General features: G+C 61.0%; 46 protein-coding genes. 29 read left to right on the top strand and 17 right to left on the bottom strand.

Features of this window, described 5'->3' with window-relative positions; all coding sequences use genetic code 11:
- On the bottom strand, window positions 1–858 hold an 858-nt coding region (locus EOS_RS07365; protein WP_047845956.1), incomplete at its 3' end, for a TauD/TfdA dioxygenase family protein.
- Between the two features lie 312 nt (window positions 859–1170).
- Between EOS_RS07365 and EOS_RS07370 the strand changes: the two genes are divergently transcribed.
- Window positions 1171–1386 carry a hypothetical protein gene (locus EOS_RS07370; RefSeq protein ID WP_047845957.1) on the top strand — a complete coding sequence of 72 codons (216 nt, stop codon included), beginning with the start codon at window positions 1171–1173 and terminating at the stop codon, window positions 1384–1386.
- 141 nt (window positions 1387–1527) lie between these two features.
- Here EOS_RS07370 and EOS_RS07375 read toward each other — a convergent pair whose 3' ends face one another.
- Complete coding sequence (locus EOS_RS07375; RefSeq protein WP_407639111.1) at window positions 1528–2229, bottom strand: NADPH-dependent FMN reductase; 702 nt, start codon at window positions 2227–2229, stop codon at window positions 1528–1530.
- Window positions 2230–2524: 295 nt separating this feature from the next.
- Between EOS_RS07375 and EOS_RS07380 the strand changes: the two genes are divergently transcribed.
- The 8 genes from EOS_RS07380 to EOS_RS07410 all read left to right on the top strand — a co-directional run bounded on the left by EOS_RS07380 (window position 2525) and on the right by EOS_RS07410 (window position 10041).
- On the top strand, window positions 2525–3559 hold the full coding sequence (locus EOS_RS07380; protein WP_047845959.1) for a methionine ABC transporter ATP-binding protein: 1035 nt from the start codon (window positions 2525–2527) through the stop codon (window positions 3557–3559).
- Window positions 3549–4202 carry a methionine ABC transporter permease gene (locus tag EOS_RS07385; protein ID WP_047845960.1) on the top strand — a complete coding sequence of 218 codons (654 nt, stop codon included), beginning with the start codon at window positions 3549–3551 and terminating at the stop codon, window positions 4200–4202. The genes EOS_RS07380 and EOS_RS07385 overlap by 11 nt, the downstream gene beginning before the upstream one ends.
- A gap of 29 nt (window positions 4203–4231) precedes the next feature.
- Entirely contained in the window at window positions 4232–5026 is a 795-nt protein-coding gene (locus EOS_RS07390) for a MetQ/NlpA family ABC transporter substrate-binding protein (RefSeq protein ID WP_047845961.1), read from the top strand.
- Between the two features lie 227 nt (window positions 5027–5253).
- Window positions 5254–6270: an ABC transporter substrate-binding protein gene (locus EOS_RS07395; RefSeq protein ID WP_047845962.1), complete on the top strand. Its 1017-nt coding sequence runs from the start codon at window positions 5254–5256 to the stop codon at window positions 6268–6270.
- 47 nt (window positions 6271–6317) lie between these two features.
- Complete coding sequence (locus EOS_RS47945; RefSeq protein WP_160312471.1) at window positions 6318–6458, top strand: hypothetical protein; 141 nt, start codon at window positions 6318–6320, stop codon at window positions 6456–6458.
- Between the two features lie 126 nt (window positions 6459–6584).
- The gene (gene tcuC / locus EOS_RS07400; protein ID WP_047845996.1) at window positions 6585–7877 is read left to right on the top strand and encodes an MFS transporter; all 1293 of its coding nucleotides are present in this window, start codon (window positions 6585–6587) and stop codon (window positions 7875–7877) included.
- Window positions 7878–8018: 141 nt separating this feature from the next.
- Complete coding sequence (locus EOS_RS07405; RefSeq protein ID WP_047845997.1) at window positions 8019–8696, top strand: response regulator transcription factor; 678 nt, start codon at window positions 8019–8021, stop codon at window positions 8694–8696.
- A complete protein-coding gene (locus EOS_RS07410; RefSeq protein ID WP_047845963.1) occupies window positions 8686–10041 on the top strand; it encodes a sensor histidine kinase in 1356 nt (451 codons plus the stop codon). The genes EOS_RS07405 and EOS_RS07410 overlap by 11 nt, the downstream gene beginning before the upstream one ends.
- Before the next feature lie 57 nt (window positions 10042–10098).
- Here EOS_RS07410 and zwf read toward each other — a convergent pair whose 3' ends face one another.
- Both zwf and EOS_RS07420 read right to left on the bottom strand, forming a co-directional pair.
- The gene (zwf, locus tag EOS_RS07415) at window positions 10099–11574 is read right to left on the bottom strand and encodes a glucose-6-phosphate dehydrogenase (protein ID WP_047845964.1); all 1476 of its coding nucleotides are present in this window, start codon (window positions 11572–11574) and stop codon (window positions 10099–10101) included.
- A 333-nt stretch (window positions 11575–11907) separates the two neighbouring features.
- Window positions 11908–13725, bottom strand: a complete 1818-nt coding sequence (locus tag EOS_RS07420; RefSeq protein WP_047845965.1) for a GGDEF domain-containing protein — start codon at window positions 13723–13725, stop codon at window positions 11908–11910.
- A 650-nt stretch (window positions 13726–14375) separates the two neighbouring features.
- Here EOS_RS07420 and EOS_RS07425 point away from each other — a divergent pair.
- Window positions 14376–15089, top strand: a complete 714-nt coding sequence (locus EOS_RS07425) for a response regulator transcription factor (RefSeq protein ID WP_235442731.1) — start codon at window positions 14376–14378, stop codon at window positions 15087–15089.
- Window positions 15090–15194: 105 nt separating this feature from the next.
- Here the strand turns inward: EOS_RS07425 and EOS_RS07430 are convergent, their stop codons facing one another.
- The 3 genes from EOS_RS07430 to EOS_RS07440 form a co-directional block, all read right to left on the bottom strand.
- Window positions 15195–16565 (bottom strand): GntT/GntP/DsdX family permease, encoded by a 1371-nt coding sequence (locus EOS_RS07430; RefSeq protein WP_047845966.1) that lies wholly within the window; start codon window positions 16563–16565, stop codon window positions 15195–15197.
- 74 nt (window positions 16566–16639) lie between these two features.
- The gene (locus EOS_RS07435; protein ID WP_047845967.1) at window positions 16640–17755 is read right to left on the bottom strand and encodes a porin; all 1116 of its coding nucleotides are present in this window, start codon (window positions 17753–17755) and stop codon (window positions 16640–16642) included.
- 135 nt (window positions 17756–17890) lie between these two features.
- Window positions 17891–19090, bottom strand: coding sequence for an aminotransferase class V-fold PLP-dependent enzyme (locus EOS_RS07440; protein WP_047845968.1), 1200 nt, complete (start codon window positions 19088–19090; stop codon window positions 17891–17893).
- A 114-nt stretch (window positions 19091–19204) separates the two neighbouring features.
- Between EOS_RS07440 and EOS_RS07445 the strand changes: the two genes are divergently transcribed.
- Window positions 19205–20068, top strand: a complete 864-nt coding sequence (locus EOS_RS07445; RefSeq protein ID WP_053063794.1) for an IclR family transcriptional regulator — start codon at window positions 19205–19207, stop codon at window positions 20066–20068.
- A gap of 76 nt (window positions 20069–20144) precedes the next feature.
- Window positions 20145–20606, top strand: coding sequence for a RidA family protein (locus tag EOS_RS07450; RefSeq protein WP_047845969.1), 462 nt, complete (start codon window positions 20145–20147; stop codon window positions 20604–20606).
- Window positions 20607–20609: 3 nt separating this feature from the next.
- Here EOS_RS07450 and EOS_RS07455 read toward each other — a convergent pair whose 3' ends face one another.
- The 3 genes from EOS_RS07455 to EOS_RS07465 are packed head-to-tail and all read right to left on the bottom strand — an operon-like array spanning window position 20610 to window position 23941.
- A complete protein-coding gene (locus EOS_RS07455) occupies window positions 20610–21662 on the bottom strand; it encodes a carbon-nitrogen hydrolase family protein (protein WP_047846000.1) in 1053 nt (350 codons plus the stop codon).
- 58 nt (window positions 21663–21720) lie between these two features.
- Window positions 21721–23574: a solute symporter family protein gene (locus EOS_RS07460; protein WP_047845970.1), complete on the bottom strand. Its 1854-nt coding sequence runs from the start codon at window positions 23572–23574 to the stop codon at window positions 21721–21723.
- On the bottom strand, window positions 23564–23941 hold the full coding sequence (locus EOS_RS07465) for a DUF485 domain-containing protein (protein WP_047845971.1): 378 nt from the start codon (window positions 23939–23941) through the stop codon (window positions 23564–23566). The genes EOS_RS07460 and EOS_RS07465 overlap by 11 nt, the downstream gene beginning before the upstream one ends.
- A gap of 217 nt (window positions 23942–24158) precedes the next feature.
- On the opposite strand from EOS_RS07465, the gene EOS_RS07470 reads away from it, so the two are divergent.
- The 11 genes from EOS_RS07470 (at window position 24159) to EOS_RS07520 (ending at window position 35961) form a co-directional block, all read left to right on the top strand.
- Window positions 24159–25058: a LysR family transcriptional regulator gene (locus EOS_RS07470; protein WP_047845972.1), complete on the top strand. Its 900-nt coding sequence runs from the start codon at window positions 24159–24161 to the stop codon at window positions 25056–25058.
- Between the two features lie 294 nt (window positions 25059–25352).
- On the top strand, window positions 25353–26504 hold the full coding sequence (locus tag EOS_RS07475) for an acyltransferase family protein (RefSeq protein WP_047845973.1): 1152 nt from the start codon (window positions 25353–25355) through the stop codon (window positions 26502–26504).
- 250 nt (window positions 26505–26754) lie between these two features.
- Window positions 26755–28593, top strand: coding sequence for an allophanate hydrolase (gene atzF, locus EOS_RS07480; protein ID WP_407639110.1), 1839 nt, complete (start codon window positions 26755–26757; stop codon window positions 28591–28593).
- A gap of 16 nt (window positions 28594–28609) precedes the next feature.
- Window positions 28610–29707 (top strand): BMP family ABC transporter substrate-binding protein, encoded by a 1098-nt coding sequence (locus EOS_RS07485; RefSeq protein WP_047845975.1) that lies wholly within the window; start codon window positions 28610–28612, stop codon window positions 29705–29707.
- 30 nt (window positions 29708–29737) lie between these two features.
- Window positions 29738–30853, top strand: a complete 1116-nt coding sequence (locus EOS_RS07490; RefSeq protein ID WP_047845976.1) for an ABC transporter permease — start codon at window positions 29738–29740, stop codon at window positions 30851–30853.
- Window positions 30846–31772 (top strand): ABC transporter permease, encoded by a 927-nt coding sequence (locus tag EOS_RS07495; protein ID WP_047845977.1) that lies wholly within the window; start codon window positions 30846–30848, stop codon window positions 31770–31772. The genes EOS_RS07490 and EOS_RS07495 overlap by 8 nt, the downstream gene beginning before the upstream one ends.
- Before the next feature lie 33 nt (window positions 31773–31805).
- On the top strand, window positions 31806–32498 hold the full coding sequence (biuH, locus tag EOS_RS07500) for a biuret amidohydrolase (protein WP_047845978.1): 693 nt from the start codon (window positions 31806–31808) through the stop codon (window positions 32496–32498).
- 2 nt (window positions 32499–32500) lie between these two features.
- Window positions 32501–34111 carry an ABC transporter ATP-binding protein gene (locus tag EOS_RS07505; protein WP_047845979.1) on the top strand — a complete coding sequence of 537 codons (1611 nt, stop codon included), beginning with the start codon at window positions 32501–32503 and terminating at the stop codon, window positions 34109–34111.
- Between the two features lie 25 nt (window positions 34112–34136).
- On the top strand, window positions 34137–34796 hold the full coding sequence (locus EOS_RS07510; protein WP_047845980.1) for a cysteine hydrolase family protein: 660 nt from the start codon (window positions 34137–34139) through the stop codon (window positions 34794–34796).
- A 14-nt stretch (window positions 34797–34810) separates the two neighbouring features.
- Window positions 34811–35197: an oxalurate catabolism protein HpxZ gene (hpxZ, locus tag EOS_RS07515; RefSeq protein ID WP_047845981.1), complete on the top strand. Its 387-nt coding sequence runs from the start codon at window positions 34811–34813 to the stop codon at window positions 35195–35197.
- 32 nt (window positions 35198–35229) lie between these two features.
- A complete protein-coding gene (locus EOS_RS07520) occupies window positions 35230–35961 on the top strand; it encodes a GntR family transcriptional regulator (protein WP_047845982.1) in 732 nt (243 codons plus the stop codon).
- 48 nt (window positions 35962–36009) lie between these two features.
- Here the strand turns inward: EOS_RS07520 and EOS_RS07525 are convergent, their stop codons facing one another.
- Window positions 36010–36675 carry a hypothetical protein gene (locus tag EOS_RS07525; protein ID WP_235442732.1) on the bottom strand — a complete coding sequence of 222 codons (666 nt, stop codon included), beginning with the start codon at window positions 36673–36675 and terminating at the stop codon, window positions 36010–36012.
- Window positions 36676–37006: 331 nt separating this feature from the next.
- Here EOS_RS07525 and EOS_RS07530 point away from each other — a divergent pair, with 331 nt between their 5' ends.
- Both EOS_RS07530 and EOS_RS07535 read left to right on the top strand, forming a co-directional pair.
- Window positions 37007–37408, top strand: a complete 402-nt coding sequence (locus tag EOS_RS07530) for a GFA family protein (protein ID WP_047845984.1) — start codon at window positions 37007–37009, stop codon at window positions 37406–37408.
- Between the two features lie 111 nt (window positions 37409–37519).
- Window positions 37520–37906 carry an ester cyclase gene (locus EOS_RS07535; protein ID WP_047845985.1) on the top strand — a complete coding sequence of 129 codons (387 nt, stop codon included), beginning with the start codon at window positions 37520–37522 and terminating at the stop codon, window positions 37904–37906.
- A gap of 52 nt (window positions 37907–37958) precedes the next feature.
- Here EOS_RS07535 and EOS_RS07540 read toward each other — a convergent pair whose 3' ends face one another.
- Window positions 37959–39224: an MFS transporter gene (locus EOS_RS07540; protein ID WP_047845986.1), complete on the bottom strand. Its 1266-nt coding sequence runs from the start codon at window positions 39222–39224 to the stop codon at window positions 37959–37961.
- A gap of 146 nt (window positions 39225–39370) precedes the next feature.
- On the opposite strand from EOS_RS07540, the gene EOS_RS07545 reads away from it, so the two are divergent.
- Window positions 39371–40279, top strand: coding sequence for a LysR family transcriptional regulator (locus EOS_RS07545; protein ID WP_047845987.1), 909 nt, complete (start codon window positions 39371–39373; stop codon window positions 40277–40279).
- On the top strand, window positions 40276–41448 hold the full coding sequence (locus tag EOS_RS07550) for a YbfB/YjiJ family MFS transporter (protein ID WP_047845988.1): 1173 nt from the start codon (window positions 40276–40278) through the stop codon (window positions 41446–41448). Before EOS_RS07545 ends, EOS_RS07550 begins: the two co-directional genes overlap by 4 nt.
- 46 nt (window positions 41449–41494) lie before the next feature.
- On the opposite strand, the gene EOS_RS07555 is transcribed toward EOS_RS07550, so the two are convergent.
- Entirely contained in the window at window positions 41495–42442 is a 948-nt protein-coding gene (locus EOS_RS07555) for a LysR family transcriptional regulator (RefSeq protein WP_047845989.1), read from the bottom strand.
- A 154-nt stretch (window positions 42443–42596) separates the two neighbouring features.
- Here EOS_RS07555 and EOS_RS07560 point away from each other — a divergent pair, with 154 nt between their 5' ends.
- Together EOS_RS07560 and EOS_RS07565 are read left to right on the top strand one after the other, a co-directional pair.
- Window positions 42597–43331, top strand: a complete 735-nt coding sequence (locus EOS_RS07560) for an SDR family NAD(P)-dependent oxidoreductase (protein ID WP_047845990.1) — start codon at window positions 42597–42599, stop codon at window positions 43329–43331.
- 44 nt (window positions 43332–43375) lie between these two features.
- Window positions 43376–43597, top strand: a complete 222-nt coding sequence (locus tag EOS_RS07565; protein WP_047845991.1) for a tautomerase family protein — start codon at window positions 43376–43378, stop codon at window positions 43595–43597.
- Between the two features lie 80 nt (window positions 43598–43677).
- On the opposite strand, the gene EOS_RS07570 is transcribed toward EOS_RS07565, so the two are convergent.
- The 4 genes from EOS_RS07570 to EOS_RS07585 form a co-directional block, all read right to left on the bottom strand.
- Window positions 43678–44724, bottom strand: a complete 1047-nt coding sequence (locus EOS_RS07570; protein ID WP_047845992.1) for an alpha/beta hydrolase — start codon at window positions 44722–44724, stop codon at window positions 43678–43680.
- A 233-nt stretch (window positions 44725–44957) separates the two neighbouring features.
- On the bottom strand, window positions 44958–45182 hold the full coding sequence (locus tag EOS_RS07575; RefSeq protein WP_047845993.1) for a DUF4148 domain-containing protein: 225 nt from the start codon (window positions 45180–45182) through the stop codon (window positions 44958–44960).
- A gap of 198 nt (window positions 45183–45380) precedes the next feature.
- Window positions 45381–45911 (bottom strand): thioredoxin family protein, encoded by a 531-nt coding sequence (locus EOS_RS07580; RefSeq protein WP_047845994.1) that lies wholly within the window; start codon window positions 45909–45911, stop codon window positions 45381–45383.
- Window position 45912: 1 nt separating this feature from the next.
- Window positions 45913–46288: cytochrome c biogenesis CcdA family protein (locus EOS_RS07585; RefSeq protein ID WP_047845995.1), on the bottom strand; the 376-nt coding region annotated here is incomplete at its 5' end.

Consider the following 46288-nt stretch of genomic DNA (forward strand, 5'->3'; position numbering starts at 1 on the left):
CGTCGCGCGCCGCACCACGCGGCGCGCGCTTTCGTCGTAGTCCGCTACCGCGTAGTGCTGGGTCGCCCGGTTGTCCCAGATCGCCACATCGCCCTGCGTCCAGCGCCAGCGCACCGTGTTTTCGAGGCGTGTCACATGGTCGTGGAAAAGCTCTTTCAACCGGTCCGAATCGCGTTGCGACAGGCCGACGAAACGCTGCACGAAATGACCCAGCACGAGACTGCGTTCGCCCGTTTCGGGATGCACTCGCACGACCGGATGCTCGGTCTCATAGACCGTCGACGTGAACTGTTCGCGATACGCAAGTTCGGCGTCGGTGGCGGGTGCGCTGCGGTTCGCCGCGTAGTCGTAGGTATTCGTATGAATGGCCCACAGGGAGTCCGCAAGGGCGCGTAGCGGGTCCGGCAGGCGGTTGTAGGCCTCCGCAGTGTTGGCCCAGACCGTATCGCCGCCAGCGGGCGGAATGACTACGCCGCGCAGGATCGAGATCTTTGGATAGGCTTCCACGAAGGTCACGTCCGTATGCCACGAATTGGCGCGCGTGCCGCTCTTCGAGTCGAGTTCCAGCAGACGGCTGCTGCCGGCAACCGATGGCACCGTCGGATGCGCGACCGTTTCGCCAAAGCGGCTGGCGAACGCTTCCTGCGCGGCGTCGTCGAGATGCGACTGGCCGCGAAAGAAGATCGCTTTATGCCGCAGCAGCGCGGCGTTGATGGCTGAAATGGTCGAGTCGTCCAGATCCGGCCCGAGGCGCACGCCCCGGATCTCGGCGCCGATTCGGCCGCCCACCGGGTGGATGTCGAGGTCCAGCGCAAGGGAGGGTTCGGCGGCAACGGCAGGCGTGGCGATGAGGGTCATCGAGTGCTCCTTGGGGATTTGTGGGTATCTGGTCGCTCGCGCGGTTGGCGCGGGCAGAAAATTGAAGCGGCAATAAATTGAAGCATTCGCCCGCGAACGCGGCAACGAAGCGATTGGACTTTGCTTTACACACGGGACGTGCGTCGTTTATGAGAGACGTGTAACGGAATGCGGGCTTAATAAGGGCTTGATACAGGGCTCAATAGATTTAAGCCTCAGATATACAAATGAATAAAAAATGGTTTCCGGGTGTTCTTCTTTGACCTACCTTTTACTTAGCGGTAGCCCGGAACGCGTTCAAGGAGAACTGCGATGTCTGAACCGAAAGCCATTTTCAGGAACTGGGGCAGTGAAGTGCTGCGGCACTGGCGCGAACGGCGTGCGCTTGCCGCCAATCAATCACGGGAGGCGGCACGCGAGCCGTACGATCTCGAACGCATTGCGACCTGCGCATGCAGCGGTTATTTCCACACGGGGTATGCGCTCGATCCGTTCGTGTTCACGCCCGAATTGCGGTTCAAGGACTAGATGCCGGAGCCGGCCGGTAGCCGGCGCGTACTCCTGAACAATATTGGGACTTGATTGACCTGAGAAATCCAGCTTTAATGCCGCCCGGATCATTCGGGCGGGCTTATATCGAAGGCCAACGTCGCGCTCAGGCCAGTTGTTTCAACCAGCAAGTGTCGATGCTTCATTCCGCAGATCCTGGCCACCAAGCACATCGCGTGCATTGAACGCCAGCGCGAACTGAGTGGCTTGCCGGCCCACCGTCGCCAACTGCTCCGCGACCTTCGGGTCAGAGCAGGAGTCGATCGTTTCGAAGCGCGTTTCCAGCGAATTGACAGCCGCGCCATACGGCGTCGGCCAGCCTCGCAGCGCATGCACGATCGAGCGCAAGGACGTGAGCACCGCGCCGCCACCCTGCCAGCCATAAGCTGTTACCACGCAGCCGACCGCACGGCCGTCGAGGTAGGGACGTTTGTCGTCGCGCAGTTCTTCCAGCGTATCCAGCGCGTTCTTGACCAGCCCCGAGACACCGCCGTGGTATCCCGGCGTTGCAATGATCACCGCATCTGCTTCACGAACGGCTTCGATAAGTTCGAGCTGTGCTTCCGTACGCTCGCCGTGTTCGGGCGCGTAGTGAGGCAGCGAGTGCAGGAACGTGCCGCCAAACAGGCGCGTGCGTGCGCCTTCGGCTTCGGCGCCGCGCAGCGCGAGGCGAAGCGCGCGTTCAGTCGATGAAGCCGCGCGGGTCGTGCCACCGATGCCGACCACGAGAGGCCGGCGAAATTCAAAGCTTTTCAACGAAATACTCCCAGGATTGCAGTGGAGCCGCGCATGCGCACCGGTTCGTACGCAAAAGCGCCGCAGCGTATTGTGTGGATCATGCATGGATCATGCGGCCATCTTAGCTACCGATTCTGCGCGATGGAACCGAGCTTTGCTTGAATCGATATGAGCTTTGCGTATTTCGGAGCCTGTCGATACCCCTCGCGCCCGCGCTCCAGATCGTTCATACGCAGAAGTAATTAGCCTCGCGTAATAGATTATTAAGGCGGCGGCGCAGGTTACGTTAAACTTTCGCCTCTTGAGAACCAGGGATGAACGGCGGCCGGCTGCCCGAGCGAACTCGCTCAACGGGAAGTCCGCCGCTTTTTTTGTTTACATGATCGAAATACGCAATCTGTCGCAACGTTTCGCCGGCCCACGAGGCTGGATCGAAGCGTTGCACAATGTCAACTTGACGATTCCGCCGGGCGAAGTGTTCGGCATCATCGGTCGCAGCGGCGCCGGTAAAAGCACGCTGGTGCGTACGATCAACCTGCTGACGCGGCCGAGCGAAGGTAGCGTGATCGTCGACGGCCGCGACCTCACCACGCTGCCCGCCGCGCAATTGCGCACGGCGCGCCGCGACATCGGCATGATCTTCCAGCACTTCAACTTGCTGTCGTCGCGCACCGTGTTCGACAACGTCGCGCTGCCGCTCGAACTCGCCGGCATGAAGCGCGGCGAGATCGAGGCGACCGTGTTGCCGCTGCTGGAACTCGTCGGCCTCACCACGCAAAAGGATCGCTATCCTGCGCAGATCAGCGGTGGCCAGAAGCAGCGCGTGGGGATCGCCCGGGCGCTTGCGAGCAAACCGAAAGTGCTGCTCTCCGACGAAGCCACCTCCGCGCTGGATCCTGAAACCACGCGCTCCATTCTTGATCTGCTGCGCAGGATCAACAAGGAACTCGGCCTCACGATCGTGCTGATCACGCACCAGATGGACGTGATCAAGCAGGTCTGCGATCGCGTTGCGGTGCTCGATGCCGGGCGTGTAGTAGAGGAAGGCAACGTGGTCGATGTATTCATGCAGCCGCATCACGAAGTCACGCGCGCGTTGATTGGCGACGTGATCGCGCACGAGTTGCCGCCTGCGTTGAAGCTGCGCGTGGCCGAGCGTCTGAAAACCGGCAGCGGTCATTTGCTGCGGCTTGCGTTCACGGGTTCCGGTGTCGATCAACCCATCCTCTCCGAAACAATCCGCCGCTTCGAACTCGATTTCAACATCCTGCACGGGCAGATCGACGAGATCCAGGGCCAGGCGTTCGGTTCGCTGGCGGTGCTCGCGGGCGGTCGGCCGGCGAACGTCGCCGAGGCGATTGCGTACCTGCGTGAACAAGGCGTGGTGGTAGAGGAGATGTCCCATGTTGAGTGAAATGTTCGATATGTTCGTCCAGTCGTTCTGGGAAACGCTCGTCATGGTGGGCATTTCCGGACTGGTCGGCGCGGCTTTGGGGCTGCCGCTGGGCGTGCTGCTGTATCTCACCGACCGCGATGGCGTGTTGCGCAATCTCGCAGTGAACCGGGTCATGGGCGGCATCGTCAATGCGGTGCGTTCGACACCCTTTATCATTCTGCTGGTCGCGGTGATTCCGTTCACGCGGCTGGTGGTCGGGTCGTCCATCGGCACAATGGCCGCAGTGGTTCCGCTGACTATCGCGGCCGCGCCGTTCATTGCGCGGCTGGTGGAGACGGCATTGCGCGAGGTCGATCGCGGCTTGATCGAAGCGGCGCAGGCAATGGGCGCCACGACGAGCCAGATCGTCTTCAAGGTGCTGCTGCCGGAGTCCTTGCCGGGTGTGGTTGCCGGTTTGACCATCACGTTCGTGTCGCTGGTCGGTTACTCGGCAATGGCCGGTGCAATCGGCGGCGGCGGTCTGGGCGACCTGGGTATTCGCTACGGGTACCAGCGTTTCCTGCCGGAAGTGATGCTGACGGTGGTCGTGATTTTGATCGTGTTCGTGCAACTGGTGCAGTCGCTTGGCGACTGGTTTGTGCGCCGGCTCAGCCACAAATAATTTTTTATACAAAGCTCAAGGGTTAGTCCATGCAACGTCGATTCATTCTCAAGCTCGCCGCCGTGTTCGGCGCAACGGCACTTCTCGCTAACGTCGCGCAAGCCGATGAAACCATCAAGGTCGGCGTGACCGGCGGTCCGCACGCGCAGGTCATGGAAGTCGTGAAGCAGGTGGCCGCGAAGAACGGCTTGAACATCAAGATTGTCGAGTTTGCCGACTATGTCCAGCCGAATGCGGCGCTGGCTTCGGGCGATCTCGACGCAAACAGCTACCAGCACACGCCGTATCTCGACGCGCAGGTCAAGGATCGCGGCTACAAGCTGATCAAGATCGCCGATACGGTCACGTTCCCCATGGGCATCTATTCGAAGAAGTTCAAGTTGCTGACGCAGTTGCCGGTGGGCGCACGCATCGCCGTGCCGAACGATCCGACCAACGGCGGCCGTGCACTCTTGCTGCTGCAGAAGAACGGCTTGCTGAAATTGCGCGCGGATGCCGGCTTGAAAGCGACGCCGCTTGATATCGTCGATAACCCGAGGAAGCTGAAGATCGTCGAACTCGACGCCGCGCAAATCCCGCGTTCGCTCGCGGATGTGGACGCCGCCGCGATCAATACGAACTTCGCGATGGAAGCAGGGTTGAAGCCGAAGCAGGACGCGATCGCGATTGAAGATCCGAACGGCCCGTACTCGAACATTATCGCTATCCGCGCCGTCGACAAGGACAAGCCGTGGGTCGCGAAACTCGTGGCTGCGTATCACTCTCCGGAAGTGAAGCAGTTCATTGAAACGAAATATGCGGGCGCGGTGATCGCCGCCTGGTAAGGTTTGGTTCAGGCAAGAAACTGTAAGAAAATCTGGAAATTGCGCGCTCTCTCCCCGACGGGTTAGGGCGCGTTGTCATTTGGATCGCGGATAATCCTTCCCGCTGAGGGTAAACGCCAACATTTTTCCGCCGTAGCAGAAAGCAGGCAGAAGGCTTTCACTTCTTATACTTGCCGGACATTAGAACAAGATGCCGGTTCGCCACGGATAGATGGAGACGTTTGACGATGCAGTTTCCCCCCCGCTTTTTCACGCTTGCTTGCACGCTTGCCGCGCTGTTATGCGGCGCGACGCAGGCTCATGCGGAAAAGCTGACGCTGATGGCGGGAGGCACCTCGAAGATCGTCTATCTGCCGTTGATCCTTGCTTCGCAACTCGGTTATTTCAAGGACGAGGGACTCGAATTCGAGATCCTCTCCCAGCCGGCCGGCGTCGATACCGCGACGGAATTGCTGGCCGGCGCGATCCAGGGTGCGGTCGGATTCTATGATCACACGATTGATCTCCAGAGCCGCGGCAAGGACGTTCAAGCGCTGGTCGTGTTCAGCAAGAGCGCGGGGCTGGTCGAGTTGGTCTCGAAGAAATCCGCGGCGGGTTTCAACACCATGGCCGACGCGAAAGGCAAGACGCTCGGCGTGACGGGATTAGGATCGTCGACGAACTTCCTGACCCATTATCTTGCCGCGCGCGCCGGGTTGTCGCCGAAGGAATACACCGTGTTGCCGGTCGGGTCCGACGACACTTTTATTGCGGCAATGGACCAGGGCCGTATCGACGCCGGAATGGTCGAGGAGCCGAGCGCGAGCCGGCTGCTGGCAAGCGGCGGTGCGAAAGTGCTCGTGGACATGCGTAGCGCCGCAGGCACCGCGGCGGCGCTTGGCGGCCCGTATGTCGGCCCCTGTTTTTACGCTGAGCGGAGCTGGATCAACACGCATCGCGACGAAACGCAGAAGCTCGTGCGCGCGATGGTGCGCTCGCTCGCGTTTATTGCAAGCCATAGCGCCGAAGAGATAACGGCCAAGGTGCCTCGCGATTTCTATGGGCCGGACAAGGCGCTTTATATCAGCGCCCTCAAGGCTTCCATGCCGATGTTCACGAAGGACGGGCGGATGCCGGACGGTACGCCCGCAGCGGTGCTGAAGGTGCTCACGCTGGCCAACTCGTCGATCGATCCCCGCCATATCGATTTGTCGAGGACCTACACGAACGAGTTTGTCGATCATGTGCAGACCGGTGCGAAATAACGAAATAGCCCGGAACCGGCGACTCATTTAATCTTCCGAATCGATCGATGAAAGCGATACGCATAGAACAGTACGGCGGCCTCGAAGTCCTGATTCGTCAGGATATCGAAGTTCCCGAACCGGGACAGGGTGAAGTGCAGCGCATGCCGAGCTGGAGGAGTGGCGCCAGTTGGGCAAGTCGGTATTGATGATCGGATAACTGCTGTCAATAAGACCGGTGCGGTCGCGCCGGTCGTTGTTAATTGTTGTCGAATGCGGTGACCGCCGGTGCTATTGCGTACCGGAACACCGCATCTTTTGAGAAGGCCAAGTTTATGTCCTCACACGCTATGTCCGCCAACGAGTCGAAATTCAAGTCGGTATTTCGGGTTGTCAGCGGTAACTTCCTCGAAATGTACGACTTCATGGTCTACGGCTATTACGCCTCGGCCATCGCCAAGACGTATTTCCCGAGCGGTAACGAGTTCGCCTCGCTAATGCTCGCGCTGTCGGTGTTTGGCGCCGGCTTCCTGATGCGCCCGATCGGCGCCATCGTGCTTGGCGCGTACATCGATCATCACGGGCGGCGCAAGGGCCTGATCCTCACGCTCGGCCTGATGGCTGTCGGCACCTTGCTGGTCGCGGTGATTCCAGGGTACGCGACCATCGGCGTTCTCGCGCCGATCATCGTGTTGCTCGGGCGCTTGCTGCAAGGCTTCTCGGCGGGCGTGGAACTCGGCGGCGTCTCGGTGTATCTCTCCGAGATCGCGACCAAGGGCAACAAGGGCTTTTATTGCTCGTGGCAGTCCGGCAGCCAGCAAGTGGCTGTGGTGTTTGCTGCGCTGATCGGCGTGACCATGAGCCGGATCTTGCCGCCTGACCAGATGACTTCGTGGGGCTGGCGTGTGCCGTTCATCATCGGTTGCCTGATTGTGCCGTTCCTGTTCATCATTCGCCGTTCGTTGCAGGAAACTGAAGAGTTCCTCGCACGCAAGCACCGTCCGAAGATGGGCGAGATCATGAAGTCGATGCTCTCGAACTGGGGCGTCGTGCTGGCCGGCATGGGCATGGTGATCATGACGACCGTGTCGTTCTACATGATCACGGCCTACACACCGACCTTCGGCAAGGAAGTGCTGAAGCTTTCTTCCATCGATGCGTTGGTGGTGACGGTGTTTGTCGGTTTGTCGAATCTCGTGTGGCTGCCGCTTTCCGGTGCGATTTCCGACCGTGTCGGACGCCGCCCGGTGCTGCTGTTCTTCACGATCCTGACCGTCCTCACATCGTATCCGGCGGTGCAGTGGCTGGTTGCCGATCCGTCGTTCCTGCGTTTGCTCGAAGTGGAGTTGTGGCTCTCGTTCCTCTACGGTAGCTATAACGGCGCGATGGTCGTGGCGCTCACCGAAGTCATGCCGGTCGAAGTGCGTACGACGGGTTTCTCGCTGGCGTACAGTCTCGCGACGACGATCGGCGGCTTCACGCCTGCCATCTCCACATACCTGATCCACGCGACCGGCAACAAGGCGGCGCCGGGCGCATGGATGGGCCTCGCTGCGGTCTGCGGGTTGATCGCGACGCTGATCCTGTATCGCTCCACGGAAGCACGCAGGCAATACAAGGCGGCTTGAGCGAGGCGCCAAACAGAGTGGCTATATCAAGAGCAAGCTACACTTCGCCTAGGGCCGTGCGCCCGGCGGAGCGCTTGGCTGGCTTGAACCACGCGTTTGCCGGGCTGGCGGACAACGCCCATGCATAACGTGGTGAACCTGATGAAGCTACTGCTGGTCGAGGACAATGAGCAACTGGCTCATTGGCTCGCAAAGATTCTGGAAGACGATGGTTTCGTGCTCGATCGCGTCAGCGACGGCGACGCGGCTGACAGGTTCCTGCGCACGACGCGTTACGACGTCGTGCTGCTCGACCTGAACCTGCCGAACCTGTCGGGCAAGGGCGTGTTGCGGCGTCTGCGGGAACGCGGCGACGACACGCCCGTTCTCATTTTGACGGCAAGCGGTTCTGTCGATGAAAAAGTGATTTGCCTGAGTGCCGGCGCAGACGACTACCTTGTCAAGCCGTTCGACGCGCGTGAGCTGGTCGCGCGTGTCAAGGTCCTGGTGCGGCGCCAGTTGCCCTCGCGCTCGAACAGCACGCGATGCGGCGACCTTTCCTACGATATCGACCGGCGGCAGTTTTCAGTATCGGGCGAGACGCTCAGCCTGACACCGAGAGAGCATGCCGTGCTCGAGACCCTGATTCTCAAGGCTAAGAAAACCGTATCCAAGCCGATGCTCGCCGATTCGCTCGGCAGTTCGTCAACGCATACGAGCGAAGACGCTATCGAGATTTATGTCTCGCGGCTGCGCAAGAAACTTGAGAAAAGCACCGCGACGATCATTACGCTTAGAGGCCTGGGTTATCTGTTGCAAGCCAGCAGCGATGACGAATAGCCTGCGCCTTCGGCTTTTGCTGTGGTTGTTGTTGCCACTGACGGTTTATGTGCTCGCAGCAGGTTTCATGGCCCGTGAGAGCGCGCAGAAAACCGCGAGCCTCATTCAGGACAACGCGCTGCTTGCATCCGCGCGCGTGATGGCCGGCGACGTCAAATGGGACGACAGTTTCCTGCATGCGGACATTTCCCCGAGCGCCATCGAGATCCTGAGTTCGCCGTATGGCGACCGGGTATTTTTTCGCATCCGGGTCATCGACGGACCCGCAATTGCGGGGACGACGGATCTTGAGCAAGTCGAGCCGGCGAGTTCGCCTGGATGGTACGACACCAACATCGACGGGCAACCGGTGCGGGCGGTCTCCATCATCCGGCCGATGTACGACTCTGGCGAAAGCAAGCGCATCCTGGTGTCGGTCGGCAGGACTGAACTGGAGCGCGATGCATTGGCGGCGGAACTATGGCGGCCGCAACTGCTGCATTTCGCGGAGATCATTGCGATTGCGGTCGTGCTGGTGTGCGTCGGCCTGACCTTTGAGCTGCGGCACCTGATGGCGCTCACCAACGACGTTCGCGACCGCGCGCCGAACGAACTGGTGCCGTTGCGCTCGGAACATCTTCAGAGCGAGCTGCGGCCTATTGTCGATGCGATCAACCAGTGCATTGCCCGGATCGAGCGGCAGACCGCCATGCAACGGCGGTTCATCGCGCATGCGGCGCATCAGCTGAGGACGCCGCTAACATTGCTTGGCGCGCAGCTACAGTATGCGCGTCGCCACGATGATCTCGCCACGGTGAAAGAGACCTTGTCGGCGATGCATAAGAGTAATGGGGCGCTGGTGTCGCTGACTAACCAACTGCTCCTGCTCGCGCAAGCCGAGACTGCTGATTACAGTCATTTCGAAGGCGAGCGTGTCGATCTGCGCGAGGTTGCGACGACTGTCATTGAAGAGCTGGCGCTGCTTGCACAGCGTCGCGGGATCGAGCTTGCGGCGCAGCTTGCCGACGATGCGGTAGTGCTGGGCAATGCGCGTTTATTGTCCGTGCTTGTTTTCAATCTGATCGATAACGCTGTCCGATACACGCCTGCATCAGGGCACGTAACCTTGTTGATCGAGCGGCGTGACAAGACGATTGTGCTTGCCGTAACGGATGACGGGCCCGGTATTCCAGCGGATGTGCGCGATCGCGTTTTTGAGCCGTTCTTCAGGGCTTCGGCGGAAGAGGGTAGCGGGCTGGGCCTGGCTATCGTGCGGGAGATCGTGCGTGCGCACCGGGCGACGATCAGGCTTGAGGATGGCCCCGGTGGCAAGGGGCTTGCAGCGGTGGTTCGGTTTTCGATCTAAATAGAGCAGCCGGCTTTGTTTCGCTCGCGCCGATGAACCGGCGCGAGCGAAACAACTTCAAGCCTCTTCCGCCCAGGCCATATTCTCCCGCGCCATCAACGCTGATGACGCCGCCGGTCCGAACGTCCCCGAGGTATAAGTCCGCGGACGATCGTTCAGTTCCTGCCAGCCGTCCAGGATCGGTTCCACCCACGCCCATGCCGCTTCGAGTTCATCGCGACGCATGAAATGCGTAAGACGCCCGCGCATCACATCGATCAACAGCCGTTCATAGGCTTCCGCGCGACGTTCCGTAAAGGCCTGCTGCAGGTCCAGATTCAAATTGACCGGCAGCATATGCATGCCGCTACCCGGCTCTTTCGCGAGCATCTGCAACTGGATCGATTCCTCAGGCTGCAACTGGATGATCAGCCGGTTGCCATAGTTACGCGGCCCGCTTGGAATGATCGAGAACGGCAGATCGGCGAAGTCGATCACAATCTCCGATTGTTTCTTCTGCAAGCGCTTGCCCGTACGCAGGAAGAACGGCACGTTCGCCCAGCGCCAGTTGTTGATGTGCGCCCGGATTGCAACAAACGTCTCCGCACGGCTCTCCGCCGGCACGTTGTCCTCTTCCAGATACCCCTTGACCGGCTCGCCGCCGATCGCGCCCGGACTGTACTGGCCACGTACGGTATCGCGGGCGATATCCGCGACTGTCATCTTGCGCAGCGAACGCAGCACCTTCAGTTTTTCGTCGCGCACGGCATCCGGATCGAGCGATACGGGCGGCTCCATGGCCACGATGCACAACAGCTGCAACAGATGGTTCTGCACCATGTCGCGCAATGCGCCCGTCTGGTCGTAGAAGCCCGCGCGGCTGCCCACGCCGACTGTTTCGGCCACGGTAATCTGCACGCTCTTGATATACGGCGCTTGCCACAGCGGTCCGAAGATCGCGTTGCCGAAACGCAGCACCATCAGGTTCTGCACCGTTTCCTTGCCGAGATAGTGGTCGATGCGGTAGATCTGCGCTTCGGCGAAATGGCGGCCGACTGAAGCGTTGATTGCCTGCGCCGACGCGAGATCGTGGCCGAGCGGTTTCTCCAGCACGACGCGCGAGTTGTTATCGACCAGCCCGGACGCTGCGAGGTTGTCGCAGATCGTCGTGAAGAGGTCCGGCGAAGTCGCGAGGTAAAACACCCCGCATACGTCTTTGCGCGCAATTTCCGCAAGGTTCAGATAGTCGCTTGCCGAATCGATATTGATGCGCACGTACTCGAAGAGAGCGAGGAACGTGTCCCAGGCTTGCGGGTCGAGCGCCTTCTTGTCGACGAACGGTTTCGATTGCTCTTCCACGAACTGCACGTATTGCTCGCGCGACCAGTCGCGTCGCCCGATCGCGATGATGCGCGTTTGCGGCGGCAGGTTGCAGTGCAGATGCGCCATGTAAAGCGCCGGCAGGAGCTTGCGTGCGGACAGGTCGCCGGCACCGCCGAAAATGATCATGTCGACAGGAAGATCGAGCGCAGCTGAAGAGGTTTGAGTGGTCATGGTGCGTATGGAGTCGCGGGTTGGTGCAGTCAGAATTGCGCTCCGCAGAGCGGGCCTTTTACGACGCTGAGTATGTCGTTATACCAGTTACGCTTTAAACCGGCTTGTTCGTGCAGGGCGAGCAGGGCCGCCGTTCACGATCCTCAGAATACTAGAGAAAAAGCGTCCGGCCGGTCGGGAAACGACGCGACGGTCTGCCTGTAACTTTAGTGTAAGTATGCGACCGGCGCACGGCAATCGATATCGATGAGCGTGGATTGTGGGGGAGCGAGCAGATGATGCGGTGGACGCCGCTCTCGCCTCTACAGCGAGTGGCGCGACATCCTTGAACGCTCAGACGGATCGATGATGCGCGAAATCGATCGCGACCATGCCGCTTCTTTCCTTCTTGACGCGACGCTTGGCGATGGCCGCGACCGCGCCTATTTCCTCGCTGATGCGTGCCGTTCCCGCGGCCACCCTGACTGCGCCGATGGACATGGTGACGAAGCCAAAGAACAGCCGCCGGCGGCTCCGGTCCTCGCTGTAGATGCCACCTGCCAGCCGGTCTTCCGGTGAATAGAAACGCTTGATCTCTTCGTTGAAGCGGCTAATGGCCTGGAGGCTGCGACTGTGCCAGTCCGCGCTTTGAAACAGCATCAGGAAGTCGTCGCCGCCGATGTGGCCGAGAAAATCGTACGCTGGTTCGCAGACCGAGCGTAAGGCAGCCGCGGCCGCCTTGAGCACTTCGTCGCCTTGCCAATAACCGTAGTAATCGTTGAATGGCTTGAAGTCGTCGAGATCGACGTAACACGCAACGAAGTCGACGCCGCTGTCGATCAGCCGCTCGACGTGCGAGTTGATCGGCACGTTGCCGGGAAGAAACGTCAACGGGTTGGCATAACGCGCCGCCTCCAGGCGGATTTCCGTCACGGCGCGCACGAGGCGCTCGCCGGTGGCGAGGCCCACGTAACGGCCTGAGTCGGTGATGATGAGGCCGTCGGAGAGATAGCGCAGGTCGTCGTTGGCGAGCATATGTGCCACCTGTTCCAGCGTGGCATAACGTTCGACCACGAGCGGCGCCGGATTGGCAAACTGCAGGCAAGGACGCTTGCCGAACAGTTCCCGATGGTAGGGCAGCGCGTACTGGTCCATGAAGGCGCGGCGGTTGATGAGCGCGACCGGCCGGCCGTTGTCGATGATCGCCACCGCGTGCAAATCCGGCGCCACGTTGAACAGGTCGACCACGTGGTCGTTGCGCGCGTCGAGTGGCAATGAGGGCGCCAGAATCAGCATCCGATCCAGTTCGAATCCGCCCTTGCTGGCTTCGCGATGGGTATGGGTATGGGAGGGGTAGACGGTGATCTGCGACGAGCGCAACGACTGCTGTATGGGTACGGGCAATGTCTGGCTAGGCAGCGCAGCCGGGCGTCCCAGCAAGAATCCTTGTCCATACGTGATGCCCAGGTCGCGGACAATTCCCAGGTCGGTCGGGCGTTCGATACCCTCGGCAATCAGTTCGGCGCCGGTTGCCCTGGCAAACGCAGCCATCGTTTTGACGGCCTCGAATTTCAACGGATCGAGCGCGATGTTGTCGATGAAAAACCGGTCGATCTTGACGTAGCCGGGCACCAGCCGCACCCAGAGATTCAGGCTCGCATTTGCGCTGCCGTAGTCGTCGAGCGCGAACGCGGCCCCGGTGGAACGTAGCGCGCGAACGGTGGCGTCGAAGCGCTCGTGATCGGTAATGACGCTCTGCTCGGTCAGCTCGATCACCACGCGCTCAGGCAGAAGCGCACTGGCGCCGAGCAGGGTGGCAATGCCGTCAGCGTCGCCGTCGCCATTGCCGAAGCTCGCTTCTATAACAGCCGCGCTTGCGTTGATGAAAAGCAGGCCGGCGCCCTCGAGGCGCGTAAAGGATTCGCAACATACCCGTGCCGCGGCTATCTCCAGCCTGTGCGCCGAGCCTTCCTGCTGCGCCTGCGTGAACAAGCCGCGCGGCGTCGCGAGCGACGTGTCCGCCGGGCCGCGGATGAGTCCTTCATGCCCTGCAATCTCTCCGTCGGCCAAGCGCACGATGGGCTGAAAGACCGCCCATAGCGCACGGTCGGCGATCAACGCGTCGATCGTCGACGGCGCGCCGTGTGTGACATGAAGAGTAGAGAATTGCATGGGGAATCTCGTTGATCTGGCTGTCTAACGGCGCGACGCCGTACGAATTGAATGAACTTTTTATGACCTTGGGCACCAGGTCGGTGCGGCAGACCGTGCGGAAGCAGCAAACGTATTCTCGATCAATCCTATTCCGAGTGCCCGTAGTCGCCACTTCAGTGTTCATTAAAACCCGGTATTGATTTTTTAATATGAATTAAAATTCATAGTGAATGGATTTTAATGAAAATTATGATAGTAGATTTTGAATAAGAGTGTAAATTAATAGTAGATCTATTGAAAATACACCGCTGATTTGGCATACCGGACGAAACAGTATATTGTTCAGTTTTCTTTCGCGGCCGGCACCTTTTCTGCGGCTTCAAGGTTATTCGTGCAGCGACTGCCGCCGGACATCGGGTCATATCTGAGTGAGCCGGCGCCCTGTAGATTCGAGTCGGCCATCGTTCACGCGCAGTGAGAAACGGAGCGCAGCGGTAATATCGAGGTAAATCAAGATTAAGGCTGATGCAACTATGTGCCGGAGTCGTAAGGTGAGGTGAGAGTTGTTGCTATTGACGATTTGATTGTCGACCGGATTTTTTGTCGTTAGTATATTATTGATTCGTTAAGATAGAGAATGACCTTCGAACTGATAACGAGCGAATAAATTGGCTAGCGAGATCGCGAGTGACACCCCAAGGCAGCGGCGAATCCTGACGGTCGGGGACGATCCCGATAACGCTGCGGAAATCTCGCGAACGCTGCGTGAACACGGTCTGGACGTCGATCTCGTCACTACCGGCCGCGAGGCGCTCCGCGCAGCGCTCGCCAAGGGCTATGACGCTATGACGCTCGACCGCGTGCTTCCCGATGCCGACGGAATCATGGTGGTCCGGTTGTTGAGGGAAGCCGAGATCGAACTGCCCGTCCTGATGATCAGCGCGTTATCGGATGTCGACGAAAAAGTGCGCGGCCTGCGCACGGGCGGCGACGACTATCTGACCAAGCCCTATCAACCGGACGAACTGCTGGTTCGTCTTGAAGTCATGATTCGCCGCAAGGACGCGAGCCATGCGGCAAGCGACAACATACTCCGGGTCGGGACGCTCGAGGTCGACCGGTTGAGCCGGCTAGTCAGGCGATCGGGCGTCGTCGTCGAACTGAGCCCGGCCGAATACCGGCTGCTCATCTACATGATGGAGCAGAGCCATTGCGTCCTGAGCCGGCCAATGATCTTCGAAGCCGTCTGGGGATACCGGTTCGATCCGGGCACGAACGTGATCGAGGTGCATATCGGCCGGTTGCGAAAGAAGATAGATACCGAAGGCGAGGAGCCGTTGTTTCATACGATCCGTAGCAAGGGGTATCGCCTGGGAGCATGAAGAAGTGCCGCGCGAAACGCACGGAACTTGCGCGCGGTTCAAGTTCCGGCGCGCACGGCGCATGAAGTCAAGACTGCCCGGTCCATCGCGCCATGCATGGCTGCTTCAGATCACCATAGACAGCCCAAGCGTGAACGCCAGCGCCGTCACCGAAATAATCGTCTCACACACAGTCCACGTCTTGAAGGTCTGCGTCACGGTCATGCCGAAGTACTCCTTGACGAGCCAGAAACCGCCATCGTTCACATGCGACAAGATCAGCGACCCCGCACCGGTCGCAAGCACGAGCAGCTCGGGACGCACACCCGTTGCAGTAGACGCAGCCGCTGCTGCGATAGGCGCGATGATCCCCGCTGCAGTGGCCATTGCAACAGTCGCCGATCCGGTCGCGACGCGAATCAACCCGGCAACGAGCCACGCGAGAATCAGCAGCGGGACATGCGCGCCGGTGGCCACATCGACGATCGCCTTGGACGCGCCGCTATCGATCAGGATCCGTCCGAAGCCGGCACCGGCACCCACGACCAGCGTGATGCTGGCGGTCGGCGCCAGACACTCGTTAGTGAACTTGAGGATCGATTCGCGATTGAACCCACGCGCCGAACCGAACGTGTAGAAACTCAGCAGCACCGCGAGCAGCAGTGCCATGTCCGGGTGTCCGATCAGGCGCAGCACGTTGTTGGTCGTCGATTTCGCCGGCACGATCAGGTCGGCCCAACTCCCTACGAGCATCAACAGCACGGGTAACAGGACCGTCAGCAGCGTGATACCGAAGCCGGGCAGCTTCTGCGTCGCACGTGCGGCGTCCTGTTCGATAAACTGCTGCGCCATCGGATTGACGCCCTCGAGTACGACGAACTTCGCGATCAGTTTCGAGAACAGCGGTCCGGCGATAATCGCCGTGGGAATGCCGACGATCAGCGCATAGAAGATCGTGTGGCCGATATCCGCGTTATAAGCCGTGACGGCCAGCAACGCAGCCGGATGCGGCGGGATCAGGCCATGCACGACCGAGAGCCCCGCGACCATGGGAATGCCGACGCGGATCATCGACGTGCCCGTGCGCTGCGCCACGTTGAACGCGATCGGAATCAGCAACACGAAACCGACTTCGAAAAACACCGGCAGGCCGACGAGAAACGCGATGCACATCATGGCCCAATGCACGTTCTTAGGACCAAACAGCCCGATGAGCGTGCGCGCAATGCGTTCAGCACCGCCGGATTCGGCCATCATCTTGCCGAGCATCGTACCGAGCCCGACGACAATCGCAATATGCCCGAGCGTTCCGCCAACGCCGGTTTCGAACGACTTGAGAATCGACGCCATCGGCATGCCGACGGCAAGCGCGAGCGCGACGGACACCACCATCAGCGTGATAAACGGATTGAGTTTGAATCGCGCGATCAGCACGACCAGCGCGATGATCGCGACCAGCGCGTAAACGAGTAACCAACTTCCCTGGACAGTCGCCATGGGGTCTCCAAAATAGCGATCGGAGGAACCAGACCGTCGAGCCGCATGGGTCTCCAACGGTCCGGCGCACCTGGTTAGAACTTGTGCCGAATTCCGGCGACGGTGACGAATTGCCCGTTGTTGCTGGACGGATTCGAGACGCCTTCGACCCACGCCTTGGCGCCCGACGAACGCTGATAAATGCCGTTCAGGTAAAGATCGGTGCTTTTCGACAGGAAGTACTCGCCACCGAGCGCGAGCTGGTTGTAGTGGCCGTTTGCCGCTGTTGCCGAACTGCTGTTCTGGCTCGTGTAGATGTAGCCGAGCGAGAGCAGCGTGACAGGCGTGAGCTGATAACGCACGCTCGCTTCGTAGTTCGCGAAGCGCAAGCTGCCGCCGGTCAGGAGGTCGAAGTGCGAGTTCGTGTACAACAGGGCGACGGTGGCCGGCCCGAACGCATAGGCACCGCCCGCGCCCCAGACCTGATTGCGCGCGACGTTGCTGATGATCGACGAACTGGTGCCGTAGTAGTTGTCGGAAGGCGCAGCGCCTGCCGTGTTCGACGCAGGGTGATTGACCAGCGAGTAGGCCGCGTCGAGACGGACGGGTCCCGCGACATAATCTGCCCCTACGCTCCACGCACGGTTATTCGAGAAATCACCGGCCGTGTTTGAGAACGCGTACATCGCGTTGGCGGTGAAGCCGGAGAACGTGGGCGTGGTGTACTTGACGGCGTTGTTGGTGCGGTAGGTATTGTTGAGGTCGTCGTTGTCGTAAACCGCGTTGCCGAACTGGCTCATTGCGCCCACGCCGTTGATCTGCAGATTCGACAAATAGTCCTGCACGCTGTTGTACTGGCGGCCAAGCGTGATCGTCCCCGCGCGGCTGTTACTCAATCCGACCCACGCACTGCGGCCGAACATGCGTCCGCCCTGACCCAATGCGCCCGATTCCAGGCTGAGGCCGTTCTCGAGCCTGAACAGGACTTTGTTGCCGCCGCCCAGATCCTCGGTTCCAAGCAGACCCCAGCGCGACCCTTGCACGTTGCCTTGAGTGGCCTGATAGGCGCTATTGCCTTTTTGGTTGTTGGTGTAGGTGAAGCCGGCATCGACAATGCCGTAGAGCGTCACACTGCTTTGGGCGTAAGCGGCTTGCGCAACGCTTCCGGTCACGGCAACGGCCACGGCCGTGCGAAGGATCTGCTTGTGCATCTGGTTTCCTCTGGTCGAAAGAAGGGCGTTCATCGATGAATTCTTGTTGTCTTCGATGGCGTAAGGATTACTAAAGGTACAGGGTAAAACGACGCCGGAGAGAATCCGGCGTATCGGTCATACAAAGATTGAAATTCAGTCCGGCCAGTTGCGCCGGCCAGCAACACGCCGCGCATCGCGCTGGAAAAACGGCGTGACCAGCGGCTGCGGTGCGTGCTGCGCACGTTCGAGTTCGGCGAGCAAGCGTTGAAGGACGATCTGTTCCTGGTCGGGATGCAGGTTGCACGGATCGACGAAGAAGAAATTCAGTTCGGCCTCGTGATCGCGAACGATCACCGGCACGCTGCCCGCCGGCGGATTCGCCAGCGCGTCCGCCAGATCCCAGGCGCTGATACGCGCCTCGCGTGGATCGATGGAAAGCTTCAGGCGATCTAGCGGATTGCCGGTCGGATCGGCATCGATCTCTGCGCGCACGCCGGGACGACCGTTCAGCGCTTCATGCCACAGCTTGAGATAACCGCGCTCACGCGCGCGGACTGCCGCATGATCGCGCTGCTGCCACTGCTCGAGCGCAGCGATGGCGCCGGCAATCCCTTCCTTGCCTACTTTCATGCCACGGCCGATGCCGCCATTCTGGAAATAGGCGGCACGTACCAGCGTTTTCTTGCCGGCCACGATCCCGGCAGTCGGACCGCCGAGAAACTTGTGCGCTGAATACAGCACGAGATCGGCGCCAGCGGCAATGAAGCGTTTGAGATCATATTCCGAAGCCGCGTCCACGATCACAGGCACACTCTTCGCATGCGCGGAGGCGATAAACTCTTCCAGGTGAATCAGTCCGAACTGGACCGTGTGATGCGAGACGACATAGAGTGCGGCAGTAGTACGTTCGTTGATGGCCGCGGATAGCTGGTAACCGTGCGCCTCCGTGGCCGCGCCAACCGGCACGACGCGAGCGCCGGCGAGCCGGATGGCCTGGTCGACGGGCGCGCCATAATTGACGAGATGGCCCGTTTGCACAACAACCTCGTTGCGCAGCCCGGTCGTGTCGGGCAAACGCTCGATCAGGCCCGGATCGTCGCCCGTCATGGTCGCGGCAATGCCAAGCGTGATCGCCGCCGAACAGGACGCGGTGATATAGCCGCTTTCGCTGCCGCACGCCTGCGCGATCACGGCCGACGCCTTGCGTTGCAAGTCGTCGATCTCAACGAACTGCGGCAGGATCGCGGCCATGGCTTCAATGACCGGCGCCGCCACAATGGAAGCACCCAGGCTCGTCATCGTGCCCGATACGTTGACGACCGGGCGTAGACCCAAACGGGAATAAATATCCATCGTGCCGCTCCTGATATTCCTTTATTATGGAATGTATGTTGTAATTGTGTATTAGATTAGCATACGATGCGCTTGCGTCAAACTGTACAAAAACAATCTGTCACTAGGAGCGCAATGATTCGCAAGTCCCGTCAAACCGCGCAGGAACCGGAGCCAGCCGCGGAGCCGGTGCCGGACACGGCCGATCAGCCCGCTGCCGCGCCGCGCACGCGCACGAGTGCGATCGACCGGGCAGTGCAGATCCTGGACGCGCTGCAGGAAACCAACCGCCCGATCACCGCTTATGAAATCGCGCGTCTGGTCGGCGCGCCGCTGTCGACTGTCTATTCGATCATCAACGACCTGGTGGAGAAGAACCTGCTGGCCCGCACGCCCGACGGCGCGATCTGGCTAGGCTCGCGGTTATACGGCTACGGGTTGACGTATGCGAGTTCGCTCGATTACCTGGCGGTCGCCCATGAAGAGATGAACCGCTTGTCGGCGCAGGTCGGCGAGACGGTGCAAGTGTGCGGACTCGAGGAAGGCATGATGGTCGTGTTGCAAATGGCAGAGGGACCGGGCCATTTCCGCGTGACCTCGCGCGTAGGCAGCCGGGTGCCGCTCAACTGGACCGCATCGGGACGGTTGCTGGTGGGACATTTGCCGGACGCCGAGCGGATCGCCTATTTCGCGCGGTACGCGAAGTCGTCTCCCACTGCGCGTGCCGAAACACGCCCTAACGTGCTCGCGCGAATGGCGCGGGAAGCGCTCGACGCGCGGCTATCAATCCAGATCGGCGAATCGGATGCGTCCGTGGCGTGTCTCGCCGCCCCGGTACTCGATCAGGCCGGAGACTGCGTCTTCACCATTTCGATCGTGATGCCGGAAGCCAAGGCGCTTCAGAGTACTGAGCGTTTCGGCGACGAACTAAAGGTAGTCGCTGCGCGCATTGAAGCGCGGCTCGGCTGGCAGCGCCGCACGCCCGATCCCGCCGGCTAGGCACTGGCTGCCGGTCTTTGAACCTTGTCCTCAACACTTGAAAGAGAACCAACGCAACATGGGATTTTCGACTGAGATGAACTGCTATGAACGACTGCAGGCCCGCGGTTTGAAACTTCAGGACGTGCCCGCACCGATAGGCAACTTCACTCACTGCACGCGCGAAGGCAACTTGCTGTTTTTATCGGGGCAAGGTCCGCTTGACGAGACCGGACGCCTGATGACGGGCAAGGTCGGTGACAACGTCACCGCCGATGAAGCGTATACGCATGCGCAACTCGTAGGCCTTAACTTGTTGTCGGTACTGCACGTGGAACTAGGCGATCTGGGCCGCGTGAGACGCATCGTGAAGCTGCTCGGCATGGTCAATGCCACGCCGGATTTCGCCGATCACCCGCGCGTGATCAACGGGTGCTCCGATCTTTTTGTCGATGTGTTCGGCGACGCGGGCCGGCACTCGCGTTCCGCTGTCGGCGTGGGGTCGCTGCCGGGCAATATCACGGTGGAGATCGAAGCTATCGTTGCCATTCGCGATTGAGTTTCAGCGCGATTCCGAGAGTGAGGCCGCCTCGCCAACGGGCGCGGCGTCTTCCGTAGCCGGCGACATGACGGGCACGGGCGTGGTCCACGACACGGGCTCGTGGCGCACCCGGTTCACGTTCAGCGAGAACACATCGAAGCGGTTGTAGTAACCGACAACATCGTGGAACTGCTTCGGCTCGACGCAACGATTCAGATCGAACTGCGCGTACGCGATGCCTTCTTCGTCGCTGAGCGTATCGCCAGTCGCCGCGCCCGTCGGATCGACGAACATGCTGGCGGCACGCGGTGAGCCGTCAAGCACTGCGGCCGCCGCGGGATCGCGCTGCACCAGGAAATCGCGCATATCGTCGTCCATGTAACCCGCGCAGACGATGCCGAACGCCTTCGCTTCGAACGAGTGAGCGCCTGCACGCAGCCGGTTGGCGGCGACGTTGTTGAAGTTTCCTCCGCCAGCGGGCCGGCGGGTAGGCCACAGCGCGGGCCAGTTCGAGATATGAATCTGCTCACCTTGCGCAATCAGCGTGTAGCGTGCAAGCGGATTCGTGTTCTCACCGCAGATCAGACCGCCGATCCGCCCAATGCGCGTGTCCGCCACTTGCAGGCCGGCGCCGTCTCCCGACGCCCACACGAGCTTTTCGTAGAACGTCGGCACGAGCTTGCGATGATGATTCAAGATACCGCCGCGATCGTCGATCAGCAGGTTCGAGTTCCACAGACATCCGACACTCGCGTGCGACCGCTCGCTGAATCCCATCGATACAAACACGCCGCAGCGGCGTGCTTCAGCCGCGATTTCGCCGATCTCGGGACCATCCGCGTAGAGGCTTTCCGCAGCGAAACGCTCGAACAGGTCGTGGTTGTCGATGGGCGCCCATAACGCGGCCCAGACCGGGAATGCAGGAATGAACGACTCGGGAAACGCGATCAGTTGAGCACCGTTGCGGCTTGCCTCGCGAATCAGCGAGATGGCTTTTGCGACGGTTGCAGCGCGGTTGAGGAAGACGGGAGCCGCGTGGATGGCAGCGACTTTTACATCGGGAAGACGAGTCATGATGGTGGGCTTATTCAGGTTCAAAAGAGAAGCTTCGAGAATCAGTTCGTTAAGCGAATCAATCATCGACGGCAGCGGCGATTCCATAACCCGTCTCGCGCCGCACGACCATTTCGGGCCAGCGCGCTTCGGCGCGGCGGTCGCGGGTAAAGAGCGATGCCAGGATCACCAGCAGGAAGCCGATCGGAATCGAAATGATCCCGGGGTTGCGCAAGCTCACGAGCGGGGCGCTTAGTCCGACCATGCTGGTGGCATCGGCGGGAATGGCGTCTGCTGCGGCCTGTGCACTCTTCTGCTCGGCCAGCAGTGCACGGCCCAGCGCGGCATCGCTGACTGACGGCAAGCGTTGGCCGACCGCGCTGACGCGGCTCAGGGCGGCGCTGCGGACCATCGCGGGGTAGGTCATGTTTGGCGACACCAGCACCAGCAGCACCGCTGTCAGCGTCCCGCCGACGATACCCACCAGCACACCCTGCGTCGTGCAGCGTTTCCAGTAGAGCGTCAACACCAGCGCCGGCAAGTTCGCCGACGCCGCTACCGCATAACCGAGCCCGACGAGTTGCGCGACGTTCTGGCCACGCGCCATGATGCTGACCGAGATTGCGATCAGGCCGACGATCAGCGTAGCGATGCGCGCCGCAATCACCTGCTCGCGCTCGGGCGCATTGCCGCTGCGCATGGCGCCCACATACACGTCGTGCGCCAGCGCGGAAGCGGCAGCCAGCGTGAGGCCCGCGACAACAGCGACGATGGTCGCGAACGCCACCGCGGCGATGAACGCCAGCATCAGGTCGCCGGTCACGCTGTCGCGCCCGCCAGCGAGCGCCTGGGCGAGCAGCGGCGCGGCCAGGTTGCCGCCTTTATCGAGCGATGCGATCAAGGGTGCGCCTACGTAATACGCTGCCGCAAAGCCGATCACGATGATGAACAGATGGCATGCGCCGATTCCGAGCATTGCCCACATCACGGAGTGCCGCGCGGCCCGTGCGTCCTTGACCGTGAAGAAGCGCATCAGGATGTGCGGCATCGCGGCGGTGCCGAGCACGAGCGCGAGTCCGAGCGACAACAGTTCGACCGGCTTGGTGAGGTACAGGCCAGGCTCGAGGAAACGCCAGCCGAGTTCATCGCCGTGCAGCGATGCAGCCATCGGCGCGACATGGGCCTGGACCAGCGGGCTTGTCACGATGGCCTGCATGAAGGCGGGAACATGGAAGCCGAAAGGTATCCACGCCAGCACCACCAGGATGAACGACGCGCCGATCAGCAGCACCGCCTTGATGACCTGGACCCAGGTGGTGGCACGCATGCCGCCACAGGCCACGTAGATCAGCATGAGCGCACCCACGCACAGCACTGACACCGTGTAGTCGATCCCCACCAGCGCACGCACGATCACCGCTCCGCCCACGACCTGCGGAATCATGTAAGCGAGCGCCACCACCACGCTGGAAAGCGCCGATACGGCCTTCGTGGAGCGAAAGCTGTTGCGCATGGCGAGCACGTCGCCGAGCGTGTAGCGGCCGAGGTTGCGGCATGGCTCGGCAATCAGCAGCAGCACCGGAATAAATGCCGCGAAGAACCCGACCAGATAGATCATGCCGTCGAAGCCATACAGCGCGATCAGGCCGGATGCACCGAGAAACGCTGCCGCCGACAAATAATCGCCGGCTATGGCGAGGCCGTTCTTGGCCGGCCCGATGTTGCCGCCCGCGGTATAAAAATCGCCCGCGGTACGGTTGCGCCGCGACGCGAAGTACGTGATGAGGAGGGTGGACCCGATCACCAGACCGAACACGGCGAATGTCAGCGCGCGATGCTGGATGACAGCGCCGGCTTGCGTGGCTGCATGGGCGCTGATCGAGAGGCCGGCTGTAGCCAGCAGCGCCAGTGCCTTTAACCATTTAGCGGGCATGAGCGTGCTCCCCGAGATCGAAGGATGAGGCAACGGGCGCCACGGAGTTGGCCGCGCTCGCGGGTGCGAGTTGTTCCAGGAGGTCGGCGGCGAGCCGGTCGATCGATGCGGTGCGCCGCAGGAAGACGTAGGCGATCAGCCCGCCGAACGGGTATTGCGACACGGCGAAGACGAGCCCCAGGTTGATCCCCGGCGCGAGGCGGAGCGTGAAAAAGGCCGGAAACCACGCAATCAGCGCGGGAATCGAAAAGTAATAGAGTGCGGCGACCAGGCCGAGCGCGGCGATCGTATTGCGCCGGTGCCGCACGAGGCCGCGAAACTGCTCGCTCTTCTGCATGGCGAGCCAGTCGACTTGATCGGATTGCATGGAGAGTCTCCGCACTGGATGGAAAACGCGCCGGGCGATAGACATCGCCGCGCGCTGGATAACCGAACTGCAGCCGAGTCTACAAAGGACGTTTTCTGTAATGAATTGGAAAACAATCTCGGTCCTGTGCAAAATTGCACAACCTGCGCTCGGCGCAGTCTTCTGTGTATCGCCGAGCGGTAACTGACGATGCGACGATGGCCGATGGAGAACCCGGATGAACTTCAACCGACTGAGCTGGGACGACTTGCGGATCTTCCTGATCGTCGCGCGGACCGGGAATTTATCGAAGGCCGGACGGCAACTCGGGATCGATCATTCGACGGTTGGCAGGCGCATCTCGGCGCTTGAAGACGCGCTGGCCACGCCGATCTTCGAGCGCGACCGCTTGGGGTATCGGCTCAATACGCAGGGACGCGACATGCTTGCGCACGTTGAAGCGATCGAAGCGAGCGTGCTCACGCTGGGCGATGCGCTGGAAAGCGGCGAGCCGGGGCCGGCGGGGCACGTGCGCATCGCGACGATGGAGGGAATCGCGTCGCTGTATCTGAGCGAACAGTTCGTGACGCTCAAGCGCACGAATCCGGGGCTGACGGTGGAGCTGGTGACATCGGCTCACGACGTACGTATTTCGCAGCGCGAAGCCGATCTTTTCCTGGGATTCTTCCAGCCTTCCGGGACCAATCTCGATGTCCGCAAGCTCGGTGAATTCGAGCTGCGCCTGTATGCGCATCCGGACTATCTGGCGAGGCACGGCACGCCGTCATCGCTCGCGGAACTCGAGGCACATACGTTCGTGGGTTACATCGCCGACCTGATCCAGCTCGATGCCGTGCGCTGGCTCGATGAAGCCATCGTGCATCCGCACATCGGCTTTTATTCGAGCAGCATGCTCGCGCAGATGTTCTCGGCAGCAGCGGGCGGCGGAATCGTCATGCTGCCGCTGTTCGCACGCGCCGAGCGCTTCGGGCTGCAGGAAGTGCTGACCGGACACACGCATGTGCGTCGCGAGATCTGGTTGAGCAGCAGCCAGTATCTGCAGCGGGTTCCTCGTATTCGCGCAGTCGTGGCGTTCCTGAGCGAGATCATCGCACGCGACTATCCGTCTTCGAGCTAGCCCGGCAGTCCGGCTTTCACCTTCCTCCGATCACGACCATCGCGATAGCCGCGCGTGCGGTCGCCTGAACCGCGCCGGCAAAAACTACGCCCACCCGCACTCCATTTATCGGCAATAAAGTAAAAAAATATTAGAAAGTAATTCAGAGAAAAATATTAGAAAGTAATACAGAGCGAGTTGGATATTTATCCCGCGTTTAAACTTTTCGTTGCCTGCTGATTAATCGATTTGGTCGAGCGCATCAATGAACATCGCATCACTCGCCACTAATTCGGACTGTGAGGAATTTATCGGATGAATGAAACGAGTTCCTTCCGCGGCCGTCATTATCCGCAACTGGATGCATTGCGTGGCATAGCTGCCCTGATGGTGGTGATCAATCATTTCGTACTGGTCGGCCCGCTCTGGTGGATACCCAGGTCGCCCTTGCGCGTGTTGGCGCTCGGTCATGAAGCTGTCATTTTATTCTTCATACTGAGCGGTTTTGTCCTGACCCTTCAATTAATGTCGAATCGCCGCATCACGTATCGCGACTATTTGATTAAGCGGATTTGCCGGATCTATCTGCCTTATCTCGCCGTACTGTTCGCCGCCTTTTCATTCATTAATCTGATCGGCGTAGAGCCCGTTGAATGGGCTGGCTCATGGTTCAACGATATTTGGACCGGATCATTCTCGCATGCAGAAATACTAGATCACATCTTGTTTATCGGACAATACAAAGCCAATCGCGTGCTTCCGGTGATCTGGTCGCTGATCTACGAAATGCGCATTTCATTAATGATGCCGCTGGTCGTCTATTGCGCCGGCCGCGTGTCCGCGCGCGCTTGTCTGGCAACGGCGCTGACCATTTCCGCGGTGTCCTTCCTGTTCGCCATGGGGAAAGGCGCCGACGAGACCAGCAGCCCGAGCTTCAGCGGCGACTGGGCGATGACGGCGCATTACCTTGGCATGTTCATCGTCGGCGCGACGCTGGCGATCCACCGCGCGCGCTGGCAACGATGGCTCGCAAAGCACAATCGAACGAAGTTTGTGCTCGCCGCTTCGCTCGTGCTCTATTTCTTGTCACGCTCGGTGACGTCGATTACAACCGGTGTTATCGGCCAGTACATCTTCGATTGGTGTGTCGTGGCCGCTGCCGCGGGCATTGTGTGTACGGCAATTGTATCGAGGCGTTTTACGTCGGTGCTGGCAAAGCGCCCGGTCGTGTTCCTGGGCACGATTTCCTACAGCCTGTATCTGACGCACACAGTGGTGCTCCTCACGATCATCCACTTGATGCCTGAGCCCGGCTCCGCATGGCGCGCGATCGCGACCGCGGCGGTGCTGGTCATTCCTGTTGCTGCAGTGACTTATCTCGCGGTCGAACGACCATCGATCATGCTCGGGAAATTTCTGACGGGACGAAGCGCTGCCGCGTCCGCGAGAGCGAATCAGGCCTCCTGAAGATCGATCCTTTTGTCTGGCGCTTCGCTCGCGGATGAACGGAGCGCTGCTTTTGTGCGTGCGCGTTTCCTGACGGTGCATCGCGCACCAGGAACCAGAGCGACGGGCATTGACGACGTCAACGCACCGAACCCGGGCACTTGGCGGAAAGCCTTGTGTGGCAAGGCGCAGAGGCCTTGCCACAGAACTGGACTGTGCCTGGCACAGCTCGTGCATTATTGAATTCCATCTTGTATGCAAGATGGAATTCATGTCCAACTCACCTGATCCATTCGACTGTCCACGCGTCGCGGCTCTTCTGGCCGCTTACGCAGAGCGGCGCCGCTCGCCGCTGACGGTCATCGACGCGATCTTCAAACGGATCCGCGCTGTCGATCGTCCGGAAGTGTGGACGCTGCGTTTGCCGGAGGACGCGGTGCGCTCACGGGCAAGGGCGCTCGAAGACAAGCTTGCTAAAGAAGGCGATGCGGTGTTCGAACGCATGCCGCTGTTCAGCGTGCCGTTCGCGGTCAAGGACAATGTGGACGTAGCGGGGCTGCCGACGACCGCCGCCTGCAAACCCTTCAGCTACACGCCCAGCGTGTCCGCTTTCGCCGTCCAGCGGCTGCTCGATGCCGGCGCGATTCTCATCGGCAAGACGAATCTCGATCAGTTTGCTACGGGCCTCGTTGGTACGCGCTCGCCCTATGGCGCGGTGCGCCAGGTTAAATTTCCCGGACACGTATCGGGGGGATCGAGCTCCGGGTCGGCGGTGGCGGTTGCCGCCGGATGCGTCGCGTTTTCGCTTGGTACTGATACAGCCGGGTCCGGCCGGGTGCCCGCGGGATTCAACGGGCTGGTCGGGCTGAAGCCGTCGCTGGGTCTGGTGAGCAAAAGGGGTGTGGTGCCCGCTTGCCGGAGCCTGGATACGCTATCGATCTTCGCGCACGACGTAGCCGACGCGTGGCACGTCCTCGCGCAAATGGCGAAGTTCGATGCGCTCGATGCCTACTCGCGCAAGCTGCCGGCCTTGGGCGCGATCGCTTCGGCTGTAAGTATCGGCGTGCCGGCCGAGCTGGAGTTTTTCGGCGATACCGCCGCTCAACATGCATTCCTCGCCACCCTCGATACCCTCTCGACCGAACTGCATGTCACGCTGCACGATATCGATTTCGCGCCGTTCAAACGGGTATCGGCATTGCTCTACGATGGCCCCTGGGTCGCCGAGCGCCGTGCCGCGCTGGGCACGTTCTTCGAGACAAACTCGGCGGACATCGACGCGACGGTAGCGTCCGTGATCGGCCGGGCAGACCGCTTCAGTGCAGTCGATGCCTTCAACGGCCAATACGCACTTGCAGAACTCAAGCGTGAAGTCGAGCGATGCTTCGACACCATCGATGTCCTGATCGTCCCGACTGCGCCGACTCAGCCGCTGATCGCCGACGTGCAGGCAAACCCCATCGAACGTAATAGCGAACTGGGTTATTACACCAACTTCGTCAACCTGCTGGATCTATGCGCGCTGGCTGTTCCAGGCCTGCATCGCAGCGACGGTTTGCCGGCCGGCGTGACCTTGATCGCGCCCAGCGGCGCGGATCATCGGCTGGCCGTTTTGGGGGCGCGTATTCAAGCGCTATTCAACGATAAGACCAACCCGTCGCCCGATCTCCAACCGCTGCCATTCCAGGAGCCAAGCGTCGCGCTCGCAGTCGTCGGGGCGCATCTGCGAGGACAGCCGCTTAACCGGCAATTGCTGGAGGCGGGTGCCCGATTCACGGAAGCAACACACACCGCGCCGGGGTATCGGCTCTTTGCGCTCGCTAATACTTCGCCGCCCAAACCCGGGCTTGTGCGCACCACGGACGGCGACGGCGCAGCCATCGCCGTGGAGGTGTGGGAACTGCCCTTGCGCACGTTCGGCAAGTTCGTGATGGATGTGCCGTCGCCGATGGGTATCGGCACGGTGGCGCTGAGCGATGGCCGCGTCGTCAAGGGTTTCATCTGCGAGCCGTCGGCTGTATCGGCGGAAAGCGGTGCTCAAGACATTACGGCTTTTGGCGGCTGGATCGCCTACCTCGACAGTCTTCAAAAGCAGCTCAATAACCTCTAACCAGGAATCGAACGACATGACTAGCCGCCGCACTTTCATCAAAGACGCGAGTCTGTTGGCACTCGCGACCATGACCCCGTTCCGGTCGGTGTTCGCTGCGGGGAAAACTACTGTTGGCGTGATCTATGTCGGCGCGCGCGGCGATTATGGCTACAACCAGGCGCAAGCGTCGGCGGCGGCGATCACCAAGAAGCTGCCCAACGTGAAGGTCGTTGAAGAAGAGAACGTGCCCGAGACCATCGCGGTCCAGAAGACCATGGAAGCGATGATCGAACAAGACGGCGCAACGCTCATTTTCGCGACCTCGTTCGGCTACTTCGATCCGCACGTGCTCAAGATGGCGGCCAAGTATCCGAACGTCCGGTTCGCGCATTGCGGTGGTTTATGGAAGCAGGGCAATCCGCCCAATATCGCGAGCTATTTTGGTTATATCGACGAATGCCAGTATCTGAACGGCGTGGTCGCGGGTCACATGACCAAGAGCAAGAAGCTTGGCTTCGTTGCCGCCAAGCCGATTCCGCAGGTGCTGCGCAATATCAACTCGTTCACGCTCGGTGCGCAGTCCGTCGATCCCGCCATCACCACGCAGGTTATTTTCACCGGCGACTGGTCGATGCCCGTGAAGGAAGCGGAAGCCACCAACAGTCTCGTCGATCAGGGTTGCGACGTGCTGACGTGCCACGTGGATGGGCCGAAGGTCGTGGTGGAAACGGCGGAAAAGCGCGGCGTGATGAGTTGCGGTTATCACGCGAGCCAGGCCGCGCTTGCGCCCAAGGGTTATCTCACCGGCGCGGAATGGGACTGGGCGACGCCGTATAAGGAACTCGTCGCCGACGCGCAGGCTGGCAAGCCGCAGCCCAACGTGCTGCGCGGTGGTCTCAAGGAAGGTTTCGTCAAGATGTCGCCGTATGGCGCGAAGGTCACGCCCGACGCTAAGAAGGCCACGGACACGATCAAGGCCAGCATGATGGCGGGCGAGTTCGTGATCTTCAAGGGGCCGATGAAAGATAACAAAGGGGGCACCGCGATCGCCGCCGGAACCAGCCACGCGCAGACCGACTACACGCTGGAGAGCATGAATTATCTCGTGGCGGGTGTGACCGGTCAGATCTGATGATGGCCTTGCCTTCCTGAAGGAGCCGTGATGCGTCCCAATGCCCCGACTGCCCGCGTTTTCCTTGCGCTGTTACCGGCGATCCCGACGGTGCTCGCGCTCGCCGGAACCCTGGTGCTGTTTTCGTTATTCCTGCTGGTGCAGGGCCAGCCGGTCCTCGATGCCGTCGGCCTGATTTTCCAGGGTGCGTTCGGCTCGTCGTTCGCCTGGCAAAGCACCTTGCTGCGCGCTTCGCCGCTTATGCTGACGGCGCTGTGCGTGGCGTTGCCGGCACAGGTCGGGTTGATTGTGATCGGCGGCGAGGGCGCGTTGGCGCTGGGGGGCATGTGCGCGGCAATCGTCCCGCAGATGCTGCCGGCCGGAACGCCGTGGTTGATCGCCACGCCACTGATGGCGCTCGCCGGGATGCTGGCGGGCGCGGTCTGGATCGGCGCGGTCGGTGCGCTGCGGCAATGGCGGGGCGTCAATGAAACCATCAGCAGCCTCCTGATGGCGTACATCGCGATCGCGCTGTTCAAGCATCTTGTCGAAGGGCCGTTGCGTGATCCGGCAAGCCTTAACAAGCCCTCCACGCTCCCCGTTCCGCCTTCGATGATGATTGGGTCGCTCCCTGGCCTCGAAGTCCACTGGGGCCTCTTGTGGGGCGTCGTGGCATGCATCGCGGCGTGGATCTTCGTCAAGTACAGCACCAAGGGTTTCGCGATGCGCGTCGTCGGCGGCAGCAACCGCGCGGCGCGCCTGGTCGGCTTGCCGGTGAACCTGCTGGCGTTCACCGCCTGCGCCCTTGGTGGTGCGGCTACTGGTCTAGCCGGCATGTTCGAAGTCGCGGCGGTGCAGGGCAGCGCCAATGCGTCGCTGCTCGCCGGTTACGGTTACGCGGGCATTCTCGTCGCGTTCGCCGCGCGCCAGAATCCGCTCGCGATCATTGCGTGTGCGCTGATGATCGGCGGGATCGAGGCGAGCGGCAGCCTGCTGCAACGCCGGCTCGATCTTCCCGACGCCACCACGCTTGTCCTGCAAGGCCTGCTATTTGCCAATCTGCTTGCATGGGAAGCGCTCGGCGGGAGGATCGCCGCATGGCGCGTGCAACTGCAAGCCGCCGCACTGGCCGACATCAACCTGCCGATGGAGCAAACCCATGCCTGATGCACATTCGCCCGTCGCGATCCTGCTGCTGTCGCTGGTTGCCGGCGCGATCCGCGTCAGCACGCCTTATCTGTTCGTGAGCCTTGGCGAATGCCTGACCGAGAAGGGCGGTCGCGTGAATCTCGGGCTCGAAGGCATTCTCGTGTCCGGCGCGATGAGCGGTTATGCCGCTTCTTTCATGACCGGCTCGCCGTGGGCCGGCGTGCTTGCAGCGGGCTTTGTCGGCTTGCTGCTTGGATGCCTGCACGGACTCGTGTGCTCGTTGCCCCGGGTGTCCGATATCGCGTTCGGCATCGCGCTGATGTTGCTGGGGACCGGGTTGGCGTTTTATCTGGGCAAGCCGTTCATCGAACCGCAAGCGCCGGGCCTTCAGTCGTTCGATCTGGGCACATGGACGAGTTCTCCCCAATTGCACAACGCGCTGCACATCAACCCGCTGTTCGTGATCGGCGTGGTGCTGGCGTTCGTGCTGCAGTGGGGGTTGCGCAGCACGCGCTGGGGCATGACCTTGCGTCTGGTCGGCGATCACGCCGAGACAGCCCGCGCGATGGGGTACCCACTCACGCGAATTCGCATTGCCGCGACGGCGGCGGGTGGTTTTTTCGCGGGGATCGGCGGGGCGTATCTGTCGCTGGTGTATCCGGGGAGCTGGAATGAAGGGCTATCCAGCGGACAAGGGTTGATGGCCGTCGCGCTGGTTATCTTTGCGCGCTGGCAGCCGTTGCGATGCCTGTGGGCCGCGCTGCTCTTCGGCGCGGCGGGGGCGCTCGGGCCGGCGTTGCAGGCGGTAGGCGTGACGAGCGGGTATTACCTTTATAACGCCGCGCCTTACGTGCTCACGCTCGCGATCATGATCATCAATTGCCGTCCGGACAGGACACTTGCCGGCGCACCGGGCGAGCTGAGTCTCACGCGTTAACGACCTTCTATTCATTTCAAGGCGGCCACGACCATGAACCGATTCATTGATGCCAGACCGTACCCCTGGCCCTTCGACGGCAACCTGCGCCCGGATAACACGGCGCTTGTCGTGATCGACATGCAGACGGATTTCTGCGGCCACGGCGGTTACGTCGACAAGATGGGTTACGACTTGTCGCTGACCCGTGCGCCGATCGAGCCGATCAAGCGCGTCATGGCCACGATGCGCGAGCAGGGCTTCACGATCATTCATACGCGCGAAGGGCATCGGCCGGATCTGTCGGACCTGCCCGCGAACAAGCGCTGGCGCAGCCGCCGTGCAGGCACCGAAGGCGTTGGAATCGGCGATGACGGCCCGTGTGGCCGCATTCTCGTGCGCGGCGAACCGGGCTGGGAAATCATCGGCGAGCTGGCGCCGCTGCCGGGCGAGATTGTCATCGATAAACCCGGCAAAGGCTCGTTCTGCGCCACCGATCTCGAGCTGATCCTGCGCACGCGAGGGATCGTGAATCTCGTGCTGACCGGGATCACCACGGACGTCTGCGTCCATACGACAATGCGCGAGGCGAACGATCGTGGTTTCGAATGCGCCGTGCTCGCGGACTGTTGCGGTGCGACCGACCCCGGCAACCACGACGCGGCCTTGCACATGATCACGATGCAAGGCGGCGTCTTCGGTGCGGTCTCCGATTCGCACGCGCTCCTGACCACACTCGGCGGCTGACCATGTCGACCCCTTCGCATGCGTTAGGCGTGGACGTGCACAATGCCGGCAAATCGTTCGGCGCGTTTCGCGCACTGGACAATGTGTCGATCACGGTCCGGCCGGGCACGGTCCACGCGCTGCTCGGTGAAAACGGCGCGGGGAAAAGCACGCTCGTGAAAGGGCTCGTGGGTTACGGCCTGCTCGACGAAGGGCAGATTTCGGCCGGCGGCCGCGAGGTCCGCATTGCTTCGCCGCGCGATGCGCAGGCATTGGGCATCGGCATGGTGTACCAGCATTTCACGCTGGCGTCGGGGTTGTCGGTGGAGGAGAACTTGCTGCTCGCGCGGGGGCGCTTGCCGTGGAAAATCCAGTGGAAAGAGGAGCGCTCCGCGCTTGAGGCGTTCATGCAGAGCATGCCGTTTCGCCTGCCGCTCGACGCGCCTGTTTCGGGCCTGGCCGCAGGGGAAAAGCAGAAGCTGGAAATCCTCAAGCAGTTGTATCTGAAGCAGCGTTTTCTCATTCTCGATGAGCCTACCTCCGTGCTGACGCCGCAAGAGGCGGACGAAGTGCTCGGGCTGATGCGCGATCTGACCGCGCGCGGCGAGTTGACCGTGCTGATGATCACGCACAAGTTCCGCGAAGTGATGGCGTATGCCGACGACGTGACCGTGCTGCGCAAGGGCAGGCAGGTCGGCACGAGTGCGGTATCGGCGACGAATCGCGATGCGCTGGCCTCGTTGATGATGGGCGCCGCCGAGACACGCGACACCGCTGTCATGGACGCGTTCAATGCCGAACGGGTGGCGCGCAAACCGGTGGATCCGGCAGCCCGAATACGGCTCACCATGCGCAATATTTCCATCGACGATGATCGCGGCCATGCAGCCGTCAAAGGTGCATCGCTCGAAGTCCGGTCGGGGGAAATACTCGGGATCGCGGGGGTATCGGGGAATGGGCAGAAGGAACTGGTCGAGGCGTTGGTCGGGCAACGTCGCGTGAGGACGGGCGAGATGGAAATTGCAGGCGATGCGTACCACGCCACGCGCGAAGAAATGACGCAGCGCCGTGTGTTTGCGATCCCTGAGGAACCGCTTAAAAATGCGTGCGTGGCGAGCATGAGCGTCGCGCAGAATCTGGCCCTTCGCGACTTCGACCGGACGCCGTTGCGGCGCGGCGGATGGCGCCTCGACCGGCGCGCGATGCGCGAGCGCGCGGCGCATTTGATCGATGACTTCAACGTCCGGCCGCCGTTGCCTGAACGCGCTATCGGCACGCTCTCGGGCGGTAACGTTCAACGCGCGGTGCTCGCTCGCGAGCTGGGACAGCCCGTCGACGTCCTGATCGTGGCGAACCCGGTGTTCGGTCTCGACTTCGCATCGGTGGCGGATATTCATGCACGCATCATGGCGGCGCGCGATGCCGGAGCGGCTGTCCTGCTCGTGAGCGAGGACCTCGATGAACTGCTGGAACTCGCGGATCGCATCGTCGTGATCGCTGAGGGCGAGCTTGTGTATGAGACAGCCGCCGCCAACGCAGAGCGCGCGACGCTGGGCCACTACATGGCGGGGCATGGTGACTCGATGGCACAAGGCACGCCCGCTGCCGAAGCTTTGAAGGAGGTCATTGAATGAGACTGAACCGCTGCGGGGATCAGCCATGACGATCACCATACCGGCGTTACCCGGTCCCTTTACATTCGAGCCGTCAATGACCGCACTCGTCATCATTGACATGCAACGCGATTTCATCGAACCCGGTGGTTTCGGGGAATCGCTGGGGAACGATGTGTCGCTGTTAGCGCAGATCGTGCCCACTGTCGCCTCGCTGCTGGCTTTCGCGCGTCGAAGTGGATGGTTTGTGGTCCACACGCGCGAGTCGCATGCAGCGGATCTGTCGGACTGCCCACCGGCCAAGCGGCTTCGTGGTGCGCCCAATGCGCGCATTGGGGATGACGGACCGATGGGCCGCATCCTGATTCGTGGCGAGCCGGGTAACGCGATCGTCGATGCCGTTGCGCCTGTAGAAGGCGAACTGGTCATCGATAAACCCGGCAAGGGCGCTTTCTATGCGACCTCGCTGACTCCTGAACTGGAGGCGCGGCATATCACGCATCTTGTGTTCGCCGGTGTGACGACTGAGGTTTGCGTGCAGACATCGATGCGCGAAGCGAACGACCGCGGTTACGATTGTCTGCTTGTCGAGGACGCGACCGCCAGTTATTTCCCGGCGTTCAAGCAGGCGGCACTCGATATGGTGCGGTCCCAGGGCGGTATTGTTGGCTGGACCGCGCCCCTGTCATCTTTTACCGCAGCGTGAGGAACTCGCAAACGATGGAAATCAACCTGCCGGAAGTCATTGCAGAAGTGTGTGCGGCGTTCGTCGCGTACGAGCGTGCGCTGGTGGCGAACGACATCGAAACGATGAACGCGCTCTTCTGGAACGCGTCCGAGACGGTGCGCTACGGCATTGCCGAAATCCAGCACGGCGGCGAGGCCATTCGCGAGTGGCGCGAAAACTGCGCACCCGTGCCCGCCTCGCGTATGTTGCACCGCACGGTTATCACTACGTTCGGCACGGACTTCGCGACTGTCAGCACTGAATTCACCAGCGACGAAACGCCGTTGATCGGGCGCCAGATGCAGAGCTGGGCACGACTTGGTCCTGCCAATGGCTGGAAGATCGTCGCCGCGCACGTGAGCCTTATTCCCAAGCCCTGAAACGCCGATAATAAGAACAAAGGGGAACCCGAATGCAGGAAGAGTCGATTGAAACGAACGTCGAGGCCGTCGAGCCCAATGCCGCCAACCCGCTTGCCGAGCAGGTCTACCAGCGGCTGAAAAGCGACATCTTCAACTTCCGGCTTTTTCCGGGCGATCGCTTTTCAGAGAACGGTATTGCGCAGTACTACGGCGTATCGCGCACACCAATGCGCGACGGCCTGTTCCGGCTACAGCGCGAAGGGTATCTGGAGGTCGGTTTCCGGCGCGGCTGGAAAGTCGCGCGGATCGACTTCGACCAGATGGATCAGCTCTACGATCTGCGCATCGTGCTTGAAGTGGCCGCGCTTGAGCGACTGACATCAGGCGGCGAAGCGGCGCGTGAAGCTATCGATGCGCTCAAGGCAATCTGGTGCGTCGAGCCGAAAGCGCGCGAATCCGATCCGGTCAAGATGTTCGGCATGGACGAGAATTTTCATCGCCAGATTGTGGCCGCCACGCGCAATGCTGAAATGGTCCGCGTTCACAACGACGTCACTGAGCGTATTCGCATCGTGCGCCGCCTCGACTTTCTGAAACCTCATCGAACCAGCGCGACTTACGACGAGCACTCGACCATGCTGCATCTCATCGAGCGCAACCGGCTGACCGAGGCGACCATCCTGCTGCGCGCTCATATCACGCAGAGCAAGCTCGAGGTGCGGAAAATCACCTTGTCGATGCTGGATGCCGCCCGCGACGTGAAGCTGCCGTTCGTGTCTTAGGGGCGGCCGGGCCGTTTGCACCGGTCGCGTGAGGCCATGAGATTCCTGCTACTGCGCGGCGTGCTTGAACGACTCTAGTTCGCTCGTGAACCGCTGAGTGCGTACGCCGTTGCTGCCGTAGTACTCCTCGTCGGATTTAACCCAACGGCCGATTTCGGGAACGTACCAGAACGCCTTGTAGAGCCGGCCGGTTGCCACGACGGGACTAGCCCTTCGGGTCTGCATCACGATAGTCGCTCCCGTCTGATTGGCGACGGTTCCTGTTGTCGCAGACTGCATGGGAGCGGTCTGCGCCGTCCATTGACCTTCGGCTTCGATCTTGATCGCTTCAAATTTACCCGCTGGAACTTCGACGGATTCAGGACCGACAACCTTGAATCGAGTATCGACCGATTCCGAATCGTGCTTCACGTTCGGGTGCGCTTCGGTATATTTCACCTGCCACGTCTTTCCGACCGAAAGCGGGAACGACAAAGGCTGATTGACCATCGTTTCGGTTCCGTTCACGTTGCGCGAGCGGCTCCAGTCGGCGCCTTCGACTAGTTCATTTGCGGCTTGGGTCGTGCCGGCCTGCTTCGTTTCGAAATAGATATGGTCGGACGTTGTACGCAGCACGACGATCTCGTCATGCGTCTGGCGCCAACCGTTGGGCGCGGTCTCGACTGTCTCGACATAGGTCCATGTATCCCCCGGGTGGAGCTTTGGTGCGGACATGGATTCTGCGTTCACAAGCACTGGAGCAGCCAACGAAATCAGTAGCGGGAGGGTTCTTATCGTTTTCATGGTCACTGGTTCTTATCTTATTGATATGCGGACTGATTCTAGCCACTAAATCTTTCGCTTAGCATTCATCTCGCGCTGCCGAGCCGGGCTAGGTCATTTCGCCAACTTGCAAATTTTCTGGGCCGCTGTGGGCAATTCCTCCAGGGACGGCCGTTTAATATAATGAAGCAGCAACCCTGCATGAGCGAAAGTTCATGCGACGCGCCCAAGCAGTTATTAATCCCGCAGTTCGTTAGCGTGACGTCCATCATGGAGACAAGACATGAATCCGTTGCTTGCTGGCAGATGCCTTTGCGGCGCAGTCCATTACGCGGTGAAGGACGAGTTTGCCTATGCATTGAACTGCCACTGTTCAAACTGTCGGCGCGCAACGGGCTCAGCATTCAAGCCATTCGCAGGGATCGAGCGTGACAAGTTGAACATCACTGAAGGGCAAGACAACCTGTTGATTGTCGGTGACAAGAATGCGGCGCACGATGTCCATTGCAATACATGCGGCAGCCTTATGTTCTCGGTGGTTCGCGAGGGCGAGTTCGTTCACGTTACTTTGGGAACGCTCGAAGACACTCCTTCTATCCGCCCAACCGCACATATTTTTGTTGCCTCCAAGGCCGCTTGGTATTCCATAACCGACCAATTACCGCAGCACGACGAATTTGGATAGAAACGGTGAGCCGGTCATTGAAGGGCCGCTCATGACGATGACGAATGGCTGTAGAATTTCAACTTGTTCCACTTTGCAGCAGGGACCTTGTAAAACGACAGGGAAATTGCCGTGAATAAAGCCGACCTTTCCAACGTCTACCGAGACTACATTGCCTGCCTGAATAAGCAGGACTGGCCAAAACTCGAACAGTTCGTTCATGATGACGTGCACTACAACGGTCAGCGGATCGGGTTATCAGGGTATCGCGAGATGCTGGAGAGAGACTTCAATGAAATTCCAGACCTCTATTTCAACATTCAGCTGTTGATTTCCGATGCGCCTTATATAGCCAGCCGGCTAGGCTTCGCCTGTACGCCCAAGGGAAAATTCCTTGGGCTCCCTGTCAACGGGAAAAGGGTCTCCTTTACAGAGAATGTGTTCTATCAATTCCGGGCGGAAAAGATCGAGCAAGTATGGTCAGTTATAGATAAGGCGGCTATCGAAGCTCAGCTTTAGTGCAATAAATTACCCGTAAGCATGCGCCGCAGCATCTGGAAGCGACACGGCTTCACCTCGCCTGCTTGGCTCTCGCCCATCGATTCAACCCCGCGCAAACGAGCAGCAAGGACGCAGTCACGAAAAACACCGCGCGCAAGCTGAAATGCGCGCCGATTTGCCCGCCGATCAACGGGCCGATGACCTGCCCGCTAAACTGAGCGGACTGAAGATAACCGAGCGTCTTGCCGGAATTGTGATCGGCCACCGCGTGCCGCACTTCCTTCGCAATCGATGGAAGAAGTCCCGCGAGCGTCATGCCCATCAAGCCGCGAAGCATGGCCAGTTGCCACCATTGGGTGACAAACGCCTGGGGCACCAGGACCGCGCCCGTGGCAACCAGGCATCCGATGATCACTTTCGAGCTGCCGACGCGATCGGCAAGCGCGCCGAGGCGGGCGGCAGTCAACATGCTGCCGAAAGCCGACGCCGCCATCACGATTCCGGCCATGCGTGCAACGTGATCGCCCGACACACCGAGTTGTCCGATATAGACGGTGATGATGGGCTCGATCGACATGTTCGCAAGCAACACCATCATTGCCGTCACGAGCAATACGAGGATCCCCCCGCGATTGATCGTGGAGGGCGATACCCCGCCGGTGTCCGTACGCTTCTTCGCGTCGGTGCTGCGATCGAAGTCCTCGCGCACAACCACAATGGTCAGCAGCGCGGCCACCGCGATGATCGCTCCGCCGACGAAGAATGTGCCCCGGATGCCGACCCATGTCGGCAGGAAACCGCCCACCAGCGGTCCCACGAGATTGCCCGCGAGGGCGCCTGTAGACAGCACGCCGAGTGCCCATCCCGAGCGCTCGCGCGGGACCTGCGTCCCGACCATGACAATGGACGCGGAGGCGTAACCGCCGATCAATCCCGCGATCAGGCGCAGCACCACCAGTTCGGTCAGGTTATGCGCCACGCCGATCAGCGACATCACGACGGCCATGCCGACCGCCGCGCGAACCAGCATGGGCTTGCGGCCGTATCGGTCCGCAAGACGCCCCCACAGCGGCGCGGTAATCGCGGTGCCGAAAAACGTCGCGCCAAACGCAACGCCCGACCACTGCACGACCGCCGACGGCGTGCTCACGCCCAACTGCTGCACGTACAGCGGCAGAAACGGCAGCAACATGCTGAGACTCAGCAGGGTTGTAGAAGACCCGAACACGCAGACGAAAAGATTACGCCGCCAGTACGGCGCGTTGCGTTCGGCATAGCTGAGCCTCTGGACATGGCCGTCCGGCGGCATAAGCGAACGGGTTGCTGGCTGATTCATGGAGACCTCGATCGTTCTATCAGGCGTTGAGCGATGGCCGGGGCAGGTGCGTCGATCCGGGTCACCATCGCAAAAGGAGCAGACCGCTTGCATATTATCTCAATTTGGGAATATGATGCTTATATCGTTCTCCAATTGAGATTTTCATGGATCACACCAGTCTCGACATTTTTCGCGTCGTCGCCGCCGAACTCAGCGTGACCCGGGCGGCCAAGCGGCTCGGCCGCGTGCAGTCGAACGTGACCACGCGAATCCAGCAGCTCGAAGAGGAACTGGGGGTAGCACTGTTTCGGCGCGACGGCAACCGTCTTACGCTGAGTGTGGAAGGCGAACGTTTTCTCGGCTACGCCAACCGCATGCTCGCGCTGGCCGACGAGGCGCGACAAGTGCTGAGCCCGCATGCGCCCTCGGGCACGCTCAGGATTGGCAGCATGGAAAGCACGGCCGCGGCTCGTCTTCCTGGACCGCTTGCCGCCCTTCACGTGCAGTACCCCGGCGTCCAGCTCAGGATTTCGACGGCGCCCTCGCGGCAACTGCTCGAACAGGTTCGCAGCGGTTTGCTCGATTGCGCGTTCGCGGCGCTGCCGCCGTGCGGCGACATGGCGTCGGAAGCGGATCTCGAGGTGGTTGGACTTCTTGGCGAGCCGGTCTTTCGCGAGGAAATCCTGCTCGTGCTGCCGCCAGGACACGCTGCCATCCGCCAGGGCACTGATATCGCCGTGCGTTCGCTTGCCGCGTTTGCACAAGGCTGCAGCTATCGAGTGATCGCCGAGGAGTGGCTTGGCCAGGACAAGTCAGCGCTCGACATCCAGGAGGTCGGGTCGTATCACAGCATGCTGGCATGCGTCGCGGCAGGCGGCTGCGTATCGCTCGTGCCCCGCAGCGTGCTCGATCTGCTGCGCGAACCGCCAGAGTTCCGCACGCATGTCGTGGCGAAGGTGGATACGTGGCTCGTCCATCGAAACGGATATCAGACGGCGGCGTTCGATGCGCTGCGCGAAGCGCTTACGCCATTTATGTCGAAGCAACAAACGGCCAAAAGGAAATCATCATGAGCACAATTCGGCACGCTTCGTCGGCGGCAAGCCAAGGCACGGCGGCACTGGTTGCCGCGCTCGTCATGGCGGTCGGCATGGGGTTCGGACGGTTTGCGTTCACGGGCATCTACCCGGTCATGGTCAGCGACGCAGTGCTGACCGTGCATCAGGGCACGCTCGCCGCATCGGCCAACTATGCGGGTTATCTCGTTGGGGCGCTGCTGACTGCCGCCATGCATCCGCGACACTCGCGCAGGCTGTGCGTGCTGGCGCTCGGGGGCATCGCGATATGTCTCGGGGTGACGGCGCTGTTGAATGCGCCCTGGTTGATCATCGCGATACGCGGCATCACAGGCGCCGTCAGCGCACTTACCATGGTGGGGGCTTCGCTCTGGCTGCTGCAACATCGCGGCCACACGCACGGCGCACCCTTGCTTTATGCGGGCGTCGGCATGGGCATTGTGCTGTCGTCCGAAATGCTGATCGCGGGACGCGCGTTTGGCTTGCACAGCGCGGGGCTTTGGTGGGTATTGGCAGCAGGCGCATTGATCCTCGGCGCCATCGCGCTGCCGGGTCTCGATGCGCGCCCGGTCCACGATCCCGACACGCGCGCGGTCTTGCACGGGCACGAGTCCTTTCCCGCGCTCGGCGCAGGACGGCTGATTGCGCTCTACGGGCTTGCCGGGTTCGGTTACATCATCACCGCGACCTATCTGCCGTTCTTCGTCCGGAACGCACTCGGTTCAATCGATCCCATCCAGGTCTGGGCGTTGTTTGGCCTGGGCGCGGTGCCGTCGTGCTTCATCTGGCATGCAGTCCATATGCGCCTTGGCACGCGACGCGCGCTGTTTCTGAATCTCGCGCTGCAAGCGGCCGGTGTCATCTTGCCGGTAGTGGCGCCGAACCCGGCCGGATACCTCGGCAGCGCATTGATCGTAGGCGGTACATTCATGGGCACCACGACGATTTCGATGCTCGCCGCCCGCCGGGTAGCGCACACCCTGCGCGTGAGCATTCTCGCCGTGATGACGGCATGCTTCGGTATCGGGCAGATCGTGGGACCGCTCGTCGCCAATGCGATGTATGCACCGCATCATTCGTTCACGGGGTCCTTGAGTGCGGCTGCGGCGGCGCTGGCCGTGGCGGCGCTGCTTTGCGTACGTCTGACCAGGTCGCCCCAACCGTAGACGATAAGCTTTCGCGCGACGGAACGTGCCACTCCATTTCCCAGTCTCACGCGTCTCGGTCGGCGCCGGATCCAGTCGAATCCGCAAGCTCGTCGATGAGAAAGTCGACGAAGCGGCGCACGCGTAACGACAAATGACGCTTATGCGGGTACAGCAAGACGAAGGGTCGGGACGTTCCCCCGATCTCCGGCAACACCTCTAGGAGTTGACCGCTTTCGAGGTCCCGCGCTACAACGAATCTATATGTCTGGAAGAGTCCCGCCCCGCTCCGGGCGAGCGTCACGCCTCCCAGCACGTCACCCGCAGTGGAATAGTTGCCGGCCACGGCATATTCAAGCTCTTGTCCATCCTCCTTGAACAACCACGGTAGCTGACGGCCGCTACTCGGCAGGTCGAACAAAATGCACTCGTGATTCGCGAGATCTTCGACGGATCCGGGCGTACCGGCGCGTGCCAGATAATCCGGACTCGCGACCACCACTAATTCGGCGTCCTCCAGCTTGCGTGCGATCAGGTTCGAGTCCGCCGGCGCGCGGCCGCGGATCGAGAGATCGAAGGCTTCCTCGGAGAAATCGATGTTGCGATTGCTGATGTGCACTTCGATCCGTACTTGGGGATGCCTTGCCCGGAACGTCGGCAACAGCGGCAGCACCCGATAGTGGGCGTAGGGCGTGGGCATGCTGACGCGCAGCACGCCGGCCGCCACCAACTGCTCGCCGCTGGCCTCGCGCTCCGCGTCGACGAGTTGCCCGAGCGCCTCGCGGCAACGCTCGAAATAGGCGCGCCCCGCGTCGGTCAAGCGAATGCGCCGGGTTGTCCGAACGAAAAGCTGCAAGCCCATCCGCTCCTCCAGGCGCGACACCGAACGGCTCACCGCGGCAGGCGTGACACCCGCAGCCGCGGCGGCGTCGGTAAAGCTCGCGAGTTCCGCTGCCAGGCAAAACAACTCGATGCTGCCAAGAAGCAGATCGTCGAAATGTCTTTTGCTATTCATTACATCATGTATCAAATGTTTTCGATAAACGTATATTTATCGATTTAAATCGCATAAGTAAAGTTGTTTCATGGGAGCCGGACACGAAACGACTCCCTGCAGTCCAGCAAAACGCCGACTGCAGCCGTCTCTCATAATCCTCTGGAGTCTTGTCATGACCACGCAAAAAACAGTTGTAATCACCGGCGCATCGAGCGGCATTGGTTATGCCTTGGCCGAAGCCTATCTGGCTCGCGGCTATAACGTCGTAGGCAACGCTCGCACTATCGAACGCCTGCAAGTTGCGGCCGAAAAGCTTGGCAATCCGAAGAACTTCCTGGCGGTGGCGGGTGATATCGCTGATCCGGCTACTTCCCTGGCGATCTTCGAGCGCGCAATCGCAAAGTTCGGACGGGTTGATATTCTCGTCAACAATGCGGGCATTTTTATTGCAAAGCCTATCGGCGCTTACACAACGGAAGATCTCGACGCGATCGTCGGCACGAACCTTAAGGGTTTCTTCTATCCGACGCAGCAGGCCGCCGCGCACATGTCGGCCAACGGGAACGGTCACATCGTCAGCATCACGGCAAGTGTCGCGATGCAACCGAACGTCAACGTGCCTGCGCTCCTCCCCGTGCTCATCAAAGGAGGCATGAACGCCGCAACGCGAGCGCTCGCGCTCGAACTCGCTTCGAGTAACGTCAAAGTGTCCGCTGTCGCCCCCGGCATCATCGATACGCCGCTGCACGATAGTGCAATGCACGAGTTCCTCAAGACGCTGCAGCCCGGTGGCCGTATCGGCGCGGTCCAGGACATCGTGGACGCCGTGCTGTATCTCACTACCGCCGAATTCACGACTGGCGTTGTACTGCCTGTCGATGGCGGTGCTACCGCAGGCAAGTGGTAGGCCGGAGCGCAGCAGGCATTGCAGTTCCAACCTGGGAGGTCATCATGCCGTACATCAATATCCAGGTGACGCGAGAAGGCGTCACCCGCGAACAGAAGGCCGAGTTGATCAAAGGCGCAACAGATCTGGTTGTTCGTGTGTTGAAGAAGGACCCGGCGGCTACCTTTGTCGTGATCGACGAAATCGATACCGACAACTGGGGCTTGGCCGGGGAATCGACTACGGTGCTAAGGGCCAGGCAAGCCGCCGAGGTACAGCGGAGCTAAAAGACACGTCGTTTCATAGCGCATTGCGGATAACGCCAGCGTCTCGACAGGAAACGAGACCTGGCGCTCGCTGGAACGTTTTACACCATGCGCGCGACGTCGATGACCGCATCGGCGAACGCTTTTGGCGCTTCCTGCGGCAGGTTGTGCCCGATCCCGCCGCCGATGTTCCGGTGTACATACTTGCCCGTGAACTTTTTCGCGTAGGCCGACGGGTCGGGATGTGGCGCTCCATTCGCGTCGCCTTCGAGCGTGATGGCCGGCACCGCGATAGCCGGCGCCGTCGCCAGGCGCTGTTCGAGCGTGTCGTATTGCGGTTCGCCCTTCGCGAGTCCGAGACGCCAGCGATAGTTATGAATCACCACCGCGACATGATCCGGGTTCGCGAACGACTGTGCGGAGCGGTCGTAGGTCGCATCGTCGAAGTCCCACTTCGGTGACGCGAGACGCCAGATGAGCTTGTTGAATTCGTTGCGGTTCGCTTCGTACCCCGCTTGACCGCGCTCCGTGGCGAAATAGAACTGATACCACCATGCAAGTTCCGCTTTCGGTGGCAGTGGCGTGTGGTTGGCGGCCTGGCTGCCGATCAGATAGCCGCTCACCGATACCAGCGCCTTGCATCGTTCCGGCCACAGCGCGGCGATGATGCCGGCCGTGCGCGCGCCCCAGTCGAAGCCGCCGAACACGGCCTTGTCGATCTTCAACGCGTCCATCAGCGCGATGATGTCGACGGCGACGAGGGCTTGCTGCCCGTTGCGCGGGGTATCGGCGGACAGGAAGCGCGTCGTGCCGTAGCCGCGCAGATACGGCACGATCACGCGATAGCCGGCGGCCGCAAGCAGTGGCGTGACTTCGGCGAAGCTGTAGATGTCGTAGGGCCATCCGTGCAGCAGGATCACGACCGGGCCGTTGCCCGGTCCCGCTTCCGCATAGCCGATGCTGAGCGTTCCCGCATTGACCTGGCGAATGGTGTCGAACGATGCGAGGCGCGCAGAGCCCTTGGCGGGGCTCGTGTTCCCGGCCGCTTGCGCGTTGGCGAGTCCGCTGAGTCCGAATTCGAGCAGGCCGACGCCTGCAATAGTCGTCTTCAGCAGACGGCGGCGGCGAGAATTCATCTCATCTGGCATGGTTGTTTCTCCTTTGAAATTGTGTCGCTTTTTAGTATTCGATCGGGCGCAGCGCGGAGGCGTCGCCGATCGGCTGGAAGCCGGGCGCGAACGGGCCTCCCGGATCACGCCGACCGCCGTTCATTCGTCAGGCGGAAGTTTCACCGCCTGTATCGCTGCATTCAGGCTACATCGATTTTCCCGCGCGCTTGTTCACGGCGGAGTCTCGAATGAGTACGTGTAAGTGGGTAGGTTCAGCTTCCGCGATAGAGCGTGCTGAGACTGGCGAGTTGTCCGTCCTTCTGCGCCTGCACCAATTCGCGGCGAACGTCGGCACGCGTCTTCTGCGACGTGACGATGCGGCTCGTACCGGATTGCTCCGTCTGCGCAGCGGTGGAGGTCGTGGTGTTGTCGGCGGCCTGAGCCAAGCCCGAAGCGGCAAATGCGGCAAAAGCCAAAGCGATGATCGAAGTTTTCATGATGTTCTCCTTGAAACGATGAAGGGTTGGGAAACGCCCGGAAACGCATCAGTTGCGTGGCAATTCGTTGCGATCTGTCGTTGATGCATTTGAACGCGCCGACGTATCTGGCGTGTGTCCTGACCCGGGCGTTTTGCAAGCCTGTGTATCGGCGGCTTCGCGGATACATTGCGATACGAAAGGCCTGCGGACGCCGCATTACTTCTGCGCGAGCAACTGCTTGATCGCCGCCTCGGTCTGCTCGTATTCGCCTTCGCCGAAGTGCGTGTAGACCACTTTTCCCTGCTTGTCGATGAGATAGAACGCCGGCCAGTACTGGTTGTCGTAGGCGGTCCAGGTCGCATAGCGGTTGTCCTGCGCGACCGGGTAGGTAATGTCGAAACGCTTGATCGCGGTCTTCACGTTGCCGGTGTCACGCTCGAACGGATACTCGGGCGTATGCACGCCGACAACCACCAGCCCCTGGTCCTTGTACTTCTGATTCCACGTCTTCACGTAAGGCAGCGTGTGAACGCAGTTGATGCACGAGTAGGTCCAGAAGTCGACGAGCACCACTTTTCCGCGCAGTTGCTGCAGGGTCAGCGGCTCGCTGTTGAGCCACTTGTCGATGCCGGTGAATTCCGGTGCCGGCACCGGGTGCGCGACCGGGCCCGCCTGAGCGGCGCCGGCGCTAGCCGCGATGGCGGTAAAGAGGGCGGCGGCGGTGAGGGTCTTGAGTCGGTTGAACATGTCAGAGTCCTTTGAGTGCAGGGAGGTAGGAAGCGATCCACGCATAAGCGAGGACGTCGTATTGCAGGTAGATGGCGAGCGCGGTGAGCATCACCAGAACGCCGAATACCTGCTGGATGCGGTGTGTATGACGGGCCAGTACGCGCACCCGCCGCGTGATGAACTGACCGCCGTAGATGATCGCGAGCATCGGAATGGCGGCGCCGATCGCATATAGCGCGAGCAGCAGCCCTGACCAATGAAGGTCCTGCGCCTTGACGACAAGCACCAGGATCGACGCGAGGACGGGTCCGGCGCACGGCGTCCATACCGCTCCCAGCGACATCCCGAGCACGAAGCCGCCCGCGTTGCCGGTGCTGGCCGGCGCGCCATTGAGC

The sequence above is a fragment of the Caballeronia mineralivorans PML1(12) genome (assembly GCF_001028175.1).
In the GTDB taxonomy this organism is placed as follows: Bacteria; Pseudomonadota; Gammaproteobacteria; order Burkholderiales; family Burkholderiaceae; genus Caballeronia; species Caballeronia mineralivorans.

Bases quoted from the DNA above. Each gene is read 5' to 3' on its own strand.
- tcuC (WP_047845996.1), top strand. From the start codon at position 6,585: ATGTCCTCACACGCTATGTCCGCCAACGAGTCGAAATTCAAGTCGGTA.
- EOS_RS07520 (WP_047845982.1), top strand. From the start codon at position 35,230: ATGCAGGAAGAGTCGATTGAAACGAACGTCGAGGCCGTCGAGCCCAAT.
- hpxZ (WP_047845981.1), top strand. From the start codon at position 34,811: ATGGAAATCAACCTGCCGGAAGTCATTGCAGAAGTGTGTGCGGCGTTC.
- EOS_RS07485 (WP_047845975.1), top strand. From the start codon at position 28,610: ATGACTAGCCGCCGCACTTTCATCAAAGACGCGAGTCTGTTGGCACTC.
- EOS_RS07530 (WP_047845984.1), top strand. From the start codon at position 37,007: ATGAATCCGTTGCTTGCTGGCAGATGCCTTTGCGGCGCAGTCCATTAC.
- EOS_RS07420 (WP_047845965.1), bottom strand. From the start codon at position 13,725: ATGCAATTCTCTACTCTTCATGTCACACACGGCGCGCCGTCGACGATC.
- EOS_RS07405 (WP_047845997.1), top strand. From the start codon at position 8,019: ATGAAGCTACTGCTGGTCGAGGACAATGAGCAACTGGCTCATTGGCTC.
- EOS_RS07445 (WP_053063794.1), top strand. From the start codon at position 19,205: ATGATTCGCAAGTCCCGTCAAACCGCGCAGGAACCGGAGCCAGCCGCG.
- EOS_RS07370 (WP_047845957.1), top strand. From the start codon at position 1,171: ATGTCTGAACCGAAAGCCATTTTCAGGAACTGGGGCAGTGAAGTGCTG.
- EOS_RS07385 (WP_047845960.1), top strand. From the start codon at position 3,549: ATGTTGAGTGAAATGTTCGATATGTTCGTCCAGTCGTTCTGGGAAACG.
- EOS_RS47945 (WP_160312471.1), top strand. From the start codon at position 6,318: ATGAAAGCGATACGCATAGAACAGTACGGCGGCCTCGAAGTCCTGATT.
- EOS_RS07580 (WP_047845994.1), bottom strand. From the start codon at position 45,911: ATGTTCAACCGACTCAAGACCCTCACCGCCGCCGCCCTCTTTACCGCC.
- EOS_RS07455 (WP_047846000.1), bottom strand. From the start codon at position 21,662: ATGACTCGTCTTCCCGATGTAAAAGTCGCTGCCATCCACGCGGCTCCC.
- EOS_RS07570 (WP_047845992.1), bottom strand. From the start codon at position 44,724: ATGCCAGATGAGATGAATTCTCGCCGCCGCCGTCTGCTGAAGACGACT.
- EOS_RS07460 (WP_047845970.1), bottom strand. From the start codon at position 23,574: ATGCCCGCTAAATGGTTAAAGGCACTGGCGCTGCTGGCTACAGCCGGC.
- EOS_RS07505 (WP_047845979.1), top strand. From the start codon at position 32,501: ATGTCGACCCCTTCGCATGCGTTAGGCGTGGACGTGCACAATGCCGGC.
- EOS_RS07380 (WP_047845959.1), top strand. From the start codon at position 2,525: ATGATCGAAATACGCAATCTGTCGCAACGTTTCGCCGGCCCACGAGGC.
- EOS_RS07510 (WP_047845980.1), top strand. From the start codon at position 34,137: ATGACGATCACCATACCGGCGTTACCCGGTCCCTTTACATTCGAGCCG.
- EOS_RS07395 (WP_047845962.1), top strand. From the start codon at position 5,254: ATGCAGTTTCCCCCCCGCTTTTTCACGCTTGCTTGCACGCTTGCCGCG.
- EOS_RS07465 (WP_047845971.1), bottom strand. From the start codon at position 23,941: ATGCAATCCGATCAAGTCGACTGGCTCGCCATGCAGAAGAGCGAGCAG.
- EOS_RS07490 (WP_047845976.1), top strand. From the start codon at position 29,738: ATGCGTCCCAATGCCCCGACTGCCCGCGTTTTCCTTGCGCTGTTACCG.
- EOS_RS07540 (WP_047845986.1), bottom strand. From the start codon at position 39,224: ATGAATCAGCCAGCAACCCGTTCGCTTATGCCGCCGGACGGCCATGTC.
- EOS_RS07545 (WP_047845987.1), top strand. From the start codon at position 39,371: ATGGATCACACCAGTCTCGACATTTTTCGCGTCGTCGCCGCCGAACTC.
- EOS_RS07430 (WP_047845966.1), bottom strand. From the start codon at position 16,565: ATGGCGACTGTCCAGGGAAGTTGGTTACTCGTTTACGCGCTGGTCGCG.
- EOS_RS07555 (WP_047845989.1), bottom strand. From the start codon at position 42,442: ATGAATAGCAAAAGACATTTCGACGATCTGCTTCTTGGCAGCATCGAG.
- EOS_RS07550 (WP_047845988.1), top strand. From the start codon at position 40,276: ATGAGCACAATTCGGCACGCTTCGTCGGCGGCAAGCCAAGGCACGGCG.
- EOS_RS07560 (WP_047845990.1), top strand. From the start codon at position 42,597: ATGACCACGCAAAAAACAGTTGTAATCACCGGCGCATCGAGCGGCATT.
- EOS_RS07410 (WP_047845963.1), top strand. From the start codon at position 8,686: ATGACGAATAGCCTGCGCCTTCGGCTTTTGCTGTGGTTGTTGTTGCCA.
- EOS_RS07435 (WP_047845967.1), bottom strand. From the start codon at position 17,755: ATGCACAAGCAGATCCTTCGCACGGCCGTGGCCGTTGCCGTGACCGGA.
- EOS_RS07470 (WP_047845972.1), top strand. From the start codon at position 24,159: ATGAACTTCAACCGACTGAGCTGGGACGACTTGCGGATCTTCCTGATC.
- EOS_RS07475 (WP_047845973.1), top strand. From the start codon at position 25,353: ATGAATGAAACGAGTTCCTTCCGCGGCCGTCATTATCCGCAACTGGAT.
- EOS_RS07575 (WP_047845993.1), bottom strand. From the start codon at position 45,182: ATGAAAACTTCGATCATCGCTTTGGCTTTTGCCGCATTTGCCGCTTCG.
- atzF (WP_407639110.1), top strand. From the start codon at position 26,755: ATGTCCAACTCACCTGATCCATTCGACTGTCCACGCGTCGCGGCTCTT.
- EOS_RS07390 (WP_047845961.1), top strand. From the start codon at position 4,232: ATGCAACGTCGATTCATTCTCAAGCTCGCCGCCGTGTTCGGCGCAACG.
- EOS_RS07565 (WP_047845991.1), top strand. From the start codon at position 43,376: ATGCCGTACATCAATATCCAGGTGACGCGAGAAGGCGTCACCCGCGAA.
- biuH (WP_047845978.1), top strand. From the start codon at position 31,806: ATGAACCGATTCATTGATGCCAGACCGTACCCCTGGCCCTTCGACGGC.
- EOS_RS07440 (WP_047845968.1), bottom strand. From the start codon at position 19,090: ATGGATATTTATTCCCGTTTGGGTCTACGCCCGGTCGTCAACGTATCG.
- EOS_RS07495 (WP_047845977.1), top strand. From the start codon at position 30,846: ATGCCTGATGCACATTCGCCCGTCGCGATCCTGCTGCTGTCGCTGGTT.
- zwf (WP_047845964.1), bottom strand. From the start codon at position 11,574: ATGACCACTCAAACCTCTTCAGCTGCGCTCGATCTTCCTGTCGACATG.
- EOS_RS07525 (WP_235442732.1), bottom strand. From the start codon at position 36,675: ATGTCCGCACCAAAGCTCCACCCGGGGGATACATGGACCTATGTCGAG.
- EOS_RS07450 (WP_047845969.1), top strand. From the start codon at position 20,145: ATGAACTGCTATGAACGACTGCAGGCCCGCGGTTTGAAACTTCAGGAC.